This is a genomic window from Lysinibacillus capsici, from assembly GCF_020217405.1.
Lineage (GTDB): Bacteria > Bacillota > Bacilli > Bacillales_A > Planococcaceae > Lysinibacillus > Lysinibacillus capsici.
The window spans coordinates 4,325,364-4,383,034 of record NZ_CP084108.1; the positions used below are offsets into that span (position 1 = coordinate 4,325,364).

Consider the following 57,671-nt stretch of genomic DNA (forward strand, 5'->3'; position numbering starts at 1 on the left):
TTGCTTCTACTGATTTTGGTGTTCTTGCTGATAGAACATCTACTTCAAAATCTAACGATTCAGCAAGATATTTTGCACGTTTCAAATGAAAGTCATTTGAAACGATGGTAATTTTCTTTGTCTCTTTTGGTAATAAATCTTTAGAGAATACTAAATTTTCATAAGTAGATGTAGATTGATCTTCTATGATAATTCTCGTGGCATCGATGCCATACTGTTCCAAATAGTCTTGCATTACAGATGCCTCTGTACGATCTTCATCAGGTCCTTGTCCACCGGACACAATGACCTTAACATGTGGGTATTTTGTTAAGTATGGAACAGCCACCTCTAATCTACTTTTTAATGAAAGCGATGGTACACCACCTGGCCTTACTTTTGCTCCCAATATAATCATATAATCAGCTGAACCATCGGCCTTCGGTTCCATACCCTGATCAATTTCTTTTCCCAGCCAAGTATAAAGAACGATTCCACTACCGATTAAAATAACACCAACTGTCATCAACCACCTTCTCACATATCATTCCTCCTTTACCTTTTATTAACGATGATAAAAAGAAAAGGATGCTTGTTAACCAAGCACCCTGAAAGATATTATCTCAATATAAATCGTTTAATAGACTCCTGTAAGGCAGATATTTCATCGGTTAAATCATTGGAAGATTCGCTAACGAGTTGTATTGCGCGTTGTTGCTCATCTACGGATGCTGTTACCTCTTCAGATGCAGCAGCATTCTTTTCACTAATCATCGCAATGCTTTCAATCGATTGCATAATCGTATTCTTAGAGCTATTTAAATATTCTACACTATCTGTCGTATCGCCTATAATGGCTATAATTTTTTCAACAGCTAATTTAATTTCTTTAAAGGATGATTCTGTTACCATGACAGAATCATTTTGTTGACTTACAATGATATGGGTTTTCTGCATTTCACCATTGACTAAGTTTGTTTCACTTTCAATGCCTTTTAGCGTTGTGCGTACTAGCTCAGTCGCTACAGAGGTTTGATCAGCAAGTTTACGTACCTCTTCTGCGACAACTGCGAATCCTTTACCATGTTCACCCGCTCTTGCTGCTTCAATAGAGGCGTTAAGTGCAAGTAAATTCGTTTGATCTGAAATCTCCGTAATCGTCCCCACGATGCCTTCAATTTCACGTACCTTGACAATTAAGCTACCAAATACAGACTGAATATTCTGAACGAGATTTGAAGACTCCCTCGACTTATCCTTTAAGCTTTCTAGATTAACTAGGCCTTCTTCATTTGATTTTTTCATATGCTGTGAGGCATCTAACATTAATTCATTTTTATCATGCAATCCTTCAATTTGCTGTGCAAATTCGATAGCCGTTCGGTTTGTATCCTCTGCATCAGATGCTTGCTTGACTGCACCTTTGGATACTTCATTGATTGCTTTGACGATTTCATCCCCATAGGCATTTGTTTCTTCAGCTACTGCGGTTAAGTTGGCTGATGTTGATTGTATTTCTACAATCGCTTCCTCCACATCTGAAATAAGTGTTTTAAGTTGATGTACCATCTCATTAAAGCCATCATTTAACTGTCCTATTTCATCGGAGCGCTGTAAATGCTCAATTTCAACCGTTAAATTCCCTTTTGCTACTTCACGTACACGTTTAGATAATTTTTGAACTGGTAATGCCAGATGTCTTGATACAAGAATGACAACGATTGTCCCAATAATGATAGCACCTACTAATGTCAAACCAATTACTATCAATAAAGAATTCGCCTCTGCATTAAAATCCTGCATATATGTACCTGATGCAATAATCCATCCCCAATGTGGATCTTTCTCAGAATAAATAATTTTATCGGCTAAGACATCCTGACCTGGTAGTTCAAATTCATATTGTGTAAAGCCACCACCATCAAGTGCCTTTTCAGTTACTTCTCGAATAAAGTAATTGCCACTGCTATCTTGGTCATTCCAAAGATTATCTCCTTCTCGTGTTGGATGTGTTGTTAATGTTCCCTTATCATCCAACACATAGATATAACCATATTCCCCTAAATCACCAGGATAATTAATAGGCCGTTTTCCTTCGCTATCTTTCGGACCAAGAAATGCTTCTCGTACTCGCTCCTGTGCAACCTTCAAGGGAATTTCACCCTTTTCAACACGCTCGTTTGCGAGCTCGATTAATTGCAATGCAGATTCAACACTATTGTAAAGTACCTGCTCTCCTATATCCTCCATCCCATTCTTAGCCTTACCATAACTAACTATACCAATTATTAAACTTGGAATAATTAGTAGTGCCAATGAAATAATAATCAATTTCCCCTGTATTGAACGTAAAAACTTCATACTTTAGCCCCCTATTTTCTTCGTTCAACAATATATTACTTTATATTATGTTATGGTTTGAAAGTTTTCACAATGGGTAAAGCACAAATTATTTTCTAATTTCCCTGAATATGGTTTATTTTCATGCCTTTATGCTAACCTCTAGTTAAATTTTAAATGCCAAAAATCAAAAGAACTATTTCTCCATAAGACGTAAGCTTATAGAGAAATAGTTCTAAACTAATCATAATTTAAATGTATTAATCGTTTCTATAACCTCTTTCGATGTTTGATCTAATATTGTTACAACTTCATTTAATTCAGAAACCATGGTTACTTGTAAATCTGAGGCAGTTGCTACTTCCTTTGTTCCTATGACACTCTGCTTTGCAATAGCATTCATCTGTTCGGTAGTAGCTAATACTTCCTCAGAGCCTGCTGACATTTCTTCAATTACAGCAGAGTCATCTTGAATTTTATTATTCACCTCAAGAACAGATTGCAATATTTTCTCTAGACTTTCACCTATGTGTTGCACTGCTTTATTGCCTGCCTGTACATCTAGGGTACTACTAGCCATCTCTTGTAACGCTCGATCGGTAATTTTCTTAAAGCTTTCTAAATGCATGTGTATTTTGTCAGCAGATGCTTTAGACATCTCTGCAAGTTTACGAACTTCATCTGCCACGACCGCAAATCCTTTACCAGCTTCTCCTGCTCTTGCTGCTTCGATTGCAGCGTTTAAAGCCAGTAGGTTGGTTTGATCTGCAATACTCGTAATGATGGTCACCATCTCTTCAATTGATCGGAACTTATCACCCATTTCCTCGACATGATTAGCCGTACGTAAAACAGAAGATTCTACGTTTTGAATTTGAGAAACAACTTTTTGAGAATGACTAACACTTGTTTTCACAAGTCCCGTCATTCCTGATGATGACTCTGCAATTTCTGAAGTTGTATCAGCCAGTCGTTGAATACCAATTGACATCTCATTCATCGTTAATACAACCTCTTGATTATTTTGCTGCTGTTGCTCACTACCAGCAGCAATTTCGATAATTCGATCTGCAATTTGAGCGTTTGATTCTTCCACATGTTGAGAAGTCTCATCAATTTTTTGAACAACATTTTGTAAAGCAAATGTGCGTTGTTGAATCGTATGGAAAGTTTCTTTTAATTTTTGTAGTGATTCTCTGAAGGATTGTGCAAATATTGTAATTTCATTTGCTCCTTTTAACTGAATTTTCTCCACTTCTATCGTTGCCTTAGCAATATCTCCTTGAGCAAAACTTTGTGCTGCAACACCTAAATGTGCAAGGGGTTTTAATGCTCCATTAATATAACGATATAAGATGAACATAACAATACCAGTTAAAGCTAATATGACAATAATTAATGTAGGTAAAATAGCCGTTAATACGGCATTCGCAACATTGCTTACCTCTGTTGCTTCTATATCGACCCCAACAAAGGCAACAATATTCCCTGCCTCACCCTTTAATGGAACAGTACCAGATAAATAATCTCCAAAATCACTATGTAAAATAGCGGAATAATAACTTCCAGTATTCTTTACCTTTTCAATATCCTTGTAGTATGTGGTGGAGGATTCATCTCCTATAGCTCCAGCATTTTCTTGATCATCTACTGGCATACCGTCCACTAAAAAACGTACCTTTTTATCTTCCTGTGGTACTGCGAAAGTATAGGCATAGAGAACACCATTTACTTCACGTAATTCGTTTAGTTCTTCTCGAAGTCGCCAATATAACTCAGATTCTTTTGGTTCCTTTGAGAGTTGCTCATATTCAGCAGCATTTAGATGTTTTGCAATATTCTCAGCAAGTGCAACTGCCTGTGTTCCCATGGTTTTATTAACAGATGATTTTGCTGTGTAGATTGTTGTTATAACGAAAAAAGATAACAAAGCCACTAACATTACCAATGACATTAACACTATTTTATTACTTAATTTGCCTGACGCTCGCATACTTTCCTCCTTTAATATACTAATATCTTAGTAGTTCCTATTGTACTATTTTTTTAACTATTTCAACAATAAATCTATGATATTAAGCATATCCAAATAATTAATGCAATTAAAGTGGCGAACAGTGTCGGGATGGTAAGAATAACACCGATTTTAAAATATTGTCCCCAGCTAATTTTAATGCCTTTCTGGGCTAATATATGAAGCCATAGCAATGTAGCCAGTGAGCCAATCGGAGTCATTTTTGGACCTAAATTCGTACCAATTATATTTGCATAAATCAGCCCCTCTTTCATCATGCCGGATGCACTTGTTTCTGAAATTGCCAAAGCATCTATCATAACAGTAGGTAAATTGTTCATGACAGCAGACAAAATGGCAGCAACAAATCCCATCGTCATCGTTGCTACTACGAAGCCCTGCTGTATAGCTAGTTCTAATAAATTTGCTAATATTCCTGTCATCCCTACATTTTTTAACCCATATACAACCACATACATGCCAATTGAGAAGAACACAATATTCCATGGCGCTCCTTTTACAACTCTTTTTGTATCTACCACAGAGCTACGCTGTGCTAGCCATAAGAATATTGTAGCGACCCCACATAAAATAAAAGATACAGGGATGTGTAAAATCTCACCAGCTACGAAGCCCACTAATAGAATCCCAATTACATACCAAGCGATCGAAAATAATTTGGGATCTCGTATTGCCTGACTTGGTTGCTCAACTGCCTCAAGAGAATAATGTTGTGGAATGGAACGACGAAAAACAATGTAAAGTACTACTATACTTGCCACTAAAGAAAAGAAATTTGGTACAAACATATGAACTGCATAATCAATAAAGCCTATATCGAAAAAGTCAGCTGATACGATATTCGTTAAATTGCTAATAACGAAAGGTAAGGAGGTTGTATCTGCTATAAACCCACTTGCAATAATAAAGGGAAAGATCATTTTTTCACTCAAGTTCAGTTTTCTCACCATCGCTAAAACGATCGGCGTTAGTATTAAGGCACCCCCATCATTCGCAAACAAAGCCGATACAACAGCTCCAAGACAACTAATATAAATAAATAAGCGAATTCCATTTCCATTTGCAAGACGTGCCATATGTAGAGCCGCCCATTCGAAAAAGCCAATTTCATCTAAGATGAGTGAAATTAAAATAATACCAATAAATGATAGCGTTGCATTCCAAACAATCCCCGTTACCTCTAACACATCATGCCAGGTTACTACACCTATTAATAATGCAATAGCTGCTCCTATACAGGCAGACCAGCCAATTGATAGTTTTCGTGGTTGTACTATGACAAAAAATAATGTGACTAAAAATAAAATAATGGCTAAAGCAGTCTGCATCTTTTCCTCCCTAATTAAAAACCAGTAGCTTAAATGCTACTGGTTTACTCATTTTGTTAATGGTTTATTCGCCTAAATCTGCATTGTGGAAAACATTTTGTACATCTTCTAAATCTTCTAATGCATCAATTAGTTTTTCAAACTTCGCTACATCGTCGCCAGTTAAAGTCACTTCTGTTTGAGGCAACATAGAAAGCTCTGCTACTGTAAATTCTTCTACGCCTGCAGCCTTTAATGCTTCTTGTGTCGCAAAGAATTGGTCTGGCTCTGCATAAATAATTACCGCTTCTTCCTCTTCTAGAATATCGCGAGCATCAATATCAGCTTCCATTAAAATCTCTAGTACTTCATCAGCCGTTTTACCCTCTAAGCCAATAACTGCTGTTGAATCGAACATATAAGCTACAGATCCACTGACACCCATATTGCCGTTATTTTTACCAAATGCTGCACGTACATCAGAGGCTGTACGATTTACATTGTTTGTTAAAGCATCCACGATAATCATTGTGCCGGCTGGTCCAAAGCCTTCATAACGTAATTCATCAAAGCTTTCATCACCGCCACCTTTTGCTTTATCGATGGCTTTTTCTATAATATGTTTTGGAACACTGTATGTTTTTGCGCGTTCAAGCACTACTTTAAGTGCACGGTTTGACTCTGGATCTGGTTCGCCTGATTTAGCTGCCACATAAATTTCTCGCCCAAATTTTGCATTAATACGGCTTGTGCTTTGATCTTTAGACGCTTTCTTTTCTTTAATATTGTTCCACTTACGACCCATTGTTTCCACTCTCTTTCAAAAGATAAATTTATAAAAATAATAGATACGCAGTTGCATATCTGTAAATGGTAATTAAATACTTATCGTATCTTTACTCTGCAAATAATAACACAATGATGCTTACAAAGCTAGATATACCAATGTTTAAGGTAGCATTTTTCTAAAAAAATGGCTGTTAAAATTTACGATTTTAGCGCCATCTTACAACAGCTCTTGTTTAATTTTTGCTAGTAATGCCTGACAACCTTCTTGCACCAATTCATAGGTTTCCTGAAAATCACCTGTATAATAAGGATCCGGGACATCCTTGCGATGTGCTGTTAAATCTAAAAAACGAAAAATCTTTGGCGAGTTTGGTTGACCTAGTATTGTACGGGTATTACGAATATTGCTTTCATCCATTCCAATAATATAAGCAAACTTTTCAAAATCTGACTTTTGTAATTGTCGACCTTGCATATCTATTGTAGAAATACCATATTCACTAAGCTTATCCTGTGTTCCTCTATGTGGAGGTTCACCAATATGCCATGAGCTAGTAGCAGCGGAATCCACTTCAATTTTATCTTCTAAATGCTCTTTCTTCACCAAGTCTCGCATGACCGCCTCAGCCATAGGTGAGCGACAGATATTACCTAAACATACGAAAAGTACTCGAATCATTTTATTCTCCTCCTACAACAAAGCACTCAAAATCAATTTGATTCTGAGTGCCATTTGCTTTTATTTTACGGGAATACGTTTTTGTAGTTCTTCTGTTAAAGCAACTAATTCATGCTCAAGGTGTTGAGTAAACTGCTCACGGCCTTCTTTACCCTTGCCTGTTACATAAAATGGCTTACCATAAATTAAATAGCCCTTACCTCGCTTCATTACATCACCCACATTACGTGCACCAACATAAGCAGCTGGAACAATTTGCGCCTTTGCCAACTGTGCGATGGTAATAGCCCCTTGTTTTAAATCTGTTCCTTCTGCACTACGTGTCCCAGAGGGGAAAATCCCTACAATTTTACCTTCCTTCAATAACTGCGAAGGAATTTTAATCACGCTTGGTCCAGGATTATCACGGTCTACTGGAAAAGCATTTAAATGCTTAACAAGCCAGCCAAGCCCTTTCATTTCAAATAATTGCTTCTTCGCCATAAAGTGAATTTCACGAGGGTACATGGCTACACCAAGGTTTAAAATATCAACATAGCCGGTATGTGTACAAGCTATAATAAACCCACCCTCTTTCGGCAAGTTTTCTTCTCCGTATACACGAGCCTTTGAACCCATTAATTTTAATATTACTTTGACAACATTTGCTGCTAGTTTATACACTGTTACATTCCTACCTTATTCAATAGTTATTCCCATTGTAATCGAAAAGACCAGTATACTGCAATTGCAGGTGACCAACTTAAACCTTCCCTACTAATAGATCCACATCAATCGTGATTTGATTTAGTTCAACGGCTGTTTGTTCTGCTTTATGCCACCCCATTGGTGTCATCTCTAATAGCGCGGGTACTAGCCCTTCTGAAAGCGGTAAAGTATACGTTACGCGTTCTACGTTTACCTCACGAAAACTATCTTGAAAACGAGCTACAATTTGTTCATTAGAGTAAGTTTCCTTGTTTGAATCTGCATATAATTGAGCACGCAGTTCCCGCAAATAACCACTTTGCGGTACAACCTTCACAAGACAGCCATTCGGTGTAAGAAGTCGTTTAAACTCCTCATAATTTGCTGGCGATAATATATTTAAAATGGCATCGAAACTCGCTTGAGCAAATGGACTTTTAGCTAAATCCCCTACACACCAAATTTGTTGAGGATAATGACGTGCTGCAGCCAAAATGCCCTCCTTCGATATGTCAATTCCAATGCCAATACCATGATCCCTATCATTCATAATGCGAGCTAAATGTGAGCCCTCTCCACAACCAGTATCAAGCACCGTTTTTGCAGAGCTTATAAGCTCACCGATTCGGGCTTCCACAGCATCATAAATCCCACTATCAATAACAGCCTTACGGGATTCAAAAAGGCTCTTACTATATTTAGAAGCGGCGCTATGTGTCAGCATATTGACATAGCCTTGTTTCGCAATATCAAAGGAATGGTTAGAAGCACAAACCAATCTCCCCTGCTCATAGACATGCATGGATTGCTGACAGATTGGACAAGCAAAAAGGGTGATATATTGATCCATTAATGCCGCCCCGATCGTACGTTTCGATAATGTGCCCATTTCTATGCCTCCTTCTTGTCGTTCGGTGATACAAGAGCATAACGCTCCCATTTACGACTTTTCCATCTAAAGTATACGATAATTGCCCGCACCCATTCATCTGCTGAAATGGCTAGCCAAATTCCGACCAAGCCCCAATCCAATACAAAGACAAATAAATAGCCAAGCGGCAGGCTCATGCAAACCATTGATAGAAAACCAATTTTCACTGGGAATCTAGCATCCCCAGAAGCGCGTAAAGAGTTAATGACAACGATATTCATCGTGCGACCAGTCTCTAGCAAAATACTTAATGCTAACACGGATGCCCCAATCTTAATGACTTCTGGATTATCAGTAAAAACCTGCATAAGGGGCTTACGGAATAGCGTAACGACTGCAACCATAATAATCGTAAAAACAAATGCTGCACGGACACTTTTCCATAGCTGATGATACGCCTCATCTTTTTCTCCTGCACCTACATGACGACCAATAATAATGGCTGTTCCTGTACCAATGGCAATCGCAAATAAATACGTAAACATCGAAATATTCATAGCATATTGTCGTGCTGCTAGTGTTTCTGCTCCTAAGTAAGTCGCATAATATAAAAAGATGATTTGGCAAAATTGATAAAGCACCTGTTCAAACGCAGATGGTAAACCAATGTTTAATATTTTCCTCACATATTCCTTTGAATACTCAAAATAATATTGTAACTTTACGCGCACTTCCATTACCTGATACAGCAACCAGAAAAATACTAGAACGGCTAATCCGCGACTAATGACAGAGGAAATAGCCGCTCCTTTCACACCAAGCTCTGGTAAACCTAAATTCCCAAAAATAAGACCGTAATTTAGCACAACATGTAAGATGTTCATGCCAAGTGAAACGTACATAGTTTGTTTTGTCCAACCATGTACACGAATAATTGCAGCTAGTGCATTAATAATAGCCTGTAGGAAAATAAAACTCCCGATGATGGCTAAGTAACTTTGTGCATAGTGAAGGACTTCTCCCTGCAAGTTCATCATTGTCATTAAATGTCTCGCAAAGAAGAAAAATAAAATACTCATTAAAAGCCCAACGACCAAATTCATCGTGACCGCTAACGCCGAGATCTTGGCCGCTTCAAAAAAGCGTCTGGAGCCTAAATATTGGGAAACAACAATAGATGCACCATTGCCCACTACTTCCAGAATCAAGATGGCAATATGGATATATTGATTGGCTGCACCTACTCCTGATACAGCATTATCTGATAAAGCACTGAGCATAAAAGTATCGGCTAGTCCCATCAACATAAATAGAAAAACTTCTAAGAAGATCGGCCATGTTAAATGGAATAGACTTAACTTATTTGTCTCTTTAATTGTGTCTGCCAATACTTTCACTTCTCCTATATTTTCTTAAAAATCTATTGTATCTTATCACAAATATTCAGACTGTAAAGAGATTTATAGGAAGACAGCGCTTCCACATAAAAAATCCCTCTCACATCGTGTGAAAGGGCCCTTTTTTAAATTAAGCAATAGGATTGTAATTGCTCTCGTTTTTCAAATGTTAGGCCAAATTCCTGCTCTAAAAACCCAGTCTTAGAACCATAGCGACGATCCATCTCATCCAATGCTGCTTGTAAATAGTCTTCACGGGCGGACATTAATGCATAAAATTGCTGTAGTTCTTGCTCATTATACTGATGCTGAATAGCCTGAGCCAGTCTTTCTACCATTGGACGTAAATGTATATTAGTATCTAAATAGTCCTCCATGATGGTCTCCTCAGGTACATCTAAAGCTAGTAAAATAAGTGCTCCTCCAATACCCGTTCGGTCCTTACCAACTGCGCAATGATGTACAAGACCTAGATTATCAGGGTTTTGAATCGTTTGCATTAACTCTTTAAATGAAAGATTGTTAAAAGGCATTTGTGCATAAAAATCTCGAAACATCTCAGGGCTTACCACTTTATAGAAATCTCTACCACCAGCATTGGTAGGCATTTCAAAAGCATGATTACCCTTCGCTGGGATTTGTATATATTGAGCATACGTGAACACTGGATTAGGATTATGATACGCCTCATTGTTATCGCGATAATCAAAAATGGTTTTAATCCCTAACGTTTCAAATAGCTCTTTATCTGCCAGTGTCATTTTTCCAAGAGCAGCTGAGCGGTAAAATAAACCATTCTTTACCCTACGCCCATCTTTTGTTTTATATCCACCCATGTCTCGGAAATTATAGACTGCTTCAAATGGAATTACCTTTGTCTCTAATTGCTCCAATCACTACACCTCCTAAGATTATTAAGCATACTTACTTTTATTTTAAAGAACAAACTACATTAATTCCAATTTTCACGCTAGGTAGTAATTTAAACCACATAAAAAATGCTAGCTGAATGGCTCGCAGCTAGCATGAAAACATTTCTTATTTAAATAACTCTGGGTACACAGCCTTCGCTACTAATTCTACAGCCTCACCAATACGCGGACCAGGTCGATTTGAGATATCTGTATCAATGGACAATACCGCTTTGTTTTGAATAGCTGTCACAGTATTCCAACCATCTCTTCCCAGAATTTCTCCTATTGGATCTTCTGTATAGTTTACTGTTGTTAAAATAACATCTGGATTTTTCGCAATAACATCTTCCTCACTCACTTTTGCCCAGCTATTCAAGTCAGAAAAAACATTATTAACATTAGCTGCATCTAATATTTCTTGCTGGAAAGTGCTAGAGCCTGCTGTATATATGTCTGGCTTAGGGCTAACCTCTAAATAAACATTTTTCGGCGTTTTTACGTCCTTCACCTTCATTTGTACTTCAGCAATTTTCGCTTTAATCTCTTCATTTAATTTATTTCCTTTATCAGCAACACCCATCACAGCAGCAATTTGTTCGATATCTCCATAAACATCATCAAAAGTAGTCGCAGATTGAATAACAAATACTTTAATTCCTGCGTTCTCAAGCGGCTTTAGTGCATCCTTATCACCGATTGTATAAGCAATGACAACATCTGGCTTTAACGCTATAATTCTTTCACTGTTAAAATTCGTAGTATCAGAGACACGTTCAATTTTTTGTGCTTCCTCTGGGTAAGTATCGTACTCAGTTGCTCCTACAATTTTATCGCCAACACCTAAAGCAAACAAAATTTCAGTATTACTTGGTTGTAAAGATACAACTGTTTTTGGTACTTCATTAAACGCTATTTCCACTCCACGGTCATCTGTCACTTTATAGCTTGTTTTCTCTGCTTGTTGTGTATCTTGCGAAGCATCTTTATTTTTTGTATCTTCAGCAGTGCCACAGCCTGCTAATACCAGTGCAAGTAAGAGCACTGATAGCCATTGGAAATTAAATACTTTTTTCATTGTTATTCTCCTTTTTCTTTTTCATTGGGTAGGATTTACTAATAAACGGTATTTCCGCTATTCCAGCTTGCTGATTCATAAAAACAGCCATGACAAAACATACATTAGCTAATAAACCAAGGTAATCGAAAAGAATAGCAGGAACCTCTCGTTCTTCTGATACTTTGTGTAAAGTACGATATGATTTTTTTGCCTCACTGCGACAAAGATGTAAGGCTGCAGCAGCCTCTGTTCCTTGAGGTAAAACAAAACTTTGAATCTCTTCCTTCACATGGCGAACGTAAAAATCATAACGTTCACTTAACCAAGATAAATCCTCTTCAGTTACTGCTAATTTCCCACGTACTGAGCCATTCACATGATAAGCCATAGGTAACATAAGCAATAAATCCTCAGCAACAACTTGAACATCCTCTTTTTTTACCGCAGCTAATGCAACTCCTAGATGTGTTGTCAGGCTATCTGTTCGAATTTCAAAATCGACCGTTGAAGCTTTCTCACGCATAAATGGATAACAAGAATAACGGGCATCTTTTTTCACTTGCTTCCCCCCTATTTTCTATAATGAAAAATTCATATTTGAAAGGCATAAAAAAGTCGCTCCTTTTTGCAAAGGAACGACAAAAATAACATAATGAGCCATCAAACTGGACAAAGCCTATGTATTTGCCGTATATCCTCCTAGCTTCCGAGAAGTTTTTATACGTTCAAATAAAGGTCGGTCTCCTGGCTTGTACAGTTCGTCACATGAAACGAATGTGTTATAAAGGACCTTCCCATCTTCTTTGAGACAGTGGTAAATCTTTATAATGGCTGCACTTACAGTTGCGGAAACAGCTCCGGTTTTTCACCGGATTCCCGATTATGCTAATTAGCACCTTTATTCTGCAAGAATATTTCATTTGTAAAGCAGTTTATCATATATGCTTCAGAAAAAATAGCTGTACACAGTTTTAAAATATAGCATTATTTCTACTTGAAGAGAAAACTCTAACAAATTTTTACATTATTAAGAAATTTACTATAATAGTGTTTCAATTGCTTTTTCAATATCGAGCTGTGAATCTGTTGGTTCAAAGCGTGCGACGGTCTTACCATTAGCATCTACTAGAAATTTTGTAAAGTTCCAGCGAATATTACGACCATCTAAAAAGCTTGGGGCAAGTTGAACAATTGCTTCTGCCAACATTTTCTCCTGCATACTTGCCTTCCCAAACTCTCGGTAATCCACTTCATGCTTTAAATAATTAAAGAGTGGATGTGTAGCCTCTCCATTTACCTGTACAAGCTCAAAAATCGGGAATGTGACCCCATAGTTTACCTTGCATAGATGCTTAGTTTCCTCCCCATCTTCAGGATTTTGATGGCCAAATTGATCACAAGGGAATCCAAGAACTACAAAATTCTCTTTTCCATATTTATCATACATTTTCTGTAAGTCTTCAAATTGATATGTAAATCGGCATTGGTTTGCCGTGTTAACAATTAACATTGTTTTTCCACGATATGTTTCCATCGATAAAATTTCGCCATTAGGCTTCCGAACTAGATAATTATAAATGCTCATGCATAATCCCCTTTTTTCATTCATTATAGTTGACTATTCTATCGTTCATCAAAGAATTTGCACAAAAAAACACCACCTCGCTACTTTGAACGGATGGCTGACTTATACTTCTTTTTATATTTAGCATCTTGTTCTTCATTAATTAAACGATGGGCAATATCTAATAATTTCGAGTCATTTGTTTGATCATATAGCTTTTTAAATGACATAATAATATCCTGACGAATAAGAGATGGCTGTTTTTCATCTATACATGTTTGAAATCTTTTAGCTAGATACGATACAACCAAATCTCTTTGTACTGGACCCGCCTGTCCAATTTTCCAAATTGCTTGTAATGCATGCCTTGCCGTAGCAGATTGTTCATCGTAAGTCACAGCCCAAATCTTTAAAAAATCCTCCAAGACCCTTTCTTCTGGATCACTTTTTGCAGCTAAAGCGCATAAAATTTGTGCAGCACGTGCACGAGAATAACCATTATTGTATGTAAGTGCTTTTATTAGCTGTTCCCAAACTGCATATGTCCAATCTACGGGTTCCTGCATAATTTTCATTAATTCCTCGTAAGATTCATATTGAATATCGCGATCATGCTCTGTTAGATTACTAAAAAGTTGCAAAATCTCTTTTTCCATAATTCATCCCTACCTTTATTGTTTCAGAACGTAATAAAATTTGATTTATGGTACACTTAACTTAATTTTTTTCGCAAAGAAGGTGAGTTTATGAATAAATTTAATGCTAGGAAATTGATTTTTCGGTTGATTGTGATAATATCCCTACTTCTAGCTGCCTATTTTATTATCCCAGTGTCCATGCCTTTAATACTTGCTGGGATTAGTGCATTTTTCTTAGAACCAATTGTCATGTTCTTTAAACGGAAATGGAAAATGTCACGGAAAATAGCAGTTGCTTTTATTTACATAGTGAGTGTTATTGTTATATCTATTATTTGTTATCTATCCATTACACAAATAATGACACAAATAATTTTACTATCTAAGCAAGCTCCCTATTATATTTCCAAGCTATCAGATATGTGGCTTCATATGCAAGAAAATATTTCTAAATACACAGAAGACTTTCCACCTGAAGTAAGTGCTTCGCTTCAAAAAACCACAATGGATTTCATAAAGAAAGTTGAAGAATCCTTTTTAAGCTTCTTTAATTATAGCAAAGTTTCTGCCTTCTTTTCAGAGATACCCAGCCTATTTATCAGTCTTCTCGTTTATATGATTGCGCTATTCCTATTTATGCTTGATTTGCCTAAGTTAAAGCAAATCACTTATAAATATTTAAAGCCCAATACAGCAAAGAAGATAAAAATTATTTTAAATCGCTTAAAAGATGCAACATTTGGCTATATGAAGGCTCACTTATTTGTAAGCTTTATTATTGGAGGCGTCACACTCATTGGACTGCTATTAATCCAACCGAAATATGCAGTAACAATGACGATTATTATCTGGTTAATAGATATTGTACCATTCCTAGGCTCTATCATTATTCTAGCGCCATGGGGACTTTACCACCTGTTGATGGGAAACACCTCTATAGCTGTAAAATTATTCATCTTAGCTGCTATTTTACTTATTATTCGTCGAGTAGTCGAGCCTAAATTAATGGGAGACCATATCGGTTTATCCACTTTACCAACATTAATTTCCATGTTCATAGGTCTACAGTTATTTGGTATTATCGGTTTACTTGTCGGCCCATTCGTTATTATTTTCTTTATTGCCTTGAAAGAGACAGGTGTCATCAAAGTAAATTTTAAAATTTAATATCAATTTAGTATGCAGGAAAGTCTCTTTTCAAGAATAGAAGTAGTCGTCTTGTTTCTTTTGAAAGAATAGCATTCCAAAAACAAAAAAGGTCATCTTTGTATATTTTTCTCTACAAAGATGACCTTTTTCTTATCTCAACCGTCTATATAATAGTGAGGCCTATTGAATACGTCCAAAGCCTACTAAGTATTGATTCCACCAATCAAGTGATTCAATTACGACACCATTGTTTTGAGCGTCGATCATTGTGTTATTACCTAAATAAATACCTACGTGTGCTACACCTGAACCATAGCTGAAGAACACTAAGTCCCCAACGCGTGCTTCACCTGCTGAAATGCGTTGTGTTGCTAAATATTGTTGTGATGCTGTACGAGGTAAAGAAACACCCGCTTGCTTATATGACCATTGTACAAGACCTGAACAGTCAAAACCTGTTGATGGGTTGCTACCACCCCAAACATAAGGACGTCCTAGGAATTGTTTAGCTGTTGAAATGGCATCTCCTGAAGAAACAGTGCCAGCTCCTGACCCAACAATAATTTTTTGTGGTTCGCCTCCACCATTATTTTGAGTTGCTTGTATAACTGGTGTAGCTGCTTGAAGTGCACGTAAACGAGCTGCCTCTTCTTCAGCTGCTTTACGCTCTGCTTCTAAACGTTCTTCTTCTTGTTTCGTTGCAATTTCAGCTTTTAATGCAAGTGATTTCGCTTCGTTCTCAGCTTTCTTCACTTCCATCTCGCTTTCTTTTTGCTGAAGCTCTTGGAATTGTTTTTGAAGTTCCTTTTGTTTTTCATCTAATGTAGCTTTTTGTTGCTCTAAGCTTGCTTTATCTGCTTCCTGTTGATCCACTAATTCTTGGTCAGCATCCATTAATGTTTTTACCGCTACGACACGATCCATTAAATCTGCAAAGCTTTTTGCCTCAAGCACTACATTTAAATAAACACCTACAGTGTTGTCTTGCGCTTGGTATGCAGCCATACGCTCACTTAAAATTTTTGAACGTTGCTCGATACGTTTTTGTGTTTCAACAATACTAGCATCCACTTCTTTAATATCTGCTTGTACTTGTTTAAATACCTTTACTTTTGCGTCGATCTCTTGTTGTAGTTTCGTTAGTTCTTCTTGTAATTTTTTAATTTGTGCATCTATTTCAGCCTTTTTCTCAATCATTTGTTGAGAAGTTTCTTCGGCATGTACTTCTGTTGGTTGAATTGTATTAAATAATAAGCCGCCAGCTAGTGCTAATGCTAGCACCATCGACTTACGCCATTTGTTACGCTTAGCCACGTTACCTTCATTTCCCTTCATCTATCAATTTCGCTCTCGATATTCTATGTAATCACTTGAACGATTTCTATTTTAATTAAATGTTCTTATATTTATTTTAGCCTTTTAAAGTTTAGCATTTTCTACATAACTTTTATACTATTTCATGTCTATTTAATACATTAGTAAAACTCGAAATATTTCTGTAACATTCGCACTTAAACTACATTATTCTACATAATACATTTTTCTTCTACACAGAGAAACTATTAGCTAATTCGACATTAGACCTAACAGATCTTTTGTAATGTTTTTGTAATATTTGAGGATGCCAAAGAAAAAGGTAGGGAAAAAATTCCCTACCTATTGCTTCATCGACCTTAATGCTTGTATAGATAATCTCACTAACAAAATAGCACATAAAAATAAACCTAAATATGCCGCTGTGTTCAAATAGACCGCATAAGAATCGTGGATAAATTGTGAAATAGCTAAAAGAGCGACAGATATAATACCAAAAGTTATACCCACCAGCAGCAAAACAAATTGAGAAAACAAATGTGTAATAAAACGTGAATTATGTTCATCCGAAAAGACATCATGATGTAAAATGATTTTTCCGCTCTCAACTCGCTGAATGAGCTGATCGACTCTTCTAGGCATTTTACGCAAAGTCGGTATTAGCATAGATAATTCTTCTTGCAGCCGCTCCTTAGTTGCCATCGGTTCTTTAAAAGGCTTAAGGAAAGAGGCACGCATATATGTAGCAGAAAAATCCTTTGCCTCAGTAAAGATATCAAAACGTGGGTCTATTACCCGTAATGTGCCATCTAACGTCACTAAGGAACGGAGAGCTAATCCCACTGCTGGATAAAATGCAAGTCCAAAATCTCTTACCACTGTAAATAGCGCGTGAATTAATTCTTCAGTAGGTATACGGTCAACATAGGAAATTTTCAGTAAAATTTGGTCGATTGCCTGCTCCATTCTCGCACGTTCTGCATGATCAGCATTTTCCACTAATAATGTTAAACCATCATATAAAACGCTTGAATCATTTAGTTGAATGCCCATTAAGAATAACTTTAAGCCTTCTTGCTGTGTTGCACCTAAACGTCCTACTGCGCCAAAGTCAAGCAAGACTGGTGTGCCATCTGATTCATCTATATGGATATTTCCTGGATGTGGATCTGCATGAAAAATACCAGAGAATAGCATCTGCTCAAAAAATGAGTAGAGTACGGTTCTTGCAAATTGCCTACGATCAATCGACAAACGATTAAATTCAGATGCCCCATCTGCCACACTTTGTCCACGAATATACTCCATCACAATAACATTTTCATTACTGAAAGGCGTAAATATTTTAGGAATTCGAACCTTGTAATCGCTTTTCGCCAGTGCATTCTTCACCTGTAGCGTATTACGTACTTCAATATCTAAATGAATCTCCTCACGTAGTCCATCTGCAAATCCCCCAGCCAACTCTCTAAAGCCCAATGATTCTGCCCAGGTTGATTTTGTGGATAGCCAATTAGCAAATTCCTCTAAAATTTCAAGGTCATCACGCATAATTCCTTTTACTTCTGGACGCAATAGCTTGACTACCACCTCTTCATAATTTTTAAGCCTTGCTTTATGCACCTGGCCAATAGAGGCTGCTGCAATGGGCTCCATTTGAAATTGGCTAAATATTTCGTCCATTGATTGCGGAAGAGACCTCTCTAAAATTTGTTTCACCTGCTCCTCTGATAAAGGCCTTACTCGGTGTTGAAGCCTTTCTAATTCATCAATAAAAATAGGTGAAAAAAGCTCTTTTCGTGTGGAAAGCACCTGGCCAAATTTGATGAAAATCCCACCACATTGTTCTAACGTTGCACGCAAAGCAATTGCAAGCTCTTTTTCATTTTCTCGTTGCCTCGCATATTTAATCGTCTGTACGACACCATTTGTAACAGCAATTTTTAATACCTGACGCAGGCGTTTCTGCTGTCGCCAATAGCTACGCAATCGCAATAGTAAAGATTTTTGGCCGTGACGGCGATCTCCATTCGTAATGCCACTAGGGTCAAAAAGCTCAAATACCAAATAAAGCAACATCGAAATTAGTAGCATACTACCGATCCAAATCAGTGTGCTTACCTCAGTTACTGTTTGCATCATCGTTTCGGATAAAAAATCTGTATGGCGTAGATAAGAATACCAGTACACAAAAGAGGTTAATGTCACACTAATAACGACTGACAGCACTCTTCGCACAAAATTAATATTCGAGCCAATTAATCGTCCACTCACAATATAAATCAAACCCGATACTATGAGGATTTGGGTTAAAAATTTCAAAAAGATCAACAGTGTCACCCCCTGTGCCATTTCCATTTCCTACTACCGTTAGTATAGCAAATTTGTGCATCAACTTTCTTGAACGAGGAACACCACAGAAAATTTATTAATTTGGCACCTTGATAAAATACCCTTTAGGGTATATTATTTATTTGTAGTATTAAAACTACATAATTCACCTACTTTTAGAAACAAAATCTTTATTTAAGAGACTTTAAATACCCCATTATGTATTTACTATGAAAAGGAGTGTTTACATTGAGTAAAAAATTTTTAGTAGTCGGTGGCGTTGCAGGTGGTGCATCCACAGCGGCTCGTCTTCGTCGTCTAGATGAAAAGGCAGAAATTATTATATTTGAAAAGGGGCCGAATGTTTCATTCTCTAATTGTTCTCTCCCCTTCCATTTAAGCGGGATTGTTGAAAATAGCGACAAATTAATTTTAATGACGCCTCAAGGCTTCCAAACAAAATACAATATAGAGGCTCGTGTTCAGCAAGAAGTTGTACGTATTAACAGAGAGCAAAAAACCATCACCATTAAGGATTTAAAAACGAATAGAGATTATGAGGAAAGTTACGATACGTTAATTTTATCCCCAGGAGCAAGTCCTATCGTCCCTGACTTAGAGGGCATTCATTCTAAGCACGTCTTTACCATTAGAAACGTGGCTGATATTGACCGTTTAAATTGGTATCTACAAACAGATAATGTACAGGATATTGCCGTGGTTGGCGGAGGCTTCATTGGTGTAGAGGTAGCAGAAAATTTGAAGCTAGCAGGCTATAATGTATCTCTAGTTGAATTTGGCCAACAAATTATGGCCCCTTTTGATTATGATATGGCTCAAATCCTACACAAGGAAATGACTGATAAAGGGGTTCAAGTTATTGTCAATGACGGTCTTGCAAAGGTTACACCAAATAATGTGACGTTGAACTCAGGCAAACAATTGAAAGCCCAAGCAGTAGTATTAGCAATTGGCGTTCGACCTGAAATCCGCTTAGCCAAAGAGGCCGGGCTAACAATTGGTGAACTCGGAGGTATTCAAGTTGATGCAAATTACGTGACGTCTGATCCTTCCATATATGCTGTGGGAGATGCGATTGAAGTATTCCATCAGCTTACCCATAAACAGACGCGCCTTGCTTTAGCCGGTCCCGCTCAACGACAAGCACGTGCAGCAGCTAATCATATGTATAACATCCCTCATCACAACAAAGGAGTCATTGGATCTTCAAGCGTACAAATTTTCGATCTCGTATGCGCGACAACAGGTTTGAACGAAAAAACAGCCCTAGCAAATGGCTTTCAAGCAAAAAGTGTTTATTTGATAGCTCCAGACAAAGTAGGACTAATGCCAAATAGTAATCCACTTCACTTTAAGCTCGTTTATGAAACACCGACGGGTAAAATACTAGGGGCTCAAGCAATAGGTAAAGGTAATGCAGATAAGAGGATTGATGTTATAGCTACCCTCATCACAATGGGCGGTACATTAGAAGATTTAAAGGAGCTAGAGTTATCCTATTCTCCAATGTTTAGCACTGCCCGTGATATTGTTAATTTGGCAGCTCTTGTAGCTCAAAATCTATTACACGGACACTTTAAGCAGGTAAAAGTTGATGAAGTAAGGGAACTCATTGAAAATCAAGCCTTTTTCTTAGACGTTCGTGAAAAAAATGAATTTGAATCCGGTCACCTTATCAATGCACACAATATTCCTCTAAGTGAACTTCGGGAAAGAATGGATGAAATTCCGAAGGATCAAGCAGTGTATGTGCATTGCCGATCTGGTCAACGTAGCTATAATGCTGTTATGGCCCTTCAAAATAGCGGTTTTTCTAACGTCTTTAATGTAAGTGGGTCATTCCTAGGGATTTGCTTATACGAATATTTTACAGATATCACAACGAACAGAGATAAAATAGTAACTGCTTATAATTTTAAATAAGTTAAAGGGATGCCAATTATCAGCATCCCTTTTCTTCGTTAATTTGTAGACAAAACTTTTTCCCAGTCAATCGTACCATTTTTAACTTGTTCACGTTTTTCCTTAGTCATGATGTCATTTGGACGCCCGCCTTTTGGCCAATCTTTTTCATGGTTCGCCCACTCTGGACGATCTTGCGATAAAATAAAGGCAGCTAAATCTGCAGCTTCTTGATCTGTTAATGTTCCCGCTGCACCTATCGGCATATTATTTTGAATATAGCCAGCCATTTTTGACATACGTGCCATACCTGCGCCATCATTAAATGAATTATCTCCCCATAAAGCTGGGCCAGTATTAGCACCAGTTCCTGCGCCATCAGCTGCATGACAGGCTATACAGGACTGTGCATAAAGCTCCTCACCATCTGCAACATTTGGAATCGGCACATTCTTCATATCACTTGTGCCCGCCCATTCACGTTTTGCTCCAATCGGAACACCTTCAGAAATATAAGCGAAATACGCCACCATAGCCTCTAGTTCATCACTATTCATTTCGAATTTTTTACCATTCATGCTACGAACCATACAGCCATTAATCCGTTCTTCTATTGTAACTACACCACCTGAGCGTCCAATATACTGTGGATAATTTGCCATTACACCTACTAATGATGAGGCTTGCTCGTCATAGCCAGCACCGGCATGACAGCTTGTGCAAGATAATTGGTTGCCCACATATTCATCTGCCGCAACATGTGTGTTATTAACAAGTTCATAGCCCGTTAATATTGCTTCTTTCATTGGACCATCTGGTACTTCTTCAATACTTGGCGGAGCATAGACCACTGACTGAGCAGCTGCTGTTGTTGGTATTTGTGTTTGCACTGTCGCTTCTTTCTCACTCACATTCGAATCAACTGTAATTTTGTCACTGACAAACGTCCCAACAAAAATGGCGCCTGCTAACAGTACTGTTCCTGCTACTCCTGCTACTATAGGTTTCATCTATAATACCCCCCTTTGTATTCTCACTTATATTTTAGCAACATAACAATTTATTGGATGTGATTTTTCTCACACTACCATAAAATAGAACCATTTAGATGATAAAAAAGGATAAATTATACATTTTATTTTGTTCTATAACACAGAAAACAAGACTTAATACCTCTTGCAGTATTCATTTGTTCGAAAAAAAAGCGTCAAGTACACATACGCACTCGACACCTTTAAAGTCTTTTATAGTTTACACTGTCCATCAGCACATACCGATTCTCCATTACCATTTATCATTATCGTTGGCTGAATACCAGCTATTTCTGCAGCTTGATGCAAAGTTCGCACAAACACTTCATTCGGCTCAGCCCCTTTAATACCATAACGATTTTCAAATACAAAGAACGGTACACTTTGTACGCCAAGTTGCTGTGCTTCATAGCGATCCTTGTCTAGCTCTTCACTAAAATCAGTTGAAGCTAATATTCCCGCTGCAACTTCTCTATCCAAATCTAATTGCGCAATAACTTTTAATAAGAACTCATCTTTATTCAAATCTTCACCATCTTTAAAATAACCAGCCATTAGTGCTTCCGTATAAGCTGTCGCTTTACCAAATTGCTGCGTCCATTTCGCTAAACGATGAGCCTTTTCTGTATGCGCTGTTTTCATCTTAGCAAAATCATAATGCAAACCAACTTCCGTTGCTCTCAAAGCTATACCTTCAACCATATCTTTCACTTCTTCTAGCGTGACATCATATTTTTTAGCCAGCGCCTCATAAAAAGAGGGTGCATTCACTTTCGGATTGTCTGGGCCTATTTGAAATGCTTTATATTCTATTTCTACTCGTCCTGTATAGCCTGCAATGTCAATTGCCCGTTCAAGTTCTCGCTTGCCAATATAACAAAATGGACATGTAAAATCAGAGAAGACTTCTATTTTCATTACCATACCCCCTTTATAATATATCCACCCAAATTTTAATAGCTGTTGCTAATATAAGAATCGCTAAAATAATTTGTAGGAATTTTGTATTTAACTTGCCCCCTATTCTCGCACCTAGAGGAGCAGCTATTAGACTTGATACAATCAAGATGAGCGCCGGGTAATATTCCACTTGTCCAGTCATTAATTTACCAATGGTACCTCCTATTGAGGAGATAAACGTAATAGCAAGGCTTGACGCAATAGTCATACGAGTAGGAATTCCTAAGACCACAAGCATGATAGGTACTAATAAAAATCCACCAGCTGCCCCTACTATCCCGGAACCGATACCAACAACGAAAGCTAATAGGGCCGACAATGGTTTATTAAATGTAACAGCCTGCATCGGTTTATCATCAATTTGCTTTTTCGGTATGAACATCATCACAGCTGCAATCAATGCAAGGATTCCATAGACCATGTTAATACCAGACTCAGATAAAAATTTTGAACCGAAGCTACCCACAAAGCTTCCCGCTAATATGGCGCTCCCCATATAGATAATGAGTGATTTATTTAAATACCCACCTTTACGATAGACCCAAACACCTGAAAGAGCAGCAAAAAGTACCTGAATCGCACTTATTCCTGACACCTCATGTGCAGAAAAGGCCGCAAATCCTAGTAATGGCGGTATATATAGTAGCATCGGGAAATTAATGATGGCACCGCCAATACCTAACATCCCTGATACAAATGAACCGAGAAAACCAATAAGTAAAATGGTTAAGATCCATGCAATATCCATTTAGTTTTCCTTCTTTCTGGCTGTATTCAACAAAAGGAAAGAAGGGTTGTTCTACTGTAATAGACAACCCTCAATCAGCCCTATGCTTTCTGAATGAAAAATGTAATGATGCCAGCCTCTTCAGCTTGATCTAAAATGATATGACCTCCAGCTTTTGCCCAAGCAGGAATATCCGCTAAAGCTCCTTTATCTGTCACCTGAACTTCTAAAACTTCCCCAGACTTTAGGGTATCTATTGCTTTTTTTGTCTTCACAATAGGCATTGGACAAGAAAGGCCTTTTGCATCTAGTTTTAAACTTGATTTCATCATATTCTCCTTCGACTCGGCAAAGGTTGTAATTTTGCCGGTTCTTCTTGTTTTATATCTTCATGAAGGATGAGCGCCTTCAATTCACGAAATTTACATATAATAAGCATACATGCATACTCATTGCACTTTAGCATGTTTTACCGTACTGCACAGCGATTTGGTCCAATTTCCATTTCTGTTTGCTCATCTAACTCAGGTGTTATTTTCCCCATATTCACCTGACGAATTTCCTGATAAGCATTGGGTTGTGGAGGTAATTCATCTGTTACCACACGTCTAAATTCTGCTTCATCTTGAATATTTAATCCATGGTTTTGTACAAATAAATCCCCTAGTCGTCTTGCAACCGTTCCATCTTCATTCAGCTCATCAATAATCATAAAATGTGCTGGTAAGACAATAAGTTCATCAGACAATTCTCGATAACGCTTGTAAAGCGTGTCTCGTAAATCTCCAACCCAGTCATCAGCAAGGCCAGCTAAATCAGGACGTCCGATTGAGTCGATAAATAAAATATCTCCTGTTAATAAATATTTGCTGTCAACAACAAATGAAGTAGAACCTATTGTATGACCAGGAGAATAAATAGCTCCTACATCTATTTTTGATGCACCGATTTGAACAGTCGTTCCATCAACTAATGGTGTATAGCGGAAGACAACTTCCTCAGCGTCCTTAGGTGGCAAATAATAGGTTGCACCTGTCATCTCTGCGATATGGCGCCCACCTGAAATGTGATCAGCATGTAAGTGCGTATCAAAAACATGTTTAATTTGAACATTTTTATGTTCTGCAAAGTTTATAAACACATCTGTAAAACGTACAGCATCAATAATAGCTGCTTCACCTTCAGAAAGGACCATATAAGACAGACACCCCTTTCCTAAGCGAACAAACTGATAAAGCTCACCACCACCTGTTAAATCGCCTACTTTAATCGGCTCTAAATATTCGCTCCAGGATTTCATACCTCCTGCTAAATAGGCAACCTCAATACCTGCCTCAGCTAACATTTCAGCGACCATTAAAGACGACCCTTCTTTTGCACAAACGACTAAAACTTCTTTATCAGTTGGGATATTCGGTAAAATATTATCAATACCATCTAACAGTTCAAAATACGGTATATTTAAGTACTCAAAACGATGGCCATCAATTTTCCAATCTTCGAATGCATCCGCATTACGAACATCTAAAATAAACAACTCTTCATTGTCAATAACCTTTTTAGCTACTTGTGACGCGCTCCATTTTTGAATTGACATCTCCATTACCCCCATTGGTATTATTTTCACGTTTTTTATAGCGGAGAGGGGTACCCTCTCCGCTTTTATAGGTAGGTCACTAGAATGTAAGTGACGGTGCTGCGTCTTTCGCGAATTCTAGGAACGTTACGGCTCCTCCCACTTCAATACCCTCGATGAAATCTTCAGTAGTTAAACCCATAACATCCATCGTCATCTGGCAAGCAATAAATTTCACACCCAATTCTTGTGCCATTTCCACTAGTTGAGGAATAGCTGGCACATTTGCTTTTGTAAACCCTTCAGCATAGTGTTCTGCTCCAGCAGGCATTGGTAATACATGCATACCTTGCTTATGAATTAGATTCAAACCTTCAAATGTAAAGAAGATAGCTACCTCTTTCTCAGAAGCTGCCGCAGCTGTTGCGATATTAAATACCTTATACGCATCAAATAAACCACCGTTACTTGCAATGATTGCTACTTTGTTCGACATAATAAAATTCCTCCAATTTAAATATTTTTTGTTAAATCGCCTGACCACGATGTCATTCCTGGTAAGACGTTAAATACTTTCGTAAAACCACGTGAAGCCAGCTTTTGCGCAGCCATGTCACTGCGTTTTCCAGTACGACAAATAACATATATCTCCTGCTCTTTATCAAGCTCAGAAAGTCGCGTCTCCAGTTCGCCCATTGGTATCGATTTTGCTCCCGTAATATGCCCAAAAGCGAATTCCGCTTCCTCACGTACATCTAGAATTAATCCTTTACGACTTGTGATTTGTTCTAAATCAATTGTTTGATCAAACGTCATTTCTTCTATTTGGTCGTTTGTACATTTACGAATATAATGTTTCAGTACACCATCATCTTCTATAGTACCAATATACTGATGACCTACAGTTTCAGCCCATGCCGCAATATCAGCTTTTGACCCTTTATCTGTCGCAGCTACTTCTAAAACTTGACCATCTACTAAATCAGCCATTGCTTTTTTTGTTTTCACAATCGGCATCGGGCAAGAAAGGCCCTTGGCATCTAGCTGAAAATCCGACTTCATACTTTCCATAACCTCCATATACCTATAAGGGTATTTTTTTATTCAAAAAAATATAGATTTAATCTATAACTGTACTTTCCCCTCCCAAGCTAACATACCACCAATCATGTTAGTTACATTAAAGCCATTACTTTCTAATATTTGAGTAGCCCGAGCACTACGTCCACCTGATCGACAAACCATAATATACGACTCTCCCTTATTTAATTCAGGTAGTCGAAACTCTAATAAACCTAGCGGGATATGAATAACGCCCGGAATTCGACCAGCCTCTACTTCATCTACCTCTCGCACATCAATAAGATTCAGCTTCCCACCTTGCTCCATAATTTGCTGAACTTCTTTGGCTGTAATTTCTTTCACTTTTTTCTCCTCCTAGTATGCACTCATTCCACCACGAACATTAGAAACACGATCAAAGCCTTGCTTTTTCAGTTGCTTACAAGCCTGACTACTTCGCATGCCACTCTGACATATAACTACGATCTCTTTATCCTTCGGTAGGTTTTCAAAGTTCGATCCAAGCGGAACATTTTTAAATTGCGAGATATGCCGACCTTTATACTCAGCAGGCGTGCGTACATCGATAAATATCTTATCCTTATCATTCAGCATATCTTTTAATTGGGCTGTAGAAATTGATTGAACGCCCTTCGCAGGCTTCATTCTCCAAACGAAAAAGGCTGCCACAAGCACAATAATAATCCATATTTCCATATGATCAGTCCTCCTTTTTTATACAATTATGGGTATATTAAGTTATCGACTTTTCACGACCAAATCCATCGCCTCTTGGATAGCAGCATTCATTTTTTCAGCATTGCCTTCAGCAGTCGATACACAATCTAATAAATTTTCACTTACAATGACACCGATCGTCCGGTCAACAGCAGAACGCACGGCAGATAGCTGTGTAATCACATCTTTACAACTTTGATCTTCTTCCATCATGCGTAAAATACCGCGCATTTGACCTTCCATACGTTTCACACGATTTGCCGTGTTTGAGCCATACGCCATTCTGTTATGCCCCCTTTCAAACGATAGATTGAAATTCCTTACGAGATTTATATTATACCCCTATAGGTATATTGTCAATATAAAGCTTCAATCTTTTTTAAAATGCTGCAATTGCAAGGCACAATGTTCTCTATATTGCTTAAAACTCATCTATCTGCTTCCTACAAAAAAACCCTGCTACGAGTTATTACTCATAGCAGGGAGTTTATTTTTTATTTAGCTAATTGCATGGCTGGTCCAAAGAATTCATAGTGAATTTTTTCATCTTTCACGCCAATTTCATGTAAATTTTTAATAACCGCTTCCATAAAACCTACAGGGCCACATACATATACATCTGCATTATCAGTTACTTTTTCAGCCAGCAATTCTTTGGTAATAAGCTTGTCTTCATCAGAATATAAAGCTGTATAGGATGCATTCGGTAATACGTTTACTTTTCCTTGAATATCATCGCTGAACGCTACAACCTTCTCATTACGAGCACATTGGATAAAGTTCACTTCATTCTCTGCATTATCATTTAAAGATTGCAGCATACTGTTTAAAGGTGTTACACCAATACCGCCACTTACAAATGTAATTGGTGTAGCCGTTTCTTCTAATACAAATAATCCAGCTGGAGCACTTACATCTACTAAATCACCAACTTGTAAGTGATCATGAATATAATTTGATACTTTACCATTTGGCGTATGGTCACTTTCACGTTTCACCGAAATACGATAGCCATCTTCTGCACTCGCTTGTGATAGTGTATATTGACGGTTCATTAAATACTCTTCTCCTGGCACTTTTACTCGAATAGAGATGTATTGACCTGGTTCATAAGTTGGTAGTGGTGATCCATCTTCATTTACAAAATAAATAGAAGTTACTAAGTCACTTTCTACAACTTTTTTTGCCACTTTTAAAGGTTTAAATAGACGCCATCCACCATTGTTCTCAGTTTTTTGGTATAACTCTTCTTCTACTTGAATGAAAATATCTGCGATAACGCCATACGCCTCAGCCCATGCACCAATAATATCATCTGTTGCTGCATCACCAAGTACTTCTTTAATCGCTTTTAGTAAGTTTTCACCCACGATTGGGTAATGTTCAGGTAAAATTCCTAAACTACGGTGTTTATGTGCAATAAGCATTACTGCTGGTAAAATCGCTTCTAAATTTTCAATATGAACTGCTGCAGCGTAAACAGTATTTGCTAATGCTGTTTGCTGACGGCCTTGTTCTTGGTTCGTGTGATTAAAAATATTTAGTAATTCTGGATGAGCTTGAAACATATTTTTGTAAAACGTCTTTGTGATTTCAACACCATGAACTTCTAATACAGGTACTGTTGCTTTAATAATTTGAATTGTTTCTTGTTTTAACATATCGCTTACCATCCTTTCGTGATTACAATATAACGCTTTCATTCTCTTTAAGCAATATATAAAATACATCTTTAACAAAATAGACATATTTGATGTATTCTAAATACATCTTTAAAAATAGGTTGAAGATATTATACTTCAATGTAAAAATGCTATAATTATTATGAATTATAGAAAGTAGGGTGTTCGGATGCGCTTAACTTTATACACGGACTACTCTCTGCGCACGCTTATTTATTTAGGCGCAAAGGAAGATGGTCAATTATCAACTATTCAAGAGATCTCAGATGCTTATAATATATCGAAAAACCATTTAATGAAGGTGACACACCAGCTTGGTTTATTAGGTTACATTGAAACAATTCGTGGACGCGGCGGTGGTATTCGCCTTGCTATCGATCCAAAAACAATTACCATCGGTGAAATTGTTCGTCATACAGAAGAGGATTTTCATCTTGTAGAATGTTTCGATAAAGAGAATAACCTATGTAAAATAGCTCCAGAATGTCAACTAAAGGGTGTACTGTATGAAGCTTTGCAAGCCTATTTGAACGTGTTAGATCAATACACCTTGGACGATTTCCTTCATTCTAAGGAAAAATTAATGGCGCTACTGCTCGGTAAATAAAAATACCCGCTCAACATTTGTTGAACGGGTATTTTTTTATAAAGTTGCTTATAATTGTTTTGTAAAGAAAATCATATCCAATGCACGAATACCATTTTCATAAATTGGTTCTGGGTAATGACTGAAGAAATCCTTTTCAATAGCCTCCATGCGAAAGCCTGCTTTTTGATAAAAAGCGATATTATCAATACTTGAGTTCGCCGTTCCAACTAACACTACCTGATAGCCTTCATTACGGCATTTTTCAATAAGTTGTCGTAATATCTCTTTGCCTATTCCCTTCCCTTGATACTTGGTTTCAATAGCAATATTCTTCAATTCAATTGTAGTGTCAGATTGAGGAATGACTAATGCCACTCCCACTAGCAGTTCTCCACAATTAATTTTATATAATGTACCCTTATCTAAATATTTCCGAACTGCCACTTCACTCTCATCAGCTAATAAAAGCTGAGGTAAAAAGGCTTCTCGGTTTCCTTCTACCTTTTCTAGGGATGTTCGATAACGGACATAATCTTCTCGTTCAAAAACATTTAACACACATGGTTGCTTTTCCTTCACTTCTAACCATGAATGCTCCTCAGGATAATCTTTTTCCACCCCTAATCGAACAAAAGGTAGCTTTTCTTGTGCTTTTTGTGAACGGATATTAACCTTTCGGGCTCCTGCAAAAACACGTGATAATCCCAACTCAAAAAACGCAATATCTAAAATAGCCGTTTTTGCTTCAAGATTATAGCCCTTCCCCCAAAATTGATAGCCAAGCCAAGAGCCGATATGACAGCTCTTTTTATGATGATCTATAAACATCAGAGATGTAACACCAATGACTTGCCCCTCCTCATCTAAAATCACACGAGGGACGGTCTTACCTTCTTCTTCATCTATACGTTCTCGCTTAATAAAATGAATCGTGTCTTCTACCTTGCCAGCAGGTAAACCAAGGGCGTCTCGAACCTGTGGCATAGAAGACAACGCATGCATAGCCTCAGCATATTTGATATCGTGTCTCACTAAAGTTACCGTCATCTTCTATTCTCCTTTATTTCTGTTAACAATACATTTTCTTTATTGTAAAGCTAACGAAAAACTTTTTCATCGATTGGAGTACCCATAAGACGTAATAATCTTTGTAGCCTTACAAACTACTTTAAATAAAGGCAACAAAAACTACAACAAAACGAGTTACAAAAAAGTTTACTTTATTAATGCTTTCATTATTTCTTTCTATAAAAGATCAACTGTATTTTATGCATTAGTCACTTTGCAACATTTCATTATAAAACACTTATTGTAAAATATATAATATTTACCATTAAATTCACAACACGGTATTTTTGTAACGTTATTATTTATTGGAATTTAATTCAAAATTAAGAAGAAAACTAAAGAAGTATTTTGGTAAGTTAGCTTCTGTAGCCTTAGTTACAACTATTGTCGGTGATGGATTCAGTATCAATGCTAGTGCTTCTGAATTAGAAACAAATGCAATTACATACGTGATTCCCGCATCAGCTTAAGAAGAATCAATTAACTCAACAGATGAATTTAAAGTTACTGTTACTTTTGTGCCTGCTTATGAATATAACAACACTCGAGAACGGCACGTTAACACATATTTTGGCTCTAGAATCGCATTGAATGGTCATCATTGGTCAATTTCGAAAGGAGAGAGTTGTCAATGTAGGGAACGCTGTAGTACAAGCACTACTTGGTACTTATTATTTTTATATAAGAGGATAGTTTGAAGTACTAAAAAGTAAAGAAAGTGAGCTTTGCCTCACTTTCTTTACTTTTTTATTCTTTTGAGTTAATTGGTATTGTTATTTCTAGCTCTGGAATGTATTGAATCTTCGGGTCTCCGTTTTCATCCAGTTGGTATGATCCCTCATCGTCATAAAGATGAATATACGGTTTGATTGTAATTGCTTTTGGTAAGGTTTCAAATGGATGTAACCGTAAATCCATTATGATATCGCTATTTCCTTTATTTGTCTCACGTCTACCATTGCCATTAATTAGTTTTAGTTCATGCCCTTGTTCATCATAAACTTCGATACTTATTCCTTCCCGAAAATCTACAGAAGTTGATTTATCAAGCAAGGCTATTCTTGTCGTAATACTAGTTGTAATAGGAGTTAGCATAATTTGTTCAATAGTAAAGTGATTATTTTTATATTTTCTACTTATATTAGGTTGTAGGTTTACATTGTTACCAATATCACTCACTGGAATATCCATTTTAAAAGGTTCAGAAATCCCAGTTATTGTAGCAGATAATGTCAAATTAAATTGCTTTGGGAAAGGGCTTCCACCTTGATTTTTCAAATCTGCAAATTCAAATATTGCGGAATTATTATCCTTACTTAGTTGTCCAAAAACACCACTAAAATTATTCAGTGGTTCACCATTTAGTAAAAATTCAATATTACTAATTTCCTCTGATAAACTTTCTTTTGAATTTTCACCTTCTTTATGACGGCGTTCAATTCCAATTGCAACACGTGTACCGTCATACACTACTTCTGTTACATTTAATGTAAAGCCTTCATGCGTAACGCTTATATTCAATTTTGTTGAGAGTCCCTTTTCATCTGCGGCCTGTAGACCAAGATCCCTTGTAAATTTAAAAACAGATGATAATAAAGGCACTTCTTTCATCGTAGCAGCCATCGTTGGTGAAATTAAACCTGTAACAATAATCAAACTAAAAATCATTACTGCGGAGACGGTAATCATCATGACTCTTTGACGTAAGTTCTTACGAGTTATAAATTTTTCAGACGGCTTTGTATCACGGCTGCTTTCATATTTGTCCATTGTCCGACTTACTAAATCCACTTCCACAGGTGTTTCCCGAATAAACCTTTCTATCTGAGCTAACTCCTTATCCTCCAATTTTGAACGAGTGTCCATAAATATCCCCTCCTAACATATTTTCCTTCATCAATTTTTTGCGTAATCGTTCATACTTTTTTCTTACTGTAGCTGCTTTCATATCCATAATGACAGCAATTTCATCAAAGCTATACTCTTCAATAGAACGAAGTAATAAAATCCTTTTTTCATCTACATGTAAGTTTTCCAGTAGCCTATGCACCATTTCATCATATTCAGGTATCTGTGCTTGCGTCTGCTTCACCTGTTCTTGCTTCACATTTAGCCAAAACTTATAGCCCCTATTTTTTGCTTTTATGACATCGATACAATGGTGGTGAGCGATTTTAAAAAGCCACGCCGATAAGGAAACTGTATAGGAAAATTTATGAATATTCTCTAATCCTTTAATAAAAATATCTTGTGAAGCATCCTCCGCCTCCTCTTTGGTTCCTAGCATATAGTAACAATAAATATAAATTTGCTTTTGAAAACAACGAATGATTTCTGCATAGGCATGCGTGTCACCTGATTGAACTTGCTCCACAATGGATTGAATATCTATATCAGATCGCTCTTTTGATGGATCTCGTGTAGTCAATGTTGTCCCCCCTTTCCAATCTATATAACTGACATTAATAGAAGTTTGTGACACTAGATAAAAAATCTTAAAAAATTATTGAATGTCACCGAGTTACTTGGAGAAATCTTTTAAATCTTCCCTTCCTCGACTATATAACTGAAATCAACAGCCATTTGTGACACACTATAAAAATTTTTTCACAAAAATAAAACGCTTAAGGGTATCCTAAGCGTTTGAGTCTCACTATTTTATTTTGTAGCTTGTTATAAATCCTTTAATAATCGGGATAAATACTCCTATCAATATAATGGGCAGGAACCACCAGCCTAATGAATTTACCTCACCAAAACCAATACGAACCATCTGAATCGATATAAAGGCAAATAAGATGAGACAGATATTTTTTACTTGATTTAGTATTTTTCTGCTATTCAAATAAAATGATTCTACATTACTTTCATCCAAACGTGACGGATAATTATGCATATGAGGTGCTTTTTCTAGCAGCCCCATAACAATCCATAAAAATAAACCGATGAACGGAAGAATGAATAATTCTATTTTTGCGCCCCAACGATCCACCTCACCTAATCCATTAAAATGACCAGGTATTTCATCAGGCAACTTACCCCATGCCAATATAATATAAAAGATGGATAAAATAAATATACTACCACCAATATAGTCCCATATCTTTTCTGATCTTGTTTTAGGTAACTTTAAAATTGGCCTATACATTTTCTCCACCCCTGTTTTTTTCCTTTACTACTTCTACGTTATGACTACTATTAAAGTTTCAAAATTTATGAAAATTGACTTAATATTCAACATGCACCATTAATTATCCCTATTATTAGTAACATAATAGCGATAAAATCTACTTTTTTTATTACTTCATATATAATTAATACCCATTTTCAAACTACTAATTACTGTAGAAATACTCATAATACTTTGTAAAATTCATATAATCTGATATAAATGATATATATACATATTTCATTATTTTGTAACATTTCTACTAATTACTGAGAAAGGATATTTCAACTATGCGATTTACTATCTACAAGAAATTATTACTCGGTTTTTTTATAGTTATTTTGGTACTCGTTACAACAATCGGCTTAAATATAAAACAGCTTGATTCTGTAAATAAGACCTATCGTACATTACTGGAGGAACAAACTACTAAATCTATAAGTATTCAGGAATTACGGGTGATTGCAAAACAGGAAATTGTCAGCATGCGAGGCTACTTACTACTTGGAGACAAACAAAACTTTCAAAGTAATCAAGCCTCACGCGAGGAATTCAAACAAAAATCAGAAGAATTAATGGCTACTTTAGATTCAGAGAAATCAATTAAGATGCTTGAAGCTATTAATAAAAGTGAGCAAAATGTTCAACAATTTGCAGATCGTATGTTTGAGTTAAAAGCTGCTGGAGAAACAGAGAAGTACGAAAAATTGGATAGTACTCAAGGACGCTTAATTATTAAACAATTCGATGAACGTGTTGAAAACCTTTCTAATTATCAAAATGAATATGTAGAAGGTAAAATGGCTGCTACATCCAATCAAATTCAAGACATCAAGCTCCAAATGATGCTTCTTGGAGTCTTTGCTGTTGTCATAAGTCTGATAATTGCTATGGTGGTTGGTAGTCTAATGTCTCGTCCAATTAACGGTATGGCTAAGGCTGCGAAAAAAATAGCTGAGGGTGACTTAACAGCTGAACAAATTCGTATAAAAAATCGTGATGAAGTGGGTGATTTAGCGCTTGCGTTTAATCAAATGGCTACAAATTTAAAGGATTTAATTACAAATGTACGCCAAAATACTGTACAAGTAAGTGGCTCTGCTGCTGAGTTAACAGCTAGTGCAGAGCAAACTATACAGGCTACAGAACAAATCACTTCTTCTATTCAAGAGGTTGCTAGTGGCTCAGAGGCTCAAGGGAAAAACGCAACTGAAAGCTCAGAAGCAATGAAAAACATGACAAAGGGTATACAACAATTAGCTTCTACTACTGCTGCTGTTTCTGAACTGGCAATCGAGACAAATTCAGAGGCTAAGAAAGGAAATGATTCTTTACATCGTGTTATCTCTCAGATGACAACAATCAACACGGCTGTTTTAGAGTCAGCAAGTGTTGTTAAAAACCTAGACGGGCATTCCATTGAAATTGGCAATATCATTGGTATTATTACTGATATTGCAGAACAAACAAATTTATTAGCACTTAATGCTGCAATTGAAGCAGCCCGTGCAGGCGATCATGGACGCGGCTTTGCAGTCGTTGCAGATGAAGTGAAAAAGTTAGCAGAGCAATCAAAAAAATCCGCTGAGCAAATCGCTACCTTGATTTCTGAAATACAGCAGGATACAAACCGTGCTGTAACGGTGATGGATACTGGAACTCAAGAGGTTCAAATTGGTATGCAAGTAGTAAAGGTAGCAGAAGAAGGTTTCTCTAAGATTGTTGAGCTGATTGAGCAAGTATCCATGCAAATCCAAGAAGCAACGACTGTTTCAGAGGAGATGTCCTCTAGTGCAGAGCAAATTTATGCTTCCTTTGATGAAATTGCAACTATTGCCCAAATGTCCTCATCTAATTTACAAAATGTTGCATCTGCTTCCGAGGAACAATTAGCTACTATCGAAGAAGTAGCAGCTTCAGCAGCAACACTTTCAAATATGGCAGAAGAACTTCATACACAAGTCTCTCGTTTTAAGCTAGAATAAAAGACTGCTCGTTTTCTTTAGGTTTATAGAAAACGAGCAGTTTCTTCATACAAAAAATATCATGATTTTCCAACATATCATATGTTAACTCCCCTAACCATTTACTCACGGGAAATATATATTTTTTAGTGCCTCCATCAACATTTCACTAAATATCAAATATTTAATAAGGTAGTTAATACTTAAGACAGAATTAAATAAATTTTTAGAATATTATTGACAGGAAGTTAATATCCAAGTAATATTGCTTTCAACAACACATTGCAGGCCAAGATTGGAAATAGTAAAAGTGGTTGTGTACTTGTAGAGAGCCGATGGTTGGTGTAAATCGGTAGGCACACATTTTGAACTCGTCCATGAGCTACTCCCTGAACTTTTCAGTAAGGGATGTCGGTTTCCCCCGTTAACAGGATAGACAGTGATAGCTGTCGATAAGGGGACTTTTTCTATATAGGGAAGGTCAATTAGAGTGGTACCGCGAGCATAAACTCGTCTCTATTTTTTACATAGAGACGGGTTTTTTTATTTTTTAATGACTTATTGGCCTAAGTGTAGATTTTAGATACTAATCACTAAAAAGGAGTGTTTGAAAATGGGAAGAAAAATTTGGGTGTTTGATACAACTTTACGTGATGGCGAACAGGTGCCTGGAGCAAAGCTAAATCTTTACGAAAAAGTAGAGATCGCACAGCAGCTGAAAAAATTGGGTGTCGATATTATAGAGGCTGGATTCCCCGCTTCCTCTCAAGGTGATTTTGATGCCGTCAAAGCTGTAGCTGAAAAGGTTGGCAATACAAACGACATTATGATTACAGCATTAGCACGTGCTGTAAAGGCTGACATTGATGCTGTCTATAACGCTGTGAAATATGCTCAAAACCCGATGATTCACATGGTACTTGGCACATCTGATATTCATGTAGAGAAAAAATTCAGCAAGTCAAAAGATCAAATTTTACAAATTGGCGTGGATGCTGTGAAATACGCTAAAACATTATTGCCACAAGTTCAGTATTCCACAGAGGATGCCTCTCGTTCAGACTTTGAATATCTTTGGAAAACAATTGAAGCTGTTATGAGAGCTGGCGCAACGATGATTAACGTTCCTGATACGGTAGGCTTTGCAGAGCCAGAGGAATTTGGCGAAATGATTTTTAAGTTAAACGACCGTATGAAAAACTTAGATGATAGCGTTCTTTTAAGTGTTCATTGTCATAACGATCTTGGAATGGCAACGGCTAATACGCTAGCTGCAATTAAAAATGGTGCAGATAAGGTAGAATGTACAATCAATGGTATCGGTGAACGTGCAGGTAATGCTGCATTAGAAGAAGTTGTCATGGCACTTAAAACTCGTGGCTCCGTCTACAATGCCGAAACACGTATTAATACAAAAGAAATTATGAATACTTCACGTCTTGTTTCTAGCTTTATGGGCTTAGATGTACAGGTTAATAAAGCCATTACAGGAGATAATGCATTTGCCCATTCTTCTGGTATTCACCAAGATGGTTTGTTAAAATCGCGTGATGCTTATGAAATCGTCCATCCTGAGGATGTAGGTCTTGATGATATGGAGCTAGTACTAACAGCTCGCTCTGGTCGCCATGCAGTGAAAAATGCTCTTGAAAAATTAGGGTTTACTAATCTTTCCACAGAGGAGTTTGAGGGCATTTTTGAAGGATTCTTAAAGCTAGCCGATGCAAAGAAAGAAGTATATGATCACGACTTGTATGTTATTGTTGAAAGCTATTATGAAAAACATGATGCCAATAATAAAAATGCTACACATTATAGTGAGCAATTCTTTGATTTTGATGATCTACAAGTCGTCAGCAATACAAGCTTCCCTTCTGCAAGTGTTAAGGTTCGTAAAGGCGGTGAAGTATTTAAAGCTAGTGCAGTAGGCTCTGGCCCAATTGATGCCCTCTATTCAGCGATTGCAGAAATTACAAATATGGATGTAAAACTAGTGGAATATAATATCAATAGTGTTTCACGAGGCAAAGAGGCTTTAGGTAAAGTAAAAATTACGATTGAGCATGAAGGCGAAAAGTATATTGCAAAAGCAGCAGATACAGATATTCTTAAGGCAAGTGCATTAGCCTATATTAATGCGATCAATAGCATTGTAGTGACAAAATTAACACCTGTTATGAATTAAATGAAACTAGCAAAGCAGTATGGCTCTTGCGCCATACTGCTTTTTCAATCCTAGTGACTATCCCTAACTAGTTTTTGATATTCCTCATCGATTCGTTCGATATCCAGACGTTCAAATAATGGTGTCACCTCTTGAATGACTTTAGGCAGATCTACTTGCTCATGCCACATCATTTCATTTATACCTAACATATTTTTTACTTTCTTTGCTGAAAACGGTAAGAAAGGATGCAGCAGTTGTCCTAAATTCGCAATGATATAGACGCAAGTTGCTAATGTACGATTACCTGCCTCTACGTTTTCTTTTACCTGTAGCCATGGCTGTTGTTCATCAAAATAACGATTAGCTCTGCGAATATACTCAAAAATGGACTCTAATGCCTGTTTGAAATGACCACCTTCAATAAGAACGCCCGCTTCATTAAACAATTGTACAGTTTGTTTTCGAATGTCGCTGTCCACCTCCGCTTGTGGCACCTGACAAGCAAATGATTTCTCAATAAACTTCAAAGTACGGTTTACAAAATTACCATAGGCTCCGAGTAATTCACCATTATGGCTATAAATAAATTCCCGCCATGAAAAATCAGTATCACGATTTTCTGGCGCATTCATCGTTAAGAAGTAACGAATAGAGTCCGCATCATAACGACTTAAAATATAAGGAACCCATACAGCCCAATTCTGACTAGTAGATAATTTGCGCTTTTCTAATGTTAAATACTCATTGGATACGATATGGGTAGGTAATGCCTTAGATCCAATTCCCATTAAAATGGCTGGCCATATAACTGTATGGAATGGAATATTATCCTTCCCATGTACATAGTATGAAATGGTCTCTTCATTCCATAAATCTTCAATGGCTATTTGATGCTCTTTTGCCCATTTCAAGCTTGCTGTTAAGTACCCTGCTACAGCTTCTATCCATACATATATTTTTTTCCCTTCAAAACCTGGCACTGGGACATCTATGCCATTTGGTAAATCTCTTGTTACTGCTCGGTCGGGAACTCCCTCTGCCAAGTATCGCTCCGTTAACCCTAAAGCATTGTCACGCCAACGTTTCTCGACTTTCGCTTGTGCTAAATAAGACTCCAACCTTCCTTGAAATTGACTAAAGGTAAAATAAAAGTGCTCAGTTTCCCGAATAACAGGTTCGTTCCCACAAATTTTGCAGCGCTTATCAATTAAATCCAGTGGGTCTAAAATTTCTGAGCAGTTATCACATTGATCTCCCCTTGCTTTCGCTCCACAATTTGGACAAAGTCCCTCGACAAATCGATCTGGTAGGAATTGTTTATCCGTCTCACAGTAAGCCTGTTCAATTTTCTTTTTGTATAAAAAATTGTTGGCCAGTAGCTGTAAGAAAAGGGTCTTAACGGATTCATGGTGGTGCTCCGCATCCGTTCTTGTGTACAAATCATAGGTAAATCCTAAATCATGAAAACATCTAGTAAACTCATCATGATAGTGATTAGCTATAGCCTCTGTCGTTGTATTCTCTTGTGCGGCACGTATCGAAATGGGTGTACCATTACAATCACTGCCTGATACATATAAAACCTGCTCGCCTTTTTGTCGGTAATATCTAGCCAAAATATCACCTGGTAATAATGCGGCAACATGCCCTAAATGCAAAGAGCCATTTGCATACGGCCAAGCGCCTCCAATAACAATCGTCATTCTAAATTGCTCCCCTCACAGAAAAAATAGTAAAAAAAAATCGCCCTAATCAAATCTGATTAGGACGAGTATACCCGTGTTACCACCTATATTTACAAATAGCTCACACCATTTGCCTCTCTCAGTACGTCTTCACTCAAAAAAGAGATACTGCTGCTGTTGTAACGAGTGCCCATCTCGTCGTAATCTACTGGCTAAAAAGCTTTCGGTACGAAGCTCAAAGGTCATTTTCAAAAGGGGTCATTTACCTCATTTCCACCAACAGAGGCTCTCTACAAAATGCTAATCCAATTTACTTTTCCTTCTCAATGCTTTTTCTATAGGATTTGGCATTATTTTACGCCTTCTTGTGAAGAAATGCAATGATTGTTGTAAAAGCGTCCTTTTTTGATTCACTTTCTTGAGTTAATCGAATGTAACCTTTAGCAACTCAGTTAAATCATCAATTACTATATCTGCTTTTTCTAACTCCTTGTCTTGTGCAAAGTCAAAGCGTACACCTATTGATAGTAATTGATTGTCCTGTGCAGCTTGGATATCCGAAGACCGATCTCCTACCACTGCCCCGTAATCAATTTTATTTTCATCTACAACTCTTTTGACCAGGTCCGATTTATGTCCACTTGCAATGGCTTGAATGCTATAGATTCCCTTTATAAAACGCTCCAACTGATAGGTTTCGACGATTGCTTGTAAATAGTCAACCTGTCCATTACTCGCTATGTATAACGGATAATTCTCTGACAATGTTGCAAGGGTTTGTTCAGCGTTTGGATACAAAGCACCTTTATGTCCACGTATTTGCTCAATCAGCTTTACATGGAATAATACATTGCTCTCTTCTCGTATCTCTACCGCATGCATAGGACATAATGTTTCCCACACAACAGGTAAAGGAACCCCCATTATTTCTCTATATTTTTCTATAGGTGTTTCTCCCTGCCACAAGCCGTTTGTCCGCAGCACATCAAATGTTGCATCGAGCGCAGGCTCTAAAATAAGATTGGTTTGAAATAATGTTCCGTCCATATCAAAAATAAACGCTTTATTCATAAAATCTCTCCTTAATTAGTTATCAAAAAACGCCATATGCTGCTTTTCTTGCTTATAATAATCCAAACGATCCTGCAAAGTTCCTGTATGAAATTCAAATTTATGACCATCAGGATCTGTAAAGTAAATCGATTTTTTATCCTTTTCATCTCTTTGCCGACCCGCTAAAATATTGACCTTTAGCTGCACCAATCTGTCATACATCTTATCAAAGTCATCCTCAGTGATTGTGAAGGCAATGTGTGTATAGGAATGATGGGTGTCATTACGTGGTATATCCTTTTCTACATTAAGAGCTAGCCACAGCCCATTTACATCAAAATAGGCTGTGCTGTTCCCCTTTACTAACAACTTGGCATCAAATACTCTTTCATAAAAAGTGATGGATTCCTCTAAATTAGAAACTGAAAACAATAAATGATTGATGTTTTGAATTGTCATGGTTGTGCTCCTATTGATTATTTCTTCCCCTTTTTCATTCCCTTGGCTATTTGCTTCCACTTGCGCTGCTCCTCAAGTTTTGCTTGCGTATTTGTTTTGCGCTCCATATAAGCCAATTCTCTTTGCAGTTTAAAATAGCTTTGTAGACGATATTGGTCCAAGTCCCCATCTACTATAGCTTGCTGGACAGCACAATAAGGCTCTTTTTGATGTGTACAATCACGATAACGACAAGCCGTTGCTAGTTCCTCAATATCTTGAAAGCTAGAAGCTAAACTATCCCCTTGATCCCACAATTGAAGCTCACGCATCCCTGGCGTATCAATTAGACAGCCGCCAGCAGGCAATACTACTAGCTCTCGATGGGTTGTTGTATGTCGTCCCTTGGCATCATCCTCACGTATACCCGCTACTTTCATCAGTATCTCACCACATAAAGCATTTGTTAATGTGGATTTCCCTGCTCCAGAAGACCCCAATAATGCCCCCGTCACCCCCTCTGTGAATAGCGTCTGAATTTCCTTTAGACCTTCCCCCGATAGAGCACTCGTTACAAAGATATCCACACCAAAGGCTACAGACTCCACTTCTTGTACTAAGCTCGAAACATCCTCGCATAAATCAGCTTTTGTCAGGACAATAATGGGCTTTGCACCTGAATCCCAAGCAGCCACTAAATATCTCTCCAAACGTCGAATATTAAAATCTGCGTTCAAGCTCATAACAAGTAACACAATATCGACATTTGATGCGACAATCTGTTCTTGAATTTCCGTTCCTGCAACTTTACGTGAAAATACAGATTTTCGTTGGAATAGCTGATGAATAATTGCTCGTTCCTCACCGGGCATTTTCTCCACTAGCACCCAATCACCAACTGCTGGATAGTCCTCCCTCGCTAAAGACGTATACGCATAATGACCAGCAATTGTCGCAAGCCATTCTCCCTCTTCAGCTAACACCCGATAAGAATGCTTATGCTCTAAAGTAACCCTTGCAGGCACACAATTTTTTAATTTAGCCTGTTTTTTCATTTCTATCATTTGCTCTTCAAAATATGTTGTAAAACCTAATGTTGTTAAATTCAATTCATTTTCCTCCTAAACGTATGATGCCTCAGCGGAAATAGTTGTCATCCGCAAGAGGCCCTATCGCAATTTCACCTTTTGGAACTACGATAAAAAAACCTTGTAGCTGCAATTCGGCAGTTACAAGGTTTCACAGGCACGTTTAAAAGATACACAAATACCCCGAGTTATGGCACGGCGTCACTTTGTATATTTTAGGCGTGTGAAATTGAACAAACCGAATTGCAGTTCGCTAATTACAGATCTATTCATCATGTCACATCACCTACTTTCTGTTTAGTTGTTATCAATATAGCTAAATTTTCAGAAATTGTCAATTACAAGATTTCTTTTCAAAGGATCCATCACCATAACGTCATTTTATTACCACTCCGACAGTCACTTTTCTGAGAGCGACCGATTAGTTTCCTTCTGCAATAGGAATTCGTCACAAAGGCATCACTCAATACTGGAATATACGCTTTTAGATTTTAGAACTCTTTCCTCTAATTATCTCACTTCAGGGTGATTCCAAAGGAGTCGTCAATCCTCCACTCCTATCATTTTCAATTAATGATGAAACTTAAAAAAGGAAATCCTTTTTTCAATAATATAAAAAGGAATTACTAAATAAAAAGAAACTATTACAAATGTGTTATCGTAAAAAAATTATTAAAGAGGATTTGTAAAGACCTATCTAATATTTAAAACATCTTAACTATTTATAAAAAACCATGCTATACTGTAATATACTTACATAATTACTAATTTTGTAAAAAATACATTCCATTACTTACAGACATTTTAAAAGAAAGGAGAAAAAATGAACACTACTTCCCAACAAGAAATTATGGATTGTGCATATAATTGGATTATTGAGTCTTTTTTCAACCAGCAATTACAAGATACTGCAATTAAGTATATACAATTTAAATTTAAACAACCTTTAAGTTTCTCAAAATTAACTGAAATACACTACAATATTTTTAGAAACGTACATAATAAAAGCGAATTAACAGAAATCCAAACTATTGTAGAACTTATACTTTTATCTGCCGATATTTTGGATGATATTCAGGATAATGATGCCCCATGTAATCCTTGGAGTAATAAACCCCTTAGTTATAATTTAAATATTCTACTAGGGTATTTATTTATAGCTCTCCAAAGAATACATTATATCAATTGTTCCAGTGATGTAAAAAAATTCTTTAACATCTTTATTTACCCATTAATGCTTGATGCAATTAATGGGCAGCACACTGATTTAATTAATGACACTATTACTGAACAAGAGTATTTTGACATGACTGCATTGAAATCAGGATCTCTCATCTTGTTAGCAAATTTACTTGGTGCCGGAAATGTATGTCCATCAACATTTGAAAAAATAAAAGAATACTCCTATTATCTCGGAGTTATTGCACAAATAAGAAATGATGTAAATGATTTATCTTATTCGATACATAAAAATGATATCAAAGATAAAAAGAAGACACTTCCTATTTTATATTATCTACATATACAAGATCCAAAATTTTCATCAATAAAGGAATATTATAACAATAATAAATCTTTTGAGGAATTGCTTGATAGTGAACTTCAAGAATTACTACTTTGTATTATGAATGGTGGTGCAATAACATATTGTCATGTTGTTGAGCAAATATACCTTAAGAAGTTTAAGGATTGTATATCTTCTTTAGATATCTCAAATAAACACAAAAATTTACTACTTAACATTAAAGTTTAGTCATTATTTTGAAGCCCACGAACTTGAAGCCGGTAGAATAGAAGTATTTACGCTTTCAAGCGATTTCAGAGCATCAGTAATTACTTTAATTTCATCTGCAGATAACATATATATCAATTCTTTTTGATCAATGTTACTCGAATTATTTAATAATAAATGAATTACATCCATTAACATTTAGATTACATCCTTTCAACTATATTATTTGTTCTTAAAACACTATAATTATGGGAAGTGAGATTATGGTTTTCAAAAAATTTGTTTTAATTTTAAGTAGTATATTTATCATTATACATTTTTATTTATTATCATTAATGCTAACGCCATATATGGGCATAAATATATCTAATAATTCAACTGGTGAATATATAATAACCAATATTAACCAAAATGATGGATGGGTACGTTATACAACCGCTTCACCCGGAAATATTATCAAAAAGATTGACGGACAGCCAATTACTGATGTCTCTATAAACAGAGGAAGCAAAGTAGAAATTACAGACGGCGAAATTACACAAACAGTTGCTATCCCAAAGTTTGAGACAAGAAGTACTATTAAAGAACTAATTATTCCAAGTTTATTTTCTATACTAGCATTAGTTTTATCCATGCTAATGGTTAAATCTCCAAATGCAGTGAATCGATATTTCATTGGATTCTTGTTATCAGCTGCTTTGAGTTTATTTGCTTCGACCGAGTCTGGAAGGGATGATATTATCGCTAATATCATCATTATTACTTTTCTACCACTAGGATCAATGTATTTAGTTTTATTTATTTTTGCTCTTCTTCATGAAAGAAGAATTATTCAACAACAATCATCGATGTGGTTTAACTTTAATAAAGTTTTTTCCATCATTATCATATCAATCAGTATATTAAATTTATTATATAAAGGTCATTTTTCAGCAATTAGTGCAAATATAGTTTTATTTTACTTTTGCTCAAATGTTTTTTTTGTGATTCTTTTATTATGTTATTACTACATAAAAAACATATGTCATGAAGGGAAGACAATCCTAAAATGGTTAGTATGGATTAATGTCCTCGCATTCACACCATTCATATTGCTGCATGCATTACCATATATGCTAAATTTACCCTACCTAGATGATGATACCGTTGAAATTTTTTTGTTTATTATCCCTATTGGATATTTCTATTTATCTGTCTCTAAACAAGTAATAGATTTAAACTTCATATTAAGTAGAATTCCTTATTACTTTTTACTTTCTCTTTTACCTGCTATAAGCATTGCTACAATTATTATTTTTGGCAGCTTAAATCCTAATTCTCAGATTTTATATTTTTTCTTTTTAATTTTTGTAATTGTAAGTATGATTATTATTTTACTTTTTATCAAAGAGAAAGTAGACTTTGTCCTTCGACATCGCCTTTGGATGCGGGATGATAGTTTGTCTCAGCAGCTTGAGTTTTTTATTGGAAAATTATCATCAAGCATGAAAGAAAAAGATTTAAAAAATTTGTTTATCAACCAGCTTCAAGAATCATTAGGGCCAAGCATTATTGCTTTTATAAAGTTTGACTATCTTACAGATAATTTCCATTTAGAGGAAATTCCAAAAAACGAGCAAGCTATTCACCTTTCTGAAAAATTCAAAGATAAAATACGTAATCATAAAAATAAAAAGATAGATTTACTTGATTACCAAGGTTTAATTGGTATGAGGATTTATACAATCGAAACAACCCATACATACATATGGATTGGCTATAAAAAAAATCAAACAGTTTTTAACCTTCATGAAAAAGTTTGGTTTATTAATATTGTTAAATATATAAGACTCGTTTATGAAAACGTTTTTGCTGTTGAAAATCTAATACATACCATTGAACAAACAGAGGTTCAACAGTCACAATCATCTTCCACTTTATCACGTTTTCTGTTTCAATTATCCGAGCAAGAAAGAAGACGTTTAGCAGCTGATCTTCATGATTCAGCCTTACAGGATCAAATTATTTGGTATCGTTCACTTGAAAACTTAATCACTACAACGCCCTACCTTCCAAGAGATACACTAAGTCAATTACATCAAATAAAGAACGGGATGCAAGATGTAATTAATCAAATACGCACTACTTGCAATGAGCTTCGTCCAATCTCAATAACAAAAGGGGGATTAACTGTAGCTTTAAGAGAATTGTGTGCAAATATGCAAAAAAAGGCTAGCTTTGACATTACATATGATTTTCCCCCTATCATCGAACACGACGACTATAATTTGGAAATCTGCATTTATCGGGTTATTCAAGAACTTCTAAACAATGCACATAAACATGCTAATGCAACTAAAATATCATTAAGTTTATGGGATGATGAAAAGAACATATATCTTGACTATCGAGATAACGGTAATGGATTTAAGCCGGACTCAGTAACAGTCAATAACTCACATACAGGACTAAATGGTATAAAAGAAAGAGTTTATAGCTTTAACGGAAATATCAACTTCATTACTGAAATTGGTATTGGTACGGAAATCCATATAACAATACCGAGGTGAAAAAATTGATTCATATTCTTTTGGTAGATGATCATCAAATGGTAGGTCTAGGTACTAAAGCCATATTAGAAAATGAACAAGATTTTAAGGTTACTTATCTTCACGAGCTAGAAGAAATATATAAAGAATTTGAAATTAGCGACTATGATATTTACTTATTTGATATACAAATGCCTGAGTGCTCTGGTATAGATCTAACAAAAAAACTTTTAGCAATACGACCTAAAGCTAAAGTTATTCTATATACTGGCTTCGATTACTATTCACAATTTAGCTCGCTTATGAATTTGAACATTTGTGGAATAGTTAGTAAAACTGTTCCTTATGAAGATTTAATTATGACTATACGTGCTACATTAAAAGGGTATGTCTTATTGCCTTTACCCTTATTAAAAGAACTAAAAGAACCAATTCCCTCAAGCAATAATTTAAGTACACTACTCACTCAAAAAGAAATATCCATCCTGAGAAGCTTGATTAAAGGGTATAGTAATCAAGAAATTGCCGATGAATTATTTTTAAGTATACGAGCCATTGAATACAACTTAACTAAAATTTATAAAAAATTAGGCGTAAACTCTCGCACAGAAGCTGTAACAGAGGTAATCCGTTTAGATATTTTAAAAAGTGGTCTGCCCTAATGTTCTAAAAGTAATATAATATAAGACATGAGGTTGAGAACATTTAAACATAGAAAGCTATTTGAATATCCTCAGATTGTTAGAAATTCTTCTAACAATTTGGGGAGATTTTTTTAAATATCAAAATTCAAGTTGTTTTATATTAAAATTGTATTTCCCATTCATAATGAACGTCCCAGTAAAAATATATAGGGAAATTCAATCCTCGTTTTTCAGTTGTTGACGCACTAGCTTTTCGTAGAACATGTGTGTTTGCATCAAGTCTTTATGTGTACCGATACCTGTAATTTCTCCACGTTCTAACACAACAATTTGATCGGCATCAAGTATTGTAGAAAGTCTATGCGCTATAACGAGTGTTGTTCGATCCGCCATTAATTTTTGTAATGCTTTTTGAACAAGTAATTCGGAATCACTATCTAGATTGGAAGTAGCCTCATCCAGCAATAAAATTTTTGGATTTCGAATTAAAGCTCTTGCAATGGCAATCCGCTGTCGTTGCCCTCCTGAAAGCTTCATACCACCTTCTCCAACTTGCGTATTAACACCATCAGGTAGTCTATCAATAAACTCCCATGCATTGGCTTGTTGTATAGCATGTTGAATAGCTGTCTCTGACACTCCGTGTTCAACACCATATAAAATATTTGCTTTAATAGTCCCTGACATTAAGGGACTTTCTTGTGAGACATAACCAAGCTGACTGCGCCATGACTGCAGTGAAATGTCATAAATACTAGTTTGGCCTAGTAATATTTCACCTGAGATGGGCTTGTAAAAACGTTCTAGCAAAGAAAATAATGTCGTTTTCCCACTACCACTAGGACCAACAAATGCCGTCATTTTTCCAGTAGGAATTGTTAATGAGAGATTTTTAATAATCATATCTTCTTGATAGGCAAAAGAAACATTGTAAAATGATATATTTTGTTCTGCACTCTGCACTTCTATCTTTGCGTGCTCGCCCTCGCCCTCATGCTGAACAAAAAGAATATCTCGAATTCTTTCAATCGCCCCAAGTGCCTTTTGTAGAGATGTAAAGAAGGAGGCCATTTGAGTAAAGGGCACCGTAATTTGAAACATATAAATTATAATCGCTACTAGCGCACCAGCAGTTAGTGCACCAGAGGCTACTTGTACGCCACCATAACCAATTAATATAACAAGAACAAGCATCATTACAAATGTCATGAATGGGGAAACGAAGGCTTGAACTCTTGCTTCTTTTAAGCCAAATTTAAAAAGGTTGTGAACGTTCTTCTCACCATACTTGCCTTCGGTTTTCTCAGCATGATACGCTTTTACAAGACGAATATTTGCTAACACTCGACCAAGGTTAGCAGAAAAATTCGCCATTTCATCCTGCGTAGCATTTGCAATCTTGTACATTTTTTGTCCCAAGGGTAGGATAAATAAAATTGACAAAGGAATAGAAATCAGCATAATAACAGTCATTTTCCAATCAATGAGCAATAGGAAAATAATTGACCCAATAATCGTAATGATCCCTGTGACAAATGTGATTAAATGCTGAGTAATCAATGCTTTTACAATATTTGTGTCCTGCGTAATTCTACTCAATATTTCCCCAGACTGACGGTCATCAAAAAAGGAAATGGGGAGTCGTAGCACATGTCTCCACAATCGATTTCGAATAGAGGCAACAATGGATTCTCCTATATAAGTCATAAAATAGAAGGATAATCCTGAGGATACTGTTTGCATAATTAAAATAATCCCAAATAAAAGCATAAAAGAAAAATTAAACGCTGAGCTAGCCAATTGATCTACTAATTTCATCGTAAAAAGTGGAACTAGTAACCCAACAACAGTTTCGATTATTCCTAAAACGATAGCAAAAAAGATTATCCATTTTGGTGGATTTGCTTCTTTAATAAGCTTTAAAAAAACTTTACCACTTAAAGTTTTCGAATTTTTCCGTTCACTATTTTTATTCATTTGAATTTGCCTCATTCTAGCTAATTGATTGTAATATTTTTATAGCAAATGAATGATTTTAAAGAACAGCTATTCCATTAGTTGAATTTTGATAAGAAGAAAAAGTTTCTTTCAAATTAGGTAATGGTAGCCAAGAAAATCTATCTTCTTCAATTCCTGAAAGTGCCAATAACATCCCTGCTGCTCCAGAAAAAATGTCACCCGAAAGTTTATAGCAATAGTCCCCTGGCATAAAATATTTATCATTATCACTAAGTACATATAAATTTAAGGTATTTATTGCTTTATCTAAGAATTGTCCTCCCGTTTGAAGCTCGATATCAACTGCGTTGGCAGTTAGAATTATTCCGCCTAAGCCACGAAAAAGACCTGAACCGTAAAAGCATTTGGAACTAGCCACTTCCCCTATGCCTTTTAATTCAGTTTCCCATCTCTTGTCCTTTAGCAAATGTCTCAACTCTATCATGCTAAGACCTATGCCCGCGCTGCCTCCTGCAAGATACGGTATAAACCTTGTGTTTTCTTTATCGATAACTTGGTACGTTCCTGAATTATCCATAGTACATATACTTATATCTTTTTCTAAAGCTTGCAGAGAAAGTTCTAACCATACTTTTTCTTCAGTAGCTTTATATAAAGCACTATAAAATAGAGAAACACCGGACCATCCATCTACTAGCCCTAGTGGAATGGCATCAGCATCGTTAGAAGTTACCACTATATCTTTTTCAAGAAGGGAATGTAACTGAAGGCCTATTTTAATAGCACGATTAAGCATGTACTTAAAATCCGATATATAGGATGCAGATATAAATGCTAAGCCTATCCCAGCTAATCCCGTTCTTATTGAAATATCCTCATTATTTGATTCTATTTCTATTGAATCATAGATTGCTTTGGATCTTTCAATCATCCCTAAATCATAAAGTACTCCTGCTATTCCCGCTTTTCCTGAAAAAAGCCCCATATCAAGCTGATTAATAACTTCTTGCGAACTATATTTTATTGCCCAAGATTTTGCCTTTTCAGGTACATCGCCTGTGCGCATTAATGCCATGATTACACCAAAGCCACCTGTTAGTATATTAAAGATACCACCTAAACTTTCATACTGACGGATATCCCCCGATAATAGTTTGACATCACACCTCAAATCATTAATAATACCAGCTCTGATTGATGAGAGAATTTTGGGTATATCTGATCTATTAAAATATTTAGATGGCGCTGAGAGGAAACTTTTTTGTGGTATAACGCACCTTTTATTACATTCACTTTCAATTTCTTCAATCCATCTCATTGCCTTACTACCGAATTGATCAAAAATCCATTGATCATGTTTTTTTATGATGTCTACCGCTATATCTTGAACAGGCCCTATCGGTAGAAACAGATATCTTGCTATACGAAGTAAGGCAAACCAATCTGTCTGTTCCCGCGAAAGATTTGGAGCACCTACAAAACCAAGTCGCATTAAACCTGAAGGAATACTATCGTTTAAATGACTCGCTGCTTCAAAATCAATTAGTTTAATATCATTAGAAGCTGTTACCATTACATTAGCTGGCTGTAGATCGCCCATACCAACGTCTCTAGCATGGATAGATTGCAGAGCATCTTTTAATTGTTTTAGTATAGAACATGCATTGTCACAGTATTCACTTGAGTTTTGCTGTGCAGAGAATGGATAATTCGTTGCTATCCAAGTATCTAAGGATGTCCCACTAATATACTCTTCTTCTAAAAATACATGTTCCCACTCTTGGAATGTTTTATGGAATGAAACCACGGATTCTAATCCTAGGAGTTTTTTTAATATACTACCCTCATGATTTAAACGCTCGACCGCATCTCTTCCTTGACCATCTAAACCTGCATTTGGTCGCCCCTCTTTCAATACTACTTTTGTATTTGAAGGAATGTGATTTGCCACATAAACCCCACCACCATTACTGAAGTGCAAAGCAGATTCAATAATATAATTATCAAGCTCTGATACAGCAGTTTGTATTTCCCCATGCGCTTCTGACATTTTTTTAACAATTAGTGGCTCTTCTATAAAATCAGGAACCGTATAATATGGCGCTCTAGAATCGGGTATTAACTCACCAGAAAAATTTTGAATGGCTGGAATTTTTGATGCACCGTTAATTAAATACATCTCCTTGAATGCCCCATATCTAAAATAAACATTCCCATCTAACCATCTTTTATCGTTCAGTATGTATGGTCCGTTTGAAAAGTCTTTCAATAGATAATGTAATTTCTCTAAAAGGAAAGTAAACTGACTTTCGTTATTCGGATAGATCGTAATAAATTTACCTGACGAGGCTCTGTCACCATATTTAGAATTCTTTAATACTAATTCCCACACATTAGATACATGTTTAAACGGAACAGAATTCTCAAACAAAAAATCCGAAACAACTCTCAATATTTCTTTAGCTTCTTTTGGTATAGAACTTATATGTATCTTCCAACCCTGAATAGGCAAATCAGAGTCTGGCTTAGAATAATATGTCCAATGTTTGTCAGAATTTATAACCCAATTGAAGGGTACATTAGAAATTTTCAGAGCTGACTCTGTCGCCTTTTCAAGTGGAGGCTCATAATATTTTTCTTTAAGATTAATATACTGTACATAACGCATATCCATAATTATTACCTCCACTCTTTATTCGTTACAGATCCGATTTATTTGCTACAAGTAAATTGACTCATCATGCTTGGTGTACCGATACAAAGGAAATTACTTGTTGTTGAATAACCCATTACGCCATTCAACTTTTTATTATTGACATCCATTTTTTGCAATTCTAGTACATTTGATTTTTTTTTGTTATACGTCATTATTCTCACCACCTTTCAGACACTACAATAGGATTAGTATAAAAAACAATATTTTGTGTAATTTCACATTTTTATAACATCAATAACAACCATATATTTTCCATTTTTCGCTTTAGTAGTACGTTCTATTTGAATACCTTTTGTTGACATTCAATGTAACTCTTAAAACTTTAGAAAGAAACGGAATATTCAAACCCAAATTTGAATAATTCTAAACATAGAAAAAAAGGTTTTAAAATATGTAAATAAATATCGATAAGAATGGTATAGACAATTGCTTTAGAGAGTATAATGAACGGAAAGATGATATAATACTCATTAAATACATTACATATTTAATGAGTATTATGTATGAAGTTATTCTAATGAATTATATAATTTTAGATTTAGTCACCTGCGCTGGAGATACATGATCCTGTAGAAACAGAACTTGCACAACTTCCGACAGAAGCAAAAGATCCACCTGTTGCTAGACTACTAGTTGTTGTAAACCCAGCAAACTCTGACACGTCCATTTGCTCTTCGATATATAAAGTATCTTTTAGGTTTCTATTAAAATTTTGATTGTCATTCATAATATCCATCCTCTCTATCAACCGAATGATGAAGCAGTTGCTCCAGAGCTTGCAGTTGATGCACTACTACCAATTGTAGATGCTGAAGCAAATGTTGTTGCGGACCCCCATGTACCAGCAACTTCATTTAACTGCTGCTCTTGCTCTTCAATATATAAGCCCATTTCGTCTGCTTTATTTTTTTCGTGTTTTTCCATTTAAATACCTCCGTTTAATATTTTTCAGAAAATTCAAGTTCAAATTTCATCCAGCTGAAGAAGCAGTTGCTGCAGTTGCAGCTGGACAAGAAAAACTTGATGCACAACCCCATGTACCAGCAACTTCATTTAACTGCTGCTCTTGTTCTTCAATATAAAGGCTCATTTCTTCTACTTTATTTTCAGCGAATTCTTCCATTTAAATACTCTCCCAACATTTCATATTTAATCTTTCATCCAAAATAAAGAGATTACTGAATTTGAAAGATTAGAAAAAGATAGACAAGTTTAGGCTTGTTCTTGTAAATTCCTTGGTCCAGTTCTTATTTAATCATTACTCCTGCTCTTCATTTCAGGCTCCTATGCTCTACTCTAACTTTTTGATTCATCAAAATACTATTCATCTAATTCACAGATACAAGTTTATCCAGCTGTAGACACAGATGAAGTAGTATTTAATGAAGAACCTGGACAAGAACCACTCGAAACAGTACTTAATGTACCAAATGAAGCTGCTATTTCATTTAGTTCTTCTTGCTCTTCGATGTAAATCTTTGATTCTATTGATAAAAGATTGTTTCTCTCTTCCATCAGTATCACCTCCTTTCAGTGAATAAAACTCTTTACTTCAGATATCGAAAAGTCTTTTTTGAAATTATAAATAATAAAATAAATAAGGCTAAAAGAATGAGTAAATAATTTGTCAATTCCATCCATGGAGATTCAGCTAGTCCTAAAATATAATGCAATGTATCATTTAAAAATAGCATTGGGTTCCAAATTAAAAACTTATAATAATTTTGTGGGTCATTACCACTTAGTGATACAAATAAATCTGTCATGGTAACCGAAAATAGTAATATTAACATCAATGGTACTAACATACTTGTTGCGGTTTTGCCATTAGGGAATAACGATGACAACACATAATTAATTGGATATAATGCAATGAATGTAAAGTTAGAGATCAACAAAATTTTACCTATGTCTACCAATTCAAGTGTTGTAATTGTGCTGAACGCTAATAAAATAATTGTTAAAAATATATTTAATATAATTAAAATACCTAAACCTAAACCTATGAAATACTCATAAAACTTAATATTTGTTTTATCTAACCATTCAAAAACTCGCTCAGATCTCTTATCGGTTAAATAAACAGTACCCCCAGAAAATGCCACAGAGAAAATAGTGAATAATATACAGGTAGTAAGAAATTGACCACGAATCATTAAGTCAAGTGTCTCTGTACCGACTGAAGCTGCATTTTTTATAAATATAGATATAACAAAAAACATTATTGCAGGTAATAGAGTACCGATAAGTGCTCCAAAATTCCGAAGTGTTTCCTTTAAGTAAATTTTAGTAATCATCAAAGTCATTTATTTAACACCAGCCTTTTTCCAGTCACCGCATAGAATAAGTCCTCGATACCAAAATTATCGGTTGTTTTATATTTATTTAATAATTTCTCCAAGTGATCAGATTCCTTTATAACACCATCATCTAGTATCGAAACAGTATCAAATAATTCTTCATATTCATTTACTTCATGGCTAATAATTATTAAAATTTTTTCCTTTTCTCTTGCATAATAAGTCAAAAAAGAACGAAGATCTTTTTTCTTCTTCAGGTCTAAATCTGCAAATGGCTCATCCAAAATAATAATAGGTTTATTAAGTAGAAAAGTGATGAAGATGGAGACTGCTTTTTTCATACCACCAGAAGCATTTTTGATTAGAGTTTTCTCGAATTTTTTAAGGTCCAATAAATTAAAGAGATCTTGATTAAAATCGTATTGCTTTATTGTTTTTTTAAAGAGCTCTATAACCTCACTAATTTTCAGATATTGAAATGCTTCAAAATTTTGATATTGAATGGCGCAATCAACTATATTTTTTTTGTCAGTCTTTAAATAAACTTGACCAGAATCTATAGATAATTCACCTTCAATAATCTTTGTTAATGTAGTTTTTCCTGCCCCATTTTCCCCCAGTAATAAATGGCATCCCTTAGATGGAAAATTTAAATTCACACTTTTCAGTACAGTTCGATTATTAAAACTCTTACTAATGTTTTCTAGGATTAAATTCATTTATATTTAGCCCTCCCATGAAGAAATTTATCTACTGAATAGCAAAAGCAAAAAGTGGCAATTGTTTTATTTGTCTGCTTTGTTGAATTTCTTGTAGATATTCTATTAATGTTAATCCAGCGAATATAGTACCTTTTAATTCCATCTCTGAAGCCTTTAAACTTAACTGATGACCCAGTAAACCACTAATTGATAACATATAACGATAATCTATTAAACGATTAAAACTGTTAATATACTCTACATTCCATTCAAAGTAAAAGATTCCACTTGCTCGATGCATTTCTTTCTGTAAAAACAACGATTCTTCTACTGATGAAGCTGTTAACAAACATTTTTGTTCCCAATCTTCTAAATTTTTAAAATAGACACCTCGATCTAATGCAAATAATTTCGATTGATCTATAAAACAAACATGAACTAAATCCTGTAACTGAAAATGATTCAAACAGTCCATTACGTGATTGGCCAACATATTTAACTGAATTTTAGTTAACTGACGATCATTAACATTAAAAAAGCGATAAGATTTTCTTTTTGAAAGCGTCTCGAGAAAATTTTCTTTCTCAAAGGGAAATGGCCACTCATCATTACTAATTGTTGGCGATAAGATGGATTTACTAAAATTGTTTTTACTTTGAGCAACATATTTACCGTACATTTAAACCACCTCCACAACAAAATTAATTATTTCATTTGAACGTTCAATTCCTAAAAGATGGAGTATTGCTTTTTCATCAAAACGAGTGTGAACTTTTAATTGAACGTCGACAATTTTTGATAAGGACATTAGGTTAGACAATAAAATACCATTATTTAAATTTGCAATCTTAAAGCTAAAATCGTTATACTTTTCCGCAATAATGTCTGTATCATTCCCTAAGAGCAAATATCCTTGAACATTCTGATTGGTAGTACAATTTCTATCCAAAAGTTTTACGAAGTTTGTAACATCTAAAAGTTCATCATTCATTATTTGATAATAGGTATTATCGGTATTGTTATAGAAGTAAATACCCTTACCCATGAATGCCTTTTCGTTAATATTTACATAAAACAACAAATTCGAATTAATATTACCTCCTGTTGGAGTATAACGTTTATATTTGATTTCTAAATCTTTGTAACCGACTGTTTTTCGCATCAGTAAATCGATTTGAGAAGGGATCTCTACATCATCTAATTTTTTCCACAAAAAAGACGCTTGATTATATACAGTTAGTTTCAAATTTTTAGATTTATAATGAGTTAAATGTGAAGAAGCATTAACAAATTTACTCGCAGGAAACTGTATAAATTTTTCAAATGATACAATACTAGGGACATCGTGTTCATACAATTTATTTCTTAGTGCATAATATTTGAAGTTAATAAACTCTTTTTTATAAAACCCTTCAACTAGTGATGTATTATTTATTTTTCCGATTTCGCGTACAGTATTTAATGTTACACAATTTAAAAATTCTTTCTCATCCATTTCTTCAACACTTGGATTAATCTTTAAAGATTCTAAAATTCCGATATATTCATCCGGCATAATCCCTTTTTGAGAAAATAACGGACCAAATTGTTGTCCTTTATAATTTACATATAATACATCCATATATCCTAAAATGTTTTTAATAGAAGTTTCATTAAAATCATCAGTATAAATACATAAAGATCGCTTATTTGAAAGTGACACAGGGTTAAAGTCATTAGCAGTAAGAGTCATAATATTAAATGATTCGAAATTTTCTTTTAAAGCTTCTACTAATAAGGCATCCTTTCCAAGAATATAAATACAGCAATTATCTAGGTGGGTCTTAAAAGCTTTCAGACTACTAAAATTTTTGAATTTTGATATATATCTTAAATAGAATTTATCTGTTCTATTTAATAATTGATGGTCTTCCTTCTGCATTAAGCAACCCTTTATAAATAAAATTTCCAGCAACTGATCAACTTCTTCTTTTGAATAACGAGCTTTTATATACAATGCTTCTAAAGATATTCCTTCCTTTAATAAAGGAAGTAAATCACTGACAATTTCCTTTGCTCTAGTTCCATTTAATCGAAATGGACCATCCACACTTCCAATAACGGTTACAGCTTCCTCTATAATAATATTAATATTCGGTAATAATTGTGGTTCCTTTGGGAAATGAACCATGGGATCACTTATTAGTTGAGACATATCTTTTTCCTCCCTCTAAAGATGTTCTCATCTCTTCAATATTGACATCATAATTATCACAGTTAGGGCAATTTGTATAACCTGATATTTCTTTGAATATCATTTTATAGTAATCAAATGAGAAGTTTGCAATTTGATTATTTAAATTGGAGTTAATATAAGTAATAAGATAGTTACAGAAAATCGATATTTCCTCTGGTAAAAAATACAAGTCTGAGAATTCGTCTTCTAGAGATATTATTAGCTCATGCATTTTTGCTGGAAAATAGTACTCTTGCATTCTAGATAATGCACAATCTATGCATATTCTTTTAAACTCTTCCCCATTCTTAAATAAACCAGGTATCATAATCCTATCAATATCTACAAAAATCGGAATGGCATTTATAGCGTGACTATTTAAAAACTCCTTACATATATTAAGTTTTGGACCATCATAGATGACAAAAAAAAGGTCTTCACTATTATCCGTAACTTCTGAGTAGTCAATTTTCTTTACTGCAAACTTTCTATTTAATAGCTCTTTATAAATAGCATCCTGACTTTTCCCTATACCTGTAACAATATAATTCATAGAATTTCCTCCGTTTCTCCTTATGAAAATGGTAAAGGTTCCTCATTAATAAGTTCTTCATCATAATATCCAAACATTTGAGTGGCAAATGACTCTAAACGTTGACTTTTTAAATATCGTGCTGAATGAACAAATGAAATAGGTTGTAATGATGGTATTGTCACTTTCACTGCACATAAACCCTGTTCTCTGCATTCACGTGATGTTAAATCTGTCACATAAACCTTATGTCCCTGTTCTTTTAAACAATCAATTAAATAATGAAGTTCTTCTAGATTAGAATTAAAAATTGGTTTTTCAGTTGGGAATGGGACTATCCCATTTCCTTCTAAAAACGAGAACTTATTGGCCA

57 protein-coding genes, 1 riboswitch and 2 other annotated features (2 of these 60 cut by a window edge) are annotated in these 57,671 nt (G+C 35.7%); of the genes, 8 read left to right on the forward strand and 49 right to left on the reverse strand.

Annotated features, from left to right (window positions below):
* The 14 genes from LCP48_RS21385 to LCP48_RS21450 all read right to left on the reverse strand — a co-directional run.
* On the reverse strand, positions 1-505 hold the 5' portion of the coding sequence (locus tag LCP48_RS21385; RefSeq protein WP_004231908.1) for a YdcF family protein. It extends 56 nt beyond the left edge of the window; only the first 505 of its 561 coding nucleotides appear in the window; it begins with the start codon at positions 503-505; its stop codon lies beyond the left edge, outside the window.
* Between the two features lie 92 nt (positions 506-597).
* The gene (locus LCP48_RS21390; RefSeq protein ID WP_004231906.1) at positions 598-2,340 is read right to left on the reverse strand and encodes a methyl-accepting chemotaxis protein; all 1,743 of its coding nucleotides are present in this window, start codon (positions 2,338-2,340) and stop codon (positions 598-600) included.
* A gap of 223 nt (positions 2,341-2,563) precedes the next feature.
* Positions 2,564-4,312 carry a methyl-accepting chemotaxis protein gene (locus LCP48_RS21395; RefSeq protein WP_225340504.1) on the reverse strand — a complete coding sequence of 583 codons (1,749 nt, stop codon included), beginning with the start codon at positions 4,310-4,312 and terminating at the stop codon, positions 2,564-2,566.
* Positions 4,313-4,386: 74 nt separating this feature from the next.
* Positions 4,387-5,682 carry an arsenic transporter gene (locus LCP48_RS21400; protein WP_004231901.1) on the reverse strand — a complete coding sequence of 432 codons (1,296 nt, stop codon included), beginning with the start codon at positions 5,680-5,682 and terminating at the stop codon, positions 4,387-4,389.
* A 64-nt stretch (positions 5,683-5,746) separates the two neighbouring features.
* Complete coding sequence (locus tag LCP48_RS21405) at positions 5,747-6,466, reverse strand: YebC/PmpR family DNA-binding transcriptional regulator (RefSeq protein WP_004231899.1); 720 nt, start codon at positions 6,464-6,466, stop codon at positions 5,747-5,749.
* A 201-nt stretch (positions 6,467-6,667) separates the two neighbouring features.
* Positions 6,668-7,129, reverse strand: coding sequence for a low molecular weight protein-tyrosine-phosphatase (locus LCP48_RS21410; protein WP_004231897.1), 462 nt, complete (start codon positions 7,127-7,129; stop codon positions 6,668-6,670).
* Positions 7,130-7,189: 60 nt separating this feature from the next.
* Positions 7,190-7,792 (reverse strand): lysophospholipid acyltransferase family protein, encoded by a 603-nt coding sequence (locus LCP48_RS21415; RefSeq protein WP_004231896.1) that lies wholly within the window; start codon positions 7,790-7,792, stop codon positions 7,190-7,192.
* 79 nt (positions 7,793-7,871) lie between these two features.
* Positions 7,872-8,705: a putative RNA methyltransferase gene (locus tag LCP48_RS21420; RefSeq protein ID WP_004231895.1), complete on the reverse strand. Its 834-nt coding sequence runs from the start codon at positions 8,703-8,705 to the stop codon at positions 7,872-7,874.
* A gap of 2 nt (positions 8,706-8,707) precedes the next feature.
* The gene (locus LCP48_RS21425) at positions 8,708-10,075 is read right to left on the reverse strand and encodes an MATE family efflux transporter (protein WP_004231893.1); all 1,368 of its coding nucleotides are present in this window, start codon (positions 10,073-10,075) and stop codon (positions 8,708-8,710) included.
* 134 nt (positions 10,076-10,209) lie between these two features.
* Positions 10,210-10,977 carry a tyrosine-protein phosphatase gene (locus LCP48_RS21430; RefSeq protein WP_004231891.1) on the reverse strand — a complete coding sequence of 256 codons (768 nt, stop codon included), beginning with the start codon at positions 10,975-10,977 and terminating at the stop codon, positions 10,210-10,212.
* A gap of 145 nt (positions 10,978-11,122) precedes the next feature.
* Positions 11,123-12,073, reverse strand: coding sequence for an ABC transporter substrate-binding protein (locus LCP48_RS21435; RefSeq protein WP_004231888.1), 951 nt, complete (start codon positions 12,071-12,073; stop codon positions 11,123-11,125).
* Positions 12,057-12,614 carry a hypothetical protein gene (locus LCP48_RS21440; RefSeq protein WP_004231886.1) on the reverse strand — a complete coding sequence of 186 codons (558 nt, stop codon included), beginning with the start codon at positions 12,612-12,614 and terminating at the stop codon, positions 12,057-12,059. Before LCP48_RS21440 ends, LCP48_RS21435 begins: the two co-directional genes overlap by 17 nt.
* Positions 12,615-12,772: 158 nt before the next feature.
* Positions 12,773-12,970: riboswitch (cobalamin riboswitch) on the reverse strand.
* A 124-nt stretch (positions 12,971-13,094) separates the two neighbouring features.
* The gene (locus tag LCP48_RS21445; RefSeq protein WP_004231883.1) at positions 13,095-13,640 is read right to left on the reverse strand and encodes a glutathione peroxidase; all 546 of its coding nucleotides are present in this window, start codon (positions 13,638-13,640) and stop codon (positions 13,095-13,097) included.
* A gap of 80 nt (positions 13,641-13,720) precedes the next feature.
* Positions 13,721-14,275, reverse strand: a complete 555-nt coding sequence (locus LCP48_RS21450; RefSeq protein ID WP_004231881.1) for a hypothetical protein — start codon at positions 14,273-14,275, stop codon at positions 13,721-13,723.
* 90 nt (positions 14,276-14,365) lie between these two features.
* Between LCP48_RS21450 and ytvI the strand changes: the two genes are divergently transcribed.
* Entirely contained in the window at positions 14,366-15,424 is a 1,059-nt protein-coding gene (gene ytvI, locus LCP48_RS21455) for a sporulation integral membrane protein YtvI (protein WP_004231879.1), read from the forward strand.
* A 162-nt stretch (positions 15,425-15,586) separates the two neighbouring features.
* On the opposite strand, the gene LCP48_RS21460 is transcribed toward ytvI, so the two are convergent.
* Both LCP48_RS21460 and LCP48_RS21465 read right to left on the reverse strand, forming a co-directional pair.
* The gene (locus tag LCP48_RS21460; RefSeq protein WP_004231877.1) at positions 15,587-16,741 is read right to left on the reverse strand and encodes a C40 family peptidase; all 1,155 of its coding nucleotides are present in this window, start codon (positions 16,739-16,741) and stop codon (positions 15,587-15,589) included.
* Between the two features lie 321 nt (positions 16,742-17,062).
* Entirely contained in the window at positions 17,063-19,051 is a 1,989-nt protein-coding gene (locus tag LCP48_RS21465) for an ABC1 kinase family protein (RefSeq protein WP_225340505.1), read from the reverse strand.
* 249 nt (positions 19,052-19,300) lie between these two features.
* Here LCP48_RS21465 and LCP48_RS21470 point away from each other — a divergent pair, with 249 nt between their 5' ends.
* Positions 19,301-20,995, forward strand: coding sequence for an FAD-dependent oxidoreductase (locus LCP48_RS21470; protein ID WP_004231874.1), 1,695 nt, complete (start codon positions 19,301-19,303; stop codon positions 20,993-20,995).
* Between the two features lie 38 nt (positions 20,996-21,033).
* Here the strand turns inward: LCP48_RS21470 and LCP48_RS21475 are convergent, their stop codons facing one another.
* The 11 genes from LCP48_RS21475 to hmpA all read right to left on the reverse strand — a co-directional run bounded on the left by LCP48_RS21475 (position 21,034) and on the right by hmpA (position 28,729).
* Positions 21,034-21,984, reverse strand: coding sequence for a c-type cytochrome (locus LCP48_RS21475; RefSeq protein ID WP_004231872.1), 951 nt, complete (start codon positions 21,982-21,984; stop codon positions 21,034-21,036).
* 234 nt (positions 21,985-22,218) lie between these two features.
* Complete coding sequence (locus LCP48_RS21480) at positions 22,219-22,923, reverse strand: DsbA family oxidoreductase (RefSeq protein ID WP_225340506.1); 705 nt, start codon at positions 22,921-22,923, stop codon at positions 22,219-22,221.
* A gap of 13 nt (positions 22,924-22,936) precedes the next feature.
* Positions 22,937-23,713 (reverse strand): sulfite exporter TauE/SafE family protein, encoded by a 777-nt coding sequence (locus LCP48_RS21485; RefSeq protein WP_225340507.1) that lies wholly within the window; start codon positions 23,711-23,713, stop codon positions 22,937-22,939.
* An 80-nt stretch (positions 23,714-23,793) separates the two neighbouring features.
* Positions 23,794-24,021, reverse strand: a complete 228-nt coding sequence (locus LCP48_RS21490) for a sulfurtransferase TusA family protein (protein ID WP_370568703.1) — start codon at positions 24,019-24,021, stop codon at positions 23,794-23,796.
* A 140-nt stretch (positions 24,022-24,161) separates the two neighbouring features.
* Positions 24,162-25,289 carry an MBL fold metallo-hydrolase gene (locus LCP48_RS21495; protein WP_009370630.1) on the reverse strand — a complete coding sequence of 376 codons (1,128 nt, stop codon included), beginning with the start codon at positions 25,287-25,289 and terminating at the stop codon, positions 24,162-24,164.
* Positions 25,290-25,368: 79 nt separating this feature from the next.
* A complete protein-coding gene (locus tag LCP48_RS21500; protein WP_004231858.1) occupies positions 25,369-25,764 on the reverse strand; it encodes a DsrE/DsrF/DrsH-like family protein in 396 nt (131 codons plus the stop codon).
* Between the two features lie 17 nt (positions 25,765-25,781).
* Positions 25,782-26,330 (reverse strand): sulfurtransferase TusA family protein, encoded by a 549-nt coding sequence (locus tag LCP48_RS21505; protein ID WP_004231855.1) that lies wholly within the window; start codon positions 26,328-26,330, stop codon positions 25,782-25,784.
* 63 nt (positions 26,331-26,393) lie between these two features.
* On the reverse strand, positions 26,394-26,693 hold the full coding sequence (locus LCP48_RS21510) for a rhodanese-like domain-containing protein (protein WP_004231854.1): 300 nt from the start codon (positions 26,691-26,693) through the stop codon (positions 26,394-26,396).
* Positions 26,694-26,705: 12 nt separating this feature from the next.
* Positions 26,706-27,047, reverse strand: a complete 342-nt coding sequence (locus tag LCP48_RS21515; RefSeq protein ID WP_004231851.1) for a rhodanese-like domain-containing protein — start codon at positions 27,045-27,047, stop codon at positions 26,706-26,708.
* Positions 27,048-27,089: 42 nt separating this feature from the next.
* Positions 27,090-27,350, reverse strand: a complete 261-nt coding sequence (locus LCP48_RS21520) for a metal-sensitive transcriptional regulator (RefSeq protein ID WP_004231849.1) — start codon at positions 27,348-27,350, stop codon at positions 27,090-27,092.
* A 212-nt stretch (positions 27,351-27,562) separates the two neighbouring features.
* A complete protein-coding gene (hmpA, locus tag LCP48_RS21525) occupies positions 27,563-28,729 on the reverse strand; it encodes an NO-inducible flavohemoprotein (protein ID WP_004231846.1) in 1,167 nt (388 codons plus the stop codon).
* A 190-nt stretch (positions 28,730-28,919) separates the two neighbouring features.
* On the opposite strand from hmpA, the gene LCP48_RS21530 reads away from it, so the two are divergent.
* The gene (locus LCP48_RS21530) at positions 28,920-29,357 is read left to right on the forward strand and encodes an Rrf2 family transcriptional regulator (protein WP_004231845.1); all 438 of its coding nucleotides are present in this window, start codon (positions 28,920-28,922) and stop codon (positions 29,355-29,357) included.
* Between the two features lie 48 nt (positions 29,358-29,405).
* Here the strand turns inward: LCP48_RS21530 and LCP48_RS21535 are convergent, their stop codons facing one another.
* The 4 genes from LCP48_RS21535 to LCP48_RS21550 form a co-directional block, all read right to left on the reverse strand.
* Positions 29,406-30,386: a GNAT family N-acetyltransferase gene (locus LCP48_RS21535; RefSeq protein WP_004231844.1), complete on the reverse strand. Its 981-nt coding sequence runs from the start codon at positions 30,384-30,386 to the stop codon at positions 29,406-29,408.
* Between the two features lie 768 nt (positions 30,387-31,154).
* Positions 31,155-32,273, reverse strand: a complete 1,119-nt coding sequence (locus tag LCP48_RS21540; RefSeq protein ID WP_004231843.1) for a DUF4179 domain-containing protein — start codon at positions 32,271-32,273, stop codon at positions 31,155-31,157.
* Positions 32,245-32,835, reverse strand: coding sequence for an RNA polymerase sigma factor (locus LCP48_RS21545; RefSeq protein WP_009370628.1), 591 nt, complete (start codon positions 32,833-32,835; stop codon positions 32,245-32,247). Before LCP48_RS21545 ends, LCP48_RS21540 begins: the two co-directional genes overlap by 29 nt.
* A 225-nt stretch (positions 32,836-33,060) precedes the next feature.
* A complete protein-coding gene (locus tag LCP48_RS21550; RefSeq protein WP_004231838.1) occupies positions 33,061-33,555 on the reverse strand; it encodes a DUF1648 domain-containing protein in 495 nt (164 codons plus the stop codon).
* A 311-nt stretch (positions 33,556-33,866) separates the two neighbouring features.
* Between LCP48_RS21550 and LCP48_RS21555 the strand changes: the two genes are divergently transcribed.
* Both LCP48_RS21555 and LCP48_RS21560 read left to right on the forward strand, forming a co-directional pair.
* The gene (locus tag LCP48_RS21555; RefSeq protein ID WP_004231836.1) at positions 33,867-35,561 is read left to right on the forward strand and encodes a methyl-accepting chemotaxis protein; all 1,695 of its coding nucleotides are present in this window, start codon (positions 33,867-33,869) and stop codon (positions 35,559-35,561) included.
* 261 nt (positions 35,562-35,822) lie between these two features.
* Positions 35,823-36,061 (forward strand) — a binding site (T-box leader).
* Between the two features lie 92 nt (positions 36,062-36,153).
* Complete coding sequence (locus tag LCP48_RS21560; protein WP_004231834.1) at positions 36,154-37,725, forward strand: 2-isopropylmalate synthase; 1,572 nt, start codon at positions 36,154-36,156, stop codon at positions 37,723-37,725.
* A gap of 50 nt (positions 37,726-37,775) precedes the next feature.
* Here LCP48_RS21560 and metG read toward each other — a convergent pair whose 3' ends face one another.
* The 4 genes from metG to rsgA form a co-directional block, all read right to left on the reverse strand.
* Positions 37,776-39,410 carry a methionine--tRNA ligase gene (gene metG, locus LCP48_RS21565; protein WP_225340508.1) on the reverse strand — a complete coding sequence of 545 codons (1,635 nt, stop codon included), beginning with the start codon at positions 39,408-39,410 and terminating at the stop codon, positions 37,776-37,778.
* Between the two features lie 57 nt (positions 39,411-39,467).
* Positions 39,468-39,728, reverse strand: a binding site (T-box leader).
* A gap of 87 nt (positions 39,729-39,815) precedes the next feature.
* Positions 39,816-40,463: an HAD hydrolase-like protein gene (locus tag LCP48_RS21570; protein ID WP_004231831.1), complete on the reverse strand. Its 648-nt coding sequence runs from the start codon at positions 40,461-40,463 to the stop codon at positions 39,816-39,818.
* A gap of 15 nt (positions 40,464-40,478) precedes the next feature.
* Positions 40,479-40,904: a FosM family fosfomycin resistance protein gene (gene fosM / locus LCP48_RS21575; protein ID WP_004231828.1), complete on the reverse strand. Its 426-nt coding sequence runs from the start codon at positions 40,902-40,904 to the stop codon at positions 40,479-40,481.
* A gap of 17 nt (positions 40,905-40,921) precedes the next feature.
* Positions 40,922-41,992 (reverse strand): ribosome small subunit-dependent GTPase A, encoded by a 1,071-nt coding sequence (gene rsgA, locus LCP48_RS21580; protein WP_004231826.1) that lies wholly within the window; start codon positions 41,990-41,992, stop codon positions 40,922-40,924.
* An 802-nt stretch (positions 41,993-42,794) separates the two neighbouring features.
* Here rsgA and LCP48_RS21585 point away from each other — a divergent pair.
* Positions 42,795-43,724, forward strand: coding sequence for a polyprenyl synthetase family protein (locus LCP48_RS21585; protein ID WP_004231824.1), 930 nt, complete (start codon positions 42,795-42,797; stop codon positions 43,722-43,724).
* A 3-nt stretch (positions 43,725-43,727) separates the two neighbouring features.
* On the opposite strand, the gene LCP48_RS21590 is transcribed toward LCP48_RS21585, so the two are convergent.
* A complete protein-coding gene (locus LCP48_RS21590) occupies positions 43,728-43,901 on the reverse strand; it encodes a hypothetical protein (RefSeq protein WP_004231821.1) in 174 nt (57 codons plus the stop codon).
* Between the two features lie 65 nt (positions 43,902-43,966).
* Between LCP48_RS21590 and LCP48_RS21595 the strand changes: the two genes are divergently transcribed.
* Both LCP48_RS21595 and LCP48_RS21600 read left to right on the forward strand, forming a co-directional pair.
* Positions 43,967-46,252: a sensor histidine kinase gene (locus LCP48_RS21595; protein WP_004231819.1), complete on the forward strand. Its 2,286-nt coding sequence runs from the start codon at positions 43,967-43,969 to the stop codon at positions 46,250-46,252.
* A gap of 5 nt (positions 46,253-46,257) precedes the next feature.
* Complete coding sequence (locus LCP48_RS21600) at positions 46,258-46,893, forward strand: response regulator transcription factor (RefSeq protein WP_004231818.1); 636 nt, start codon at positions 46,258-46,260, stop codon at positions 46,891-46,893.
* 198 nt (positions 46,894-47,091) lie between these two features.
* On the opposite strand, the gene LCP48_RS21605 is transcribed toward LCP48_RS21600, so the two are convergent.
* The 13 genes from LCP48_RS21605 to LCP48_RS21665 form a co-directional block, all read right to left on the reverse strand.
* On the reverse strand, positions 47,092-48,852 hold the full coding sequence (locus tag LCP48_RS21605; protein ID WP_004231816.1) for an ABC transporter ATP-binding protein: 1,761 nt from the start codon (positions 48,850-48,852) through the stop codon (positions 47,092-47,094).
* Between the two features lie 58 nt (positions 48,853-48,910).
* The gene (gene lanKC / locus LCP48_RS21610; protein WP_004231815.1) at positions 48,911-51,508 is read right to left on the reverse strand and encodes a class III lanthionine synthetase LanKC; all 2,598 of its coding nucleotides are present in this window, start codon (positions 51,506-51,508) and stop codon (positions 48,911-48,913) included.
* A 38-nt stretch (positions 51,509-51,546) separates the two neighbouring features.
* Positions 51,547-51,702, reverse strand: coding sequence for a class III lanthipeptide (locus tag LCP48_RS21615; protein ID WP_004231812.1), 156 nt, complete (start codon positions 51,700-51,702; stop codon positions 51,547-51,549).
* 386 nt (positions 51,703-52,088) lie between these two features.
* Positions 52,089-52,277, reverse strand: coding sequence for a thiocillin family RiPP (locus tag LCP48_RS21620; protein ID WP_004231811.1), 189 nt, complete (start codon positions 52,275-52,277; stop codon positions 52,089-52,091).
* A gap of 17 nt (positions 52,278-52,294) precedes the next feature.
* Positions 52,295-52,474, reverse strand: a complete 180-nt coding sequence (locus LCP48_RS21625) for a thiocillin family RiPP (RefSeq protein ID WP_004231810.1) — start codon at positions 52,472-52,474, stop codon at positions 52,295-52,297.
* Positions 52,475-52,520: 46 nt separating this feature from the next.
* Positions 52,521-52,673 carry a thiocillin family RiPP gene (locus LCP48_RS21630; protein ID WP_004231807.1) on the reverse strand — a complete coding sequence of 51 codons (153 nt, stop codon included), beginning with the start codon at positions 52,671-52,673 and terminating at the stop codon, positions 52,521-52,523.
* Positions 52,674-52,897: 224 nt separating this feature from the next.
* Positions 52,898-53,065, reverse strand: a complete 168-nt coding sequence (locus LCP48_RS21635) for a thiocillin family RiPP (RefSeq protein ID WP_004231805.1) — start codon at positions 53,063-53,065, stop codon at positions 52,898-52,900.
* Between the two features lie 32 nt (positions 53,066-53,097).
* On the reverse strand, positions 53,098-53,856 hold the full coding sequence (locus LCP48_RS21640) for an ABC transporter permease (RefSeq protein WP_004231803.1): 759 nt from the start codon (positions 53,854-53,856) through the stop codon (positions 53,098-53,100).
* A complete protein-coding gene (locus tag LCP48_RS21645; RefSeq protein WP_004231802.1) occupies positions 53,853-54,569 on the reverse strand; it encodes an ATP-binding cassette domain-containing protein in 717 nt (238 codons plus the stop codon). The genes LCP48_RS21640 and LCP48_RS21645 overlap by 4 nt, the downstream gene beginning before the upstream one ends.
* Before the next feature lie 31 nt (positions 54,570-54,600).
* Positions 54,601-55,230 carry a hypothetical protein gene (locus LCP48_RS21650; protein ID WP_004231800.1) on the reverse strand — a complete coding sequence of 210 codons (630 nt, stop codon included), beginning with the start codon at positions 55,228-55,230 and terminating at the stop codon, positions 54,601-54,603.
* Complete coding sequence (locus LCP48_RS21655) at positions 55,231-56,745, reverse strand: nitroreductase family protein (RefSeq protein ID WP_004231798.1); 1,515 nt, start codon at positions 56,743-56,745, stop codon at positions 55,231-55,233.
* Positions 56,726-57,319 (reverse strand): hypothetical protein, encoded by a 594-nt coding sequence (locus LCP48_RS21660; RefSeq protein ID WP_004231796.1) that lies wholly within the window; start codon positions 57,317-57,319, stop codon positions 56,726-56,728. Before LCP48_RS21660 ends, LCP48_RS21655 begins: the two co-directional genes overlap by 20 nt.
* 20 nt (positions 57,320-57,339) lie before the next feature.
* Positions 57,340-57,671: the end of a YcaO-like family protein gene (locus tag LCP48_RS21665; protein WP_004231793.1), read on the reverse strand. The gene runs 934 nt beyond the window's last position; 332 of the gene's 1,266 nt are visible here — the last part of the coding sequence; its start codon lies off the right edge, out of view — the gene reads right to left on this strand; the stop codon is at positions 57,340-57,342.

Excerpts from the sequence above, each read along its gene's own strand:
- LCP48_RS21420 (WP_004231895.1), bottom strand. The coding sequence starts at position 8,705 with ATGGGCACATTATCGAAACGTACGATCGGGGCGGCATTAATGGATCAA.
- LCP48_RS21535 (WP_004231844.1), bottom strand. The coding sequence starts at position 30,386 with ATGACGGTAACTTTAGTGAGACACGATATCAAATATGCTGAGGCTATG.
- metG (WP_225340508.1), bottom strand. The coding sequence starts at position 39,410 with ATGACGATTGTTATTGGAGGCGCTTGGCCGTATGCAAATGGCTCTTTG.
- LCP48_RS21585 (WP_004231824.1), top strand. The coding sequence starts at position 42,795 with ATGAACACTACTTCCCAACAAGAAATTATGGATTGTGCATATAATTGG.
- ytvI (WP_004231879.1), top strand. The coding sequence starts at position 14,366 with ATGAATAAATTTAATGCTAGGAAATTGATTTTTCGGTTGATTGTGATA.
- LCP48_RS21660 (WP_004231796.1), bottom strand. The coding sequence starts at position 57,319 with ATGAATTATATTGTTACAGGTATAGGGAAAAGTCAGGATGCTATTTAT.
- LCP48_RS21435 (WP_004231888.1), bottom strand. The coding sequence starts at position 12,073 with ATGAAAAAAGTATTTAATTTCCAATGGCTATCAGTGCTCTTACTTGCA.
- LCP48_RS21530 (WP_004231845.1), top strand. The coding sequence starts at position 28,920 with ATGCGCTTAACTTTATACACGGACTACTCTCTGCGCACGCTTATTTAT.
- LCP48_RS21625 (WP_004231810.1), bottom strand. The coding sequence starts at position 52,474 with ATGGAAAAACACGAAAAAAATAAAGCAGACGAAATGGGCTTATATATT.
- LCP48_RS21635 (WP_004231805.1), bottom strand. The coding sequence starts at position 53,065 with ATGGAAGAGAGAAACAATCTTTTATCAATAGAATCAAAGATTTACATC.
- LCP48_RS21505 (WP_004231855.1), bottom strand. The coding sequence starts at position 26,330 with ATGAAGTCGGATTTTCAGCTAGATGCCAAGGGCCTTTCTTGCCCGATG.
- LCP48_RS21650 (WP_004231800.1), bottom strand. The coding sequence starts at position 55,230 with ATGTACGGTAAATATGTTGCTCAAAGTAAAAACAATTTTAGTAAATCC.
- LCP48_RS21560 (WP_004231834.1), top strand. The coding sequence starts at position 36,154 with ATGGGAAGAAAAATTTGGGTGTTTGATACAACTTTACGTGATGGCGAA.
- LCP48_RS21550 (WP_004231838.1), bottom strand. The coding sequence starts at position 33,555 with ATGTATAGGCCAATTTTAAAGTTACCTAAAACAAGATCAGAAAAGATA.
- LCP48_RS21615 (WP_004231812.1), bottom strand. The coding sequence starts at position 51,702 with ATGACGTATAACAAAAAAAAATCAAATGTACTAGAATTGCAAAAAATG.
- LCP48_RS21605 (WP_004231816.1), bottom strand. The coding sequence starts at position 48,852 with ATGAATAAAAATAGTGAACGGAAAAATTCGAAAACTTTAAGTGGTAAA.
- LCP48_RS21410 (WP_004231897.1), bottom strand. The coding sequence starts at position 7,129 with ATGATTCGAGTACTTTTCGTATGTTTAGGTAATATCTGTCGCTCACCT.
- LCP48_RS21450 (WP_004231881.1), bottom strand. The coding sequence starts at position 14,275 with ATGGAAAAAGAGATTTTGCAACTTTTTAGTAATCTAACAGAGCATGAT.
- LCP48_RS21570 (WP_004231831.1), bottom strand. The coding sequence starts at position 40,463 with ATGAATAAAGCGTTTATTTTTGATATGGACGGAACATTATTTCAAACC.
- LCP48_RS21395 (WP_225340504.1), bottom strand. The coding sequence starts at position 4,312 with ATGCGAGCGTCAGGCAAATTAAGTAATAAAATAGTGTTAATGTCATTG.
- LCP48_RS21640 (WP_004231803.1), bottom strand. The coding sequence starts at position 53,856 with ATGACTTTGATGATTACTAAAATTTACTTAAAGGAAACACTTCGGAAT.
- LCP48_RS21485 (WP_225340507.1), bottom strand. The coding sequence starts at position 23,713 with ATGGATATTGCATGGATCTTAACCATTTTACTTATTGGTTTTCTCGGT.
- LCP48_RS21460 (WP_004231877.1), bottom strand. The coding sequence starts at position 16,741 with ATGAAGGGAAATGAAGGTAACGTGGCTAAGCGTAACAAATGGCGTAAG.
- LCP48_RS21445 (WP_004231883.1), bottom strand. The coding sequence starts at position 13,640 with ATGAGCATTTATAATTATCTAGTTCGGAAGCCTAATGGCGAAATTTTA.
- fosM (WP_004231828.1), bottom strand. The coding sequence starts at position 40,904 with ATGACAATTCAAAACATCAATCATTTATTGTTTTCAGTTTCTAATTTA.
- LCP48_RS21495 (WP_009370630.1), bottom strand. The coding sequence starts at position 25,289 with ATGTCAATTCAAAAATGGAGCGCGTCACAAGTAGCTAAAAAGGTTATT.
- LCP48_RS21620 (WP_004231811.1), bottom strand. The coding sequence starts at position 52,277 with ATGAATGACAATCAAAATTTTAATAGAAACCTAAAAGATACTTTATAT.
- LCP48_RS21555 (WP_004231836.1), top strand. The coding sequence starts at position 33,867 with ATGCGATTTACTATCTACAAGAAATTATTACTCGGTTTTTTTATAGTT.
- LCP48_RS21595 (WP_004231819.1), top strand. The coding sequence starts at position 43,967 with ATGGTTTTCAAAAAATTTGTTTTAATTTTAAGTAGTATATTTATCATT.
- LCP48_RS21475 (WP_004231872.1), bottom strand. The coding sequence starts at position 21,984 with ATGAAACCTATAGTAGCAGGAGTAGCAGGAACAGTACTGTTAGCAGGC.
- LCP48_RS21405 (WP_004231899.1), bottom strand. The coding sequence starts at position 6,466 with ATGGGTCGTAAGTGGAACAATATTAAAGAAAAGAAAGCGTCTAAAGAT.
- LCP48_RS21590 (WP_004231821.1), bottom strand. The coding sequence starts at position 43,901 with ATGTTAATGGATGTAATTCATTTATTATTAAATAATTCGAGTAACATT.
- hmpA (WP_004231846.1), bottom strand. The coding sequence starts at position 28,729 with ATGTTAAAACAAGAAACAATTCAAATTATTAAAGCAACAGTACCTGTA.
- LCP48_RS21520 (WP_004231849.1), bottom strand. The coding sequence starts at position 27,350 with ATGGCGTATGGCTCAAACACGGCAAATCGTGTGAAACGTATGGAAGGT.
- LCP48_RS21515 (WP_004231851.1), bottom strand. The coding sequence starts at position 27,047 with ATGGAAATATGGATTATTATTGTGCTTGTGGCAGCCTTTTTCGTTTGG.
- LCP48_RS21540 (WP_004231843.1), bottom strand. The coding sequence starts at position 32,273 with ATGGACACTCGTTCAAAATTGGAGGATAAGGAGTTAGCTCAGATAGAA.
- LCP48_RS21655 (WP_004231798.1), bottom strand. The coding sequence starts at position 56,745 with ATGTCTCAACTAATAAGTGATCCCATGGTTCATTTCCCAAAGGAACCA.
- LCP48_RS21630 (WP_004231807.1), bottom strand. The coding sequence starts at position 52,673 with ATGGAAGAATTCGCTGAAAATAAAGTAGAAGAAATGAGCCTTTATATT.
- lanKC (WP_004231815.1), bottom strand. The coding sequence starts at position 51,508 with ATGGATATGCGTTATGTACAGTATATTAATCTTAAAGAAAAATATTAT.
- LCP48_RS21480 (WP_225340506.1), bottom strand. The coding sequence starts at position 22,923 with ATGAAAATAGAAGTCTTCTCTGATTTTACATGTCCATTTTGTTATATT.
- LCP48_RS21500 (WP_004231858.1), bottom strand. The coding sequence starts at position 25,764 with ATGTCGAACAAAGTAGCAATCATTGCAAGTAACGGTGGTTTATTTGAT.
- LCP48_RS21645 (WP_004231802.1), bottom strand. The coding sequence starts at position 54,569 with ATGAATTTAATCCTAGAAAACATTAGTAAGAGTTTTAATAATCGAACT.
- LCP48_RS21490 (WP_370568703.1), bottom strand. The coding sequence starts at position 24,021 with ATGAAATCAAGTTTAAAACTAGATGCAAAAGGCCTTTCTTGTCCAATG.
- LCP48_RS21390 (WP_004231906.1), bottom strand. The coding sequence starts at position 2,340 with ATGAAGTTTTTACGTTCAATACAGGGGAAATTGATTATTATTTCATTG.
- LCP48_RS21400 (WP_004231901.1), bottom strand. The coding sequence starts at position 5,682 with ATGCAGACTGCTTTAGCCATTATTTTATTTTTAGTCACATTATTTTTT.